Here is a 46,690-nt window from a genome sequence, read left to right on the forward strand (position 1 = left end):
AGATACTTGGGCAGCCTTGGGACACAGCTATATCCATGACGGCACTTATAACAATTTTGAAAGCACCCGGAATCTGGAACATATCGATTGGATCTTTCAGCGGAATTGTACGGCCTTGCAGGCGATTGAAATCAACGATTATCACGAGAACGGACGTTATCCCTCCGATCACTTCCCGGTCCAGTTAACCGTGGAAATCCCGGACTAAGCCGGTTATTGAAACCGGGATTGCAATTTTAAAAGCCCTTTAGCCGGATCGTAGAAGCCAAAACCGGTATTTAAAATAGGCATCGTTCAGGTAGTGGGATAGAGTTTAAATCAGGCGACGCCCAAGACAAGAAATGTTAAATGCATGGGAGGATAAGAAATTGGAAAAGAAACAGCGACGGGGATTCGGGGGGTTCTCCGATATTCGAAGAAACGGGACGTCTTATCTGCTGGTTCTGCCTGCGATGGTCTACACCTTTATCTTCGGGTATATGACGTATCCGTATATGATCATTGCTTTTCAACGGTTCAACTATACAAAAGGGATATTTCACAGCGAATGGGTGGGGTTGAAGAATTTCGAGTTTTTCTTTCGCTCGAATAAAGCCTTTACGATCACCTTCAATACGATATTCCTGAATTTGCTCTTTATTGCTTTCGGTACACTGATGGCGCTTGTCATTTCACTCGTGCTGAACGAGTTGCGCAAGAAGCTGTTCGTCAAGATCAGCCAATCGGTCATGTTGTTTCCGAACTTTATTTCCTGGATCGTCATCAGCTATGTGCTGTATGCCTTTTTCTCCATGGATATGGGGATCGTGAACAAAATATTAAATCAGTTCGGAATCTCCTCGATTAATTGGTATACCGAAGCGAAGGTATGGCCGGCTATTCTCACCATGATGCATGTATGGAAGGGAGCGGGGATGAGCGCCGTTATTTATCTGGCTACGATTACAGGGATCGACGAGACTTTGTATGAAGCGGCCGAGATTGACGGGGCAAACCGGTGGCAGATGTGCCTGCGCATCACGATTCCGCTGATGATGCCAACGGTGATCATCCTGACGCTGCTCTCCATCGGTAAGATCATGTATGGGGATTTCGGCATGATCTATGCCCTGATTGGCGACAACGGGACCCTGTATTCAACAACGGATATCATCGATACGTATGTATTCCGTTCCTTAAGGCAGATCGGCGACCCTTCCGAAGCGATGGCCGTCGGGATGTTCCAGTCCGTCGTCGGGTTCATTCTCGTCTTCGGAACAAATGCCATTACCCGCAAATATTTCAAGGACGGGGCTTTGTATTAGAATACGGTTCCGGCAACAGCCAGCCAAAGGAAGGTTTTAGGAGGAATAGAAATGAAGAGGTTTTCCCTTAGCAAGACGGTCATGTACACCCTGGTTACAATATATTCGGCACTTTGTCTGATTCCGATGCTACTGGTGCTGATGATCTCAATCACGGATGAGGATGCCATTTTAAAGAACGGATATAGTCTTTTCCCGGAGAAGTTTTCCCTGCATGCCTATAAGTTAATCTTCACAGGCGGCTCTCAGGTGATACAGAGTTATGGGATTTCGATCTTAGTCACGCTCGTCGGCACAATTCTGGCGATTCTGGTAACCTCGATGGCGGGTTATACGTTGGCGAATAAAAATGTGAAAAACCGTAATCTGCTGGCGCTCTATTTCTTCATTACCATGATTTTCACCGCTGGGGTTGTACCCTGGTATTTGATGAACCGGTCGCTCGGATTGACCAATAATATTCTCGCACTCATTATTCCATCATTACTGTTCAGTCCGTTCAACCTCTTTCTGGTGAGGAACTTCATGGAAGGGGTGCCCGACTCGCTGCGTGAATCGGCGACCATTGACGGGGCCAACGATATTACGATTGCCTTCCGTATCTATCTGCCGCTCTGCAAGCCCGTCCTGGCGACGATTGCGCTCTTCTACGGATTGGATTACTGGAATAACTGGTGGAATGCGATCATGCTGATTGATACCAAGGATTTATACCCGTTGCAATTTATGCTCCTGCAGTTGAAGTCGGAAATCAGCATGCTGAACGAGATGACGATGCTCGCCGGAGCCAGCGATATGACGCTGCCGACTGAATCCGTCAAGATGGCGACGGCAATCGTGACGATCGGGCCAATTATCTTCCTGTATCCCTACTTGCAGAAGTACTTTGTCAAAGGACTGGTTATCGGATCGGTTAAAGGTTGATATAATCCCTTCGGGGTTTATATAAATAAAGCTCTATATGAGGAGGTCGCTATTTTTTATGAAAAAGCATTATGCATTACTATTAGCTACGGTTCTCGTCCTTTCTACATTAATTGGATGTAGCGGTGGCAAGGAATCGGCCAAGGTCGGCAATAAAGGGGGCAACACGCCTGACGCAAAATCGGAGAATACCGATAAGCCTGTCGAAACGGTCAAAATCAAATACGTCGTTCCTGGTACCGAACAAAAAGACTACAAAGAAGTGTTCCAGAAAGTGAACGAGAAGCTGGCTGCAGACGGGGTGGGTGTTGAGGTAGAAAAAATCTTCATTCCGAGCGATGCGTGGGATCAGAAACTGAACCTGATGTTATCTACCGGTGAAGACTTCGACCTGTTCCACATCATGCAGGACCGCACGCCATTCTCCAGTTACTATAATCGCGGCGCATTGGCCGATATCACCGATGCGATTGACAAGTACGGAGCGAATTTGAAGAAGTACATTCCGGACGATATTTTCGACGGGGCCAAAATTGACGGCAAGTACTATGCGGTCCCATCTTACTGGGTAGAAATGGCGAGTGAAGGCGAGTTTAACATCCGCCGTGACGTACTCCGCCAGAATAATCTGGAGGAGCCGAAGACTCCAGCAGAGCTGATCAGCGCTTGGGAAGTCGTCATGAAGAACTGGAAGGGCAGCAACAAGCCGTATTATAGCACCCGTGCCGACTTCGATCCGGTTTCGCTGCATACTTCCATTCTGCACCGGACCTATGACACGTTCCCGTTCACAGTGAAGGATAAGTTCTTCTACGTGAATCAGAATGGTGAAGTCAAGTCCTGGATCGAGACCGAAGAGTTCAAGAAAGATGCGGCTTTCATGCGCGAAATGTATACCAAAGGTATTACTAACCCGGATATCCTGGTCATGAAGCAGGAGCAGGTGAAAGCACAGTTAGATAGCGGTGAATGGTTCGTAAACTTTGGAACCGGCGGCAATCTGGGCTCACTGCAGAAGAACAATCCGGAAGCTAAAGTCGATGATATCGGTGTCGTATGGTTCAATCCCGAGAAGGAATACTTGCGTCCCCTTACCTTTAAGAACGGCAATGCGGTTCCGGTTAACAGCAAGCACCCTGAGGCAGCTGTGAAATTCATGGACTGGATGCTGGCCAGCCAAGAGAACTATGACCTGGTTCAATACGGCATTGAGGGCAAGCATTATACCAAGGACGGGGACAAGGGCTTTAAAGCGATCAACGATCCGAATAACAATAACAAGCCGGGATATAAAGGCTCTGACTCGCAAAACGGTAATGTAAATCTCATGCGGTTTGACCTGGAGAACAGCATCCCGGATAACAACAAGGTTTTGTTCGAGCCTAACTTGAATGCGGTGAACAGTGTTGCGGCGAACTTTGTATTCGACCCTACCGATGTAAGAGCCGAATACACCAATATCATGTCGGAAGCAGCGGCAAGCATTACCCCGATCTACATGGGCGTTCAGGATTATGACAAGGTCTTCCCTACAGCGCTTGAAAAGATGAAGAAGGCGGGTCTGGATAAGGTCGTTACAGAATATCAACATCAGTTCCAGGAATATCAGGCTTCCCAGAAATAAAAGAGTTTAAAAAATGAATAGGAGTGGACGAATTGAACTTATTGCAGCAACGAATCGAATTTGAAGCGAAGAAGAAGATTTATGAGAGCGCAACTTTGAAATTTAATGGCGTAGACGGCTTCGATGTTTATAACATTTCAATCCCTTTTGAGCGGGACGGAAGGCGGTATCTGTTCGGACGGGTAGAACGCCGCGAAGAATGGGCACGCTCCTGGGTCCGCCTGTTCGAAGAGACGGGACAGGATGAGTGGACGCTGGTAGAGAACGGCATGATCTATACCCTGGAAGATCCGTATATCAGCGAGATCGGCGATGAGCTTGTGATGGGCGGTACGCATGTTCACTATCAAGGTGGAAGAGTGAGTACGTACTTTGGATATTTTTTCCGCGGAACCGATCTTCACAATCTGTACTACTTCACAAGCGGCCCCAACAAGATGAAGGATATCCGTCTCGTTCAGCTCGCGGACGGCAAGATTGGTGTTTTCTCGCGTCCTCGTGGGGCGGAGACGAGAGGTAAGTATGGCAGTGAATCGATGATCGGCTTCACAGTCATCAATCGTCTGGAGGAGCTGACTGCGGATGTTATTGAGAACGCTCCATACATCCACGGCATTTTTGGCGAAGGCGAATGGGGCGGCGTCAACCAGGCTTATCTGCTCGACAGCGGTAAAATCGGCGTCATCGGACATATCTGCTACCGGGATAAGGATGAGAACGGGGGCGAGGTGAAGGTATACCTGAACATGTCCTTCGTCTTTGATCCTGCGACGCGTGAGTCGACAGATCTTCATCTGATCGGCAGCCGGCCTTGTTACCCGGCTGGTCCTGCCAAGACGCCTCATTTGGTGGATTGCGCCTTTACTTCGGGCATCGTGATGCGTCCGGACGGTAAGGCCGATCTGTACAGCGGCATTGGCGATACCCAGGCAGGACGTATTGCAATCGACTATCCGTTTGAAGGACATGGACGTCTTGTCTAAAGGAGGAAGATGGAAATGACTGCGAATCCCGCAATATGGCACATTGACAACTTGGAGATTGCCATCCGAATCGGCATCTCTCTGTTCGTTGGCGGTGTAGTCGGTCTGGAGCGGGAGCGCGGTCAGCATCATGCGGGATTCCGCACGCACATTCTGGTCTGCCTCGGCTCGACCCTGATTACATTAATTTCGACATACGGTTTCGGTCAGTTCGCCAATGAACCGAATGTGCGTATGGACCCTGCGCGATTAACGGCTCAAATTATCAGCGGTATCGGATTCCTTGGGGCAGGTACGATTCTTCGAAATGGCAATAAAATATCAGGGCTTACGACGGCGGCTTCTTTATGGGTTGTCGCCGCCATGGGGATCAGTATCGGTGCCGGCTTTTATTTCGGAGCCATACTTACCTTTATATGTGTACTCATCAGCTTATTCGTATTGCAGCGGGTGGAGCAGTGGCTCCTCCCGTCAAGTAAAACGACATCCTACACCGTCACGGTTGACCGCGACGGTGATCCCGGGATGTTTCTGAACTATTTTCGGGATGAAGGAATACGGGTGAAGTCGTTCAAGATGGATATGCTTGATGAAGGCGCAGTGCGTATTCATTTCGTATTATCCAACAAGGCCCCTGATTTGAGGAAGCAATTGTCGGCGCTTGCCGCCAAGAGCGATTCTCAAATTACACATATGGAGATCAAAATGTAGGGAGCGAATGTAGTGTCAAAATACAAGCTGCTCGCGCTGGATATGGATGGAACGCTGCTTAACCGGGAGCTTGAAATATCCAAGAATACCTGCGAGTGGATACACCGGGCTATAGACAGCGGTATTGTTGTAATGTTCGCCACAGGTCGGGAAGTTCAAAGCATCGAGCGTTATGTGAAACAGCTCGGATTGGAGTCGCCGCTCGTCTCGGTAAACGGGAGTGAGGTCTGGACCTCTCCGGGTTCGCTGCTGGTGCGGCACATCCTGACCGATGAGTGGATGAAAGAACTGCATGCCATCGCCAAGGATCAAGGCTGCCGTTACTGGGCCTATACCGTGGATCATGTGTTCACCTCGGAGAATTGGCCAGATGAGCTGGAGCGTCCGAATAGCGATCCTTGGCTCAAATTCGGCATTCATTGCGATGAGCCGGTGCTGCTGCAAGCACTCCGCGCGCGCGTAGAGGAGTTGGGTCATTTTGAAGTTACCAATTCAAGCCCCCGCAATCTGGAGATTAATCCTCGTGGCATCAACAAGGCCAGCGGGCTCCGGGAGGTCTGCAGACTCCTGGATATCCGGATGGAGGAGGTCGCCGCTTGCGGAGACAGCTTGAATGATCTGGAGATGATTACTGCCGCAGGACTCGGAATCGCCATGGGCAATGCACAGGAAGCGGTAAAGCTGGCTGCGGACACCGTGACCGGGACGAACAATGAGGATGGAGTTGCTCAAGCGATCCGCATGATTTTAGGAGAGTAGCTTCCGACGGTTGGGCGGAGGAAGAGGTGTACAAACGTAAAATTTTTGGAACGGAAATTAGCGGCCGTTCCTTCGCAACGGCCCTCTCGTTGATTGAGCGTTTTCCCGAATATGTATTTTTTGCAGTCCCACCTTCAATTGTACGCATATTTAAAGGACGATTTCCGGGAACTTTATGGAACAATCAAAGATCGCGTCAAGTCTGGCAACTGGGAACCGACCGGTGCGATGTGGCTGGAAATTGAAATATCATTGGCACCCTATGAAATCAAAACTTTTCATAAGAGCTTATTTTAAATAGCAATCCCTTTTTTGTAATCACGATTACGAGGAGGAAGATGATGAAAAGAACGGTTTGGATGGTTATGCTTATTTTCGCTATTGGGATCGGAGGGCTTGGCGGATGGACGGATCAGGCCCCGAAGGTTGCGGCCGATGCAGAGACCGCAAGGCTGAAGTTGATGACGTTTAATGTACGGAACCTTAACGGAGACAACGGTACGATCAATTCCTGGGATAACCGGAAGGAACGGGCCGTCCGGGCCATCGATACGTTCAGCCCTGATATTATCGGTATGCAGGAAGCATACGCCGTCCAGATTGATTATTTTATCAGCCATTTGAACGGCACTTATGAGTCCGTGGGTACTTCGCGGCAAGGCAACAAGTCTGACGAATATTCTAATATCGTATACCGGACAGACAAATTCAATGTCATTGAAGCAGGGCAATTCTGGCTTAGCCAAACGCCGGAGGTCGAGGGAAGCCGATACTCCGAAGCTGATAAGTGGCCTCGGATCTGCACCTGGGCCAAATTCCAGGCCAAGGACAATTCCCGCACCGTGTTCTACTATTTCAACACTCACTATTCCTTGGATGCCGCCAGTCGGACGTTATCCTCCCAATTGATTCTGGACCGGGTAGCGGAGATCGTTCCTTCCGCAGATACGCCGGTCTTCATCGGAGGGGATTTCAATGCGCCGGAGACAGAGGCTGCCTTCACCACTTTGGAACAATCGGCTTTCAATGATATGTGGCTTCAAAAGGGACAGTCGCTGGTCAATGCATCGACGGTCAGCAATTATAACGGCAACATATCAGGGCACCATATCGATTGGATTTTCCATCGCGGAGCGTCGGCCATTCAATCGATTGAGATCAACCGCTACAATGAGAATGGCCTGTATCCGTCGGATCATTACCCTGTTCAAGCCGTGGTCGACATTCCTGTGACGGGCAAAGCCTTGGCAGGGGGATACGTGAACGTTGCGAGGCAAGGAACGGCAACGGCCGACGGGTATGTGCAGGCAGAGCCACCTGGCAAGGCGATTGACGGGACCGTTCTGAGTAACAGCAAGTGGTGCGCTACCGGCGCTGAACCGCACTGGCTACGGATTGATCTGGGCGAGCGCCATAACCTGTATCGGTTCGTCGTGAAGCATGCGGGTGCAGGAGGGGAGAACCGGAAGATCAATACGAGGAACTTTGTGATTCAGGTCAGCGACAACGGCACAAGCTGGACCGATGTTTCTGCCGTATCCGGGAACACCAAGGATATTACGCTCCATGAGGTCAATACCTTCGGGCGGTATATCAGGGTCTACATTACGGATGCGGGGAACCTTTCGACGGATACCGCTGCACGCATTTATGAGCTGGAGGCTTACGGCTTGAAGAAGGGAGCTGTCTTCTACAAGGACGGAAGCTATGGCGGGTATGCGGTCACGCTGGCTCCGGGCTCTTACACGCTGGACCAACTGCGCCAAGCGGGAATTCAGAACGACGATATCACTTCGCTTCGGGTATTTGGAGGAGCTACGGTAGAGCTCTATGAGCATGATCATTTCCTCGGGAACAAGCAGGTTCGCACGGTGGACGACTCGTCCCTGACGCCGGAAGGCTGGAGCGACATTACATCTTCCATCAAGATTTATTAAAAATGAAGGGGCGTCACCTGGTCATCATAGCTGACCAAGGGACGCCCCTATATTAATGAAGCTTAATTATCCGATCTCTACAGGGATCAGCTCGAACTTGTCGACGTCCGCCAAGCCGCGGTTGGTGATGCGCAGCTCGGGGATCACCGGCAGGGCGATCAGCGAGAACGTCATAAATGGCGCGTTCAGCTCGCAGCCCAGCGTCTTCCACGCTTGCTCCAGCGCCTGGACTTCCTTTACAACGATCTCCAGCGGCTGATCGGACATCAATCCGGCGATAACCATCGACACGGAGGCTAGGATCTGTCCGTCCAGAACGGCGATCATGCCGCCGCCGAGTTTAGCCAATTCATTGGCGGCGAAGGCCATATCCTCCGGATTGGTGCCCATGACCAGGAGGTTATGGCTGTCGTGCGCTACGGTCGATGCCACCGCGCCCCGCTCCAGTCCGAAGCCCTGCGCGAAGGCGAGCGAAATCTGCCCGGTACCGTGATGGCGGTCGATACAGGCCAGCGTAATGACGTCCTGCTCCAGGCTTGACTGAATAAAGCCGTCCTTCACGGGGAGGCGTGCAGTGCCGCGTGCGGTCCGTGCGCTGTTCTCGATCGCGCGGATGACGTTCACTTCCGTTTCGGCGGCCCCGTCCTTACGGCTGCTCGCCAGCGCGAAGTCGCGTGTCTCCAGCGGCCGTGCCAAATGCACCGACTGCCGTGCGGCTTCCGGATAAGCATAGGCCGGGAAGGCCATTTGCAGCGCGCCGCCGTCAAACACCACGTTGCCGTCCGTGATGACGGTGGACGGCTCCATGTCCTTCAGGCTGTCGATCAGCAGCAGATCGGCGCATTTGCCCGGCGCGATGCCGCCGACTTCACCGTCGACCCGGAAATAGCGGGCCGTGTTGATCGAGCCCATCTGGATGGCGGTGACCGGCTCGACGCCTTCCTCGATGGCCCGGCGGACGACGTGGTTCATATGACCCTTCTCGATCAGGGTCTGCGGGTAAACGTCGTCCGTAACCAGCATGATGTTGCCCGGATGCACGTGATCTTCCGTCACGACCTTGATCACTTCCTTCACATCATGCCAGGCGGAGCCCTCGCGGATCATGAGATGCATGCCTAGCTGAAGCTTCAGCAGTCCTTGCTCCCGTGTGACCGTCTCATGGCAGGACGTAACCCCTGAGGCGATGTACGCTTGCAGCATCGGCTCGTCCTCGCTCGGGAAATGCCCGGTGACCGCCTTGCCTGCCCGGCATGTCGCGGCGATCTCGCCGGTCATTTTGGGGTCGCCGTACACGACGCCCGGGAAGTTCATCACTTCGCCGAGACCCTCGACGCCTTCCCAGGTCATTCCGTCCTCGATATCGGCGACGTTCAGCTCGGCTCCGGCGTCCTCGAGATTGTCCGTGGCGGGCACGCACGAAGGGAAGGTTGTGTATACCTTCAGCGGCAAAGCACGCCCCTCTTCGTGCATCCAGCGTACGCCGTCGGCTCCAAACACATTGGCGATTTCATGAGGGTCCATGAAAATGCCGGTGGTGCCCTTCGCCAATGCGGCTTTGGCGAACTCGGTGACCGAGAGCATCGTGCTCTCGACATGCATATGCCCGTCCAGTAGACCCGGGGCGATAAACCGTCCCTTCGCGTCCAGTACGACCGTATCTTGGCCGATCGTATGGCTGGCATCGCCGACATAAGCGATCCGCCCTGCGGCGACAGCCACGTCGGTATGAGCCTGAAGCTGTCCGGTGTATACGTTGACGAGGGTACCGTTTTTAACGACCAGATCGGCCTTCTTTGTTCCGGTGGCCACTTGGGCAAGCGTCCGGCGAACCTCGGTCCATTGTTCATCGTGGGTATGGCTCATCTTGTTCACTCCTTAGTTGGTGGGTGGCTAACTTCTCTGCTCATATTTTTTCACCGAATCGGCGAAAATGCAAGGCAACCCGGCAAAGTGACGATGCGCATGAAAAGGGTAATCACGCCATAATATCGTTTACCGAAAATAAAAAGAAGCCCGGCACTGCCTGCCGGGTCCCTCAAGGAAAGTAGATTAACTGTAATTTCTCCAGCTAATTTGCCAGTCTGCCCCCGATTTTCGAAAATATCTGGAAAACCTCCAGCTATTTTCACTATCTAACCACTTTGGAAGTCCGTAAAGAAGGATTAACTACAGGTTTTACATTTAATATCCAAAAAAGCTTGAACTGATGGGAATTAACTGTAGGTTTTCCAGTTATCGTGCCGAGCCATTGAAATTATACAAAGGACCGCCCCGCGAGCGTGATATACACTTCTGGGACGGTCCTTGGCTTTATTAACGTATGAAGTTAAATACAGTTATACGCCTTGTGGCGTAACTTTTTCGATGACGCGATCGATCAGGCCGTATTCTTTAGCTTCGGCCGCGCTCATGAAGTAGTCACGGTCCGTATCCTTCTCGATCCGGTCCAGCGGCTGGCCAGTGCGTTCGGCCAAGATCTTGTTCAGCTTGTCGCGCATCTTCAGAATGCGGCGTGCCCGGATTTCGATATCGGTAGCCTGGCCTTCGGCTCCACCGAGCGGCTGGTGAATCATGATCTCGCTGTTCGGCAGCGCGTAGCGTTTGCCTTCGGCGCCGGCATTCAGCAGGAAAGCGCCCATGGAAGCCGCGAGACCCACGCAAATGGTGGAGACGTCGGACTTAATGAACTGCATCGTATCGAAAATGGCCATCCCGGCTGTAATGGAACCGCCAGGGCTGTTAATGTAGAGATGGATGTCTTTGCCCGGTTCTTCCGCGTCCAGAAACAGCATTTGCGCAATAATCGCATTTGCGACGACGTCATTCACCTGAGAACCCAGGAAAATGATGCGGTCCTTCAGCAGTCTGGAGTAAATGTCATAAGCGCGCTCACCGCGGTTACTTTGTTCAACGACCATAGGAATATAACTCACCGATAAAACCTCCTTATTAGTTGGATCAACCATGTGAACGAAATCGGTTCAATCAATTTCAGAATTGACGGAATCGATGAATATTAACCTCATAATAAACAATTTAAAACAGAAAGTCAAAGAAAGTCAAACTCTGTGTAATAAAAAAACCCGTGCATAAGGGTTAGTGGGTAAAACATATGATATCCAGCAATCTGCTGATAAGTATAATGGCGCGCCCGCGAGGAATCGAACCTCGATCTCAGGCTCCGGAGGCCTACGTCATATCCATTGGACCACGGGCGCAAGTTGTATGAATTAGTTACATCCATTTAGCGTAGCAAAAATGATTATATGACATACGAGTTTAAAAAGCAAGCAAGTTCTCTAAAATAGTTTCAAGGGAACATATGGAGAACGGGCGAGAGTGGTAGACGAGAACTATTTTTGTAAAATAGGCATTGTCATGAAAGCGCTTCTATGCTAATTTAGAATTATAAAAACGTTTTTATAAAAAGGAAGATTGGATATGGGTAAGGTTACCATCAAGGATGTGGCTCGAGAGGCGGGTGTATCGATCTCGACAGTTTCCAATGCGTTAAACAATGTCGATGTTTTGAACCCCGAGACCAAATCGCATGTGCTAAACGTGGCGAAACGAATGAATTATGTTCCGAATTTGAACGGCAAGCAGCTTAAAACAGGCAAAACGAAAATGCTGGGCTTCTTTACAACCAGCGTATCGGGTCCCTACTTCTATACGCTGGTTGAATCGATGGCCCGCGAATGCGACCGGCTCGGCTATGGGCTGAACGTATTTGTAACCCGCGACAAACAGGTCATAATGAGCAATATTTTGGGCCGGCGGGTCGACGGCGTCATTATTTATGAGGAATTGCGTATCGATGATGAAGACGTCAGCATGATGATGAAGGAAAAGATCAAGGCCGTGTTTCTGGATCGGTTTCTGGAGAATGAAACGATGGGCAGCGTGATTTTCGATTCCTTCGTGGCCGGTTACGAAGCAACCAAATACTTGATCAGTCTCGGACACAAGAAAATCGCTTATATCTCCGGCGTGGACACGATGTTCGACAGCGTGCAGCGGAGGGACGGTTACTTGGAGGCCTTGCGGGAGCATCAGTTACTCGTGGATGAAGATTATGTGCTCCAAGGTTATTTTGAGGAAGAAGGCACCTACAACGCGGTAAAATCATTTCTTCATATGCACCCGGACAAATTGCCGGATGCGTTCCTGGCGGGGAACGACTTGAGTGCGATCGGTTGTATTCGCGCGCTGAAATCCCATGGATTCGACGTTCCTGCAGACATCAGCGTGGTCGGGTTTGACGATATCGATATCGCCCAATACTTCACGCCTCCATTAACAACGGTAAGGAACCAGATCGCCAGGCAGGGCGTGCTCGCCATCGACCATTTGGTACGCATGATTCAGAAGAAGGAGCAGGGCAAGAAGCAGAAGTTGGCGGGAGAACTGGTTGTCAGAGGATCAAGCCAAGTGAAAATCCAAAGAAACGACCTTGGCCAAGAGTAAGAAGGCTGTATTCTGAAGAATCCGCGAAAATTTGGCGGGGCCAGGGATAGATTTTTATATGTGAAAATAAAAACGTTTTTATTGCATGGAAGCCAAAAGGGGGACCAAGGGATGGCCAAATCAGACGCGCATTTGGAGCAGAGAAAGCCCATGGGGCAAAGGATTAGAGACTTTATGGTCGACTACGGGAGACAATGGGAACTGCAGTCAATGATTTTGCCTGGCGTCATTTTTATGATTATTTTTTGTTACATTCCGATTTATGGACTGACGATCGCTTTTAAAAACTACACGGTCATCGATACGTTGGACACGGCCCCGTGGGTGGGACTGGAAAATTTCAAAATCATTCTGTCCGACAAATATTTCTGGGATTCGGTCGTCAATACACTGGGGATCAGCTTTCTGAAGCTGTTGATCGGTTTCGTCATTCCGATTGTGCTGGCGATCATGATCTTTGAAGTCGGTCATACCCGATTCAAAAAGATCGTTCAGACGGTTTCCTATCTGCCGCACTTTCTGTCTTGGATCGTGCTCGGCGGGATGCTGATTACCTGGTTCTCAACGACAGGGATGTTCAATCAGCTGCTCCTGGATCTCGGCGTGATCTCTCAACCTCACAATATTATGCTGGATGCCGGCAAGTACTGGTGGATCGCCACGTTGTCCGACATCTGGAAGGAAGCGGGCTGGGGAACCATTCTGTATCTGGCGATTATGTCGAAGATCGACCCGACCTACTACGAGGCGGCCAAGATTGACGGAGCCAGCCGGCTGCGGCAAATCTGGAACATCACCATTCCGAACATGAAAATGATCATCAGCTTGAACCTGATTCTGACGATCAGCGGCTTGCTCGGCTCCAACCTGGATCAAACGCTGGTGCTGATGAACTCGCAGAACCGGGCCCGAGCGGAAGTCATTAACTCCTACGTCTACCGCATGGGGATGACGCAAGGCGACTTTTCCTACGCTACGGCGGTCGGCCTGGGTGTCTCGATTGTGTCCGTCATTCTGTTAGTCACGGCAAACAAGGTCACCAGCAAATTGAACGATAATCAATCCGTGCTTTAGTAAGGGGGCATCCGAGTGAGCAGAACGGTGGCTAAACAAGATCTCGATAGCCGGGTCTTTGATGCGATAAATCTGATTTTACTAAGTATTTTTACGATCATCATCGTGGTACCGCTTTGGAACGTCATCGTTTCATCCTTCAGTTCCGGCAAATCGCTGGCTGAGGGGGGCTTCGTCTTCTGGCCGAAGGAGTTTTCATTGGAGAACTACCAGGCTGTTTTTCGGGATACGAGCATCTGGCAATCCTTCTTTATTTCGATCTCAAAAACATTTCTCGGCGTCATTACGCACGTTTTCTTCTGCGCCATGATCGGTTACGGTCTGAGCAAAAAATATGTCCGCGGCCGCAAGCTCTATGTGGCGATGGGCGTGATCACCATGTTTTTCTCGGGCGGTATGATTCCGACCTACTTGCTGATTAAATCGCTGGGGCTGCTCAACAGCTTCTGGGTGTATATCATCCCTGCGCTGTTCAGTTACTACGATGTGGTCATCCTGATGAATTTCTTCCGAAATGTCCCGGATTCGCTGGAAGAGTCGGCCAAGATCGACGGGGCCGGAGACTGGCGCATTTTCCTGAAAATATTTATTCCGCTGTCGATGCCGGCCATGGCGACGATCGCCTTGTTTAACGGGGTCGGACAATGGAACGATTTCATGACGACCAAGCTGTACATTACCGATCAGGCCCTCTATCCGCTGCAGATGAAGCTGTATGAGATTATCGTTCAGTCCCAGACGCAGTCGATGCAGAATATCGGGGGATCGGTCGTCATCGAAACGACGACGAAAGGGGTTCAACTAGCAACGATCGTCATTACAACCTTGCCGATTGTTGTGATGTATCCAATTTTGCAAAGGTACTTTATCTCGGGCATGATGCTGGGGGCGGTGAAGGAGTAGAGATAAGGTATATGTTGTGAAACCGGGGAAAACGACCGATACGGGGTAGGCTCCGGGCGGATTAGAAAGCGCTTTAACACAAAAGAGGAGGGGTTTGGATGTTGAAGATGAACAAGGCTTTTGGCAAAACAGGGCTTAAGGTGGGCACGGCACTTTTGGCAGCTGCGCTGGTCGTAACGGGCTGCGGCGGGGGATCCGGCGGCGGCTCGAAAAGCTCCGGCAAAGAGGTTTCCCTAGAAGGACGATATACGCCGGATCCGGAGAAGCCGGCCTGGCAGCTGGATACGAAAGAAGAGACTACGGACTTGACCTGGTATGTGAATGCCGACTGGTGGAACACCGACTTTGGCAATGATGTGGTCACCAAAAAGATTAAGGAAGATTTGAATATCAACATCAAATTCATCAAAGGCGACGACACGAAGCTGAACACCTTCTTCGCGGGCGGCGACATGCCGGACATCCTCACGACGTTCGACAACAATTCACCGGCCGCACAGAAGGCGGCAACCTGGGCGCTTCCATTGACGGAGCTGGCCGAGAAATACGATCCTTACTTCAATAAAGTAGCGGCTCAAGACACGCTGAACTGGTTCCAGCTTAAAGACGGCAAAACTTACGGCTATCCGAACTACTCCAATACGCAAGAGGATTATGACAGCGGTAACATTCCGGCGAAGACAGCGTTCGTGATTCGGAAGGATGTTTATGAAGCTTTGGGCCAGCCGAGCTTTGCTACGCCGGACGACTTCAAAAATTCGATGCAGCAAATCAAGGCGAAATTCCCTGAACTGTTCCCATTCGGCTTTAACTCGATCGGCACCGGCACCGGTTCTTTGGGCGATGTGTTGCAGGACTTCATCGGAGTGCCCCTGGAAGACGCGAACGGCGGGTTCTACGACCGTAACCTGGACGAAGACTATCTGACCTGGCTGAAAACGCTGAATCAGTCGTACCGCGACGGCGCGATCAGCGACGACAGCTTTGCCGATGACGGCCCGGCCTTTGAAGAGAAAGTGAAGTCCGGCAAATACGCTACGATGCTGCTTGACGGCACGCCGCAGCAAGGCGGCAATCTGCAAATTTTCTTGAGCGCGAATCCGGGCAAAGAATACATCGCGATCGACGGTCCACAAAGCACTGTCGGCAATCAGCCGACCTTGAACCAGTCCGGCATTTCCGGTTGGATGGTCAGCTTCATCACGAAGAAGTGTAAAGACCCTGCTAAAGCGATCCAGGTGTTCACGTACCTGCTGAGCGAAGAAGGCCAAATGCTGATGAACTACGGTATCGAAGGCGAAACATACACGAAAGCCGCCGACGGAAGCGTGCAATTCACGCCGGAAGTGAAAGACCTTCAATTGAACAATGCCGATAAATTCAAAAAGGATTACCGGATGGGCGAATTCATGTTCTTCGGACATGACCGTCATAAAGCGCTGAGCGCCGACGCTTTCCCTGAGGCGATCAAGCAAATGCAGGAGTGGGGCAAAGGCAAAATGAAGCCGCATTTCATCCTGGAAAATACAAATCCGGATCAAGGAACGCAGGAAGCGCGCGCCCTGACCGCTATCAACACCCAGTGGAGCACGTCGCTCGTCAGCATGATCCGCTCCAAGAGCGACGATGAATTCAACAACAATTTGTCGATCTACAAAAAGTTCCTGGAAGACAACAACTGGAGTAAGATCGTTGAAATTCGCAGCGAGAAGATGAAGCAAAACAAAGAAAAACTGGGCATGAAGTAAAAACGGATTAACCCATTAAACGGAGGGACACAGCATGCAGGAGCTTACGATATATGAATCTTTGGGAGAACGCGAGCTGTTCATCAAGAAATCCCCTCAGGAATTGACGCCGGCTGACATCGGTGTGGAAGCCGTCCGGGTGGTTTTGGATGAAACCCGGACTTTTCAAGAAATGGACGGCTTTGGAGCCTCTTTTACCGATTCAGCCGCCTTTTTGATGAACCAGATTTTGAATGAGGAGCAGCAAGCGGAAGTGATGCAGAGACTGTTTGATCCAAATGAGGGGATCGGGCTTTCGGTGGTTCGTAATCCCATGGGAGCTTCGGACTATGCTAGGGAAATGTACAGCTACGATGATCTTCCCCAGGGAGAAACGGATCCGGCGTTAAACCGGTTTTCGATCGCCCATGACGAGCAGGACATCATTCCATTACTGCGGCAGGCGGTAAAGTGGAATCCGGAACTCAAGCTCATGGCTTCGCCATGGAGTGCGCCGGGCTGGATGAAGACAAGCGGCTCCATGATCGGCGGGGAGCTGAAGAGAGAATATTATGAAGCGTATGCGGAGTATTTTGTACGGTATATTCAGGCCTACGCAGAGAACGGGCTTCAGATCTATGCCGTAACTCCGCAGAATGAACCGTTATTTGTTCCGGGACATTACCCCGGCATGCTGATGCTGCCTGAAGTACAGAGTGAGTTCATCAAAGATTTTCTAAAGCCTGCCTTCCGGCGGAATGGAATTTCCACCAAGATTCTCTGCTATGATCACAACTGGGATAAACCGGAGTACCCGCTGACGGTGCTGAACCAAGCGGAGGAAGAGGTGGACGGCGTGGCCTGGCACTGGTACGGAGGTCAGGCGTCGGCACAGAGCGAGGTCAGCCGGGCTTTTCCGGCCAAGGAAGTTCATTTCACTGAAGGATCGGGCGGAGAATGGATTCCTGCCTTCGAGCCGGCCTTCTCCAATGTGTTCCGGACGGGGATCGAGATCCTACGGAATCATAGCAAATCGTTCGTGTTATGGAACATGGCCCTCGATGAAAACAACGGCCCGGTGGTGCCGGGATTCGGGCGCAGTACTTGCCGCGGCATCGTGACGGTCAATCAACAAACCCGCGAGCTGACCTATACGCTGGATTATTACGCGCTGGCGCATTTCAGTAAGATCATCCGCCCCAAAGCGGTGCGAATACACTCCGACAGCTCCGGAGACCACATTCGCTCCGTCGCCTTCAAAAATACGGATGATTCAATTGCCGTCGTTTTGTTTAATGATGGGGAGGGTGTAGAGAATGTATCACTCCGGCTGCGAGGAGAAGCGGAACTCTCCTTCTCGATGGCCCCTAAAAGCGCGATATCAATTAAAGCGGCCTTTTAAAGCTTACGGATATATGTAGTTTAAGAGCAACGCTCCTTATGGTCGGATAGATGGTAAGACGTCTATTACAACACTAAGGAGCCTTTTTATTGTCTGGGCCCCTCCCCAAAGGTTCGAAATCAGGCCATGCATAGGCTTTGGCGAGAATGTAAATTATACGGACGTCAGGCTTGCATCAGAGCAAAAAATTGGTTAGAATATCAGTGGGACTTAAAAAGTTTACCCGGGACATTTTAGGACCAAGGAGAAGGAGAGAGAAGACGAAGCTTGCAGGAGTGGAAAGCATGCGAACTATTTTGGAAATGCAAAAGCAGCTTCTTCCTGATCTCATGGAAATTCTCAAGAAAAGGTATACCATTCTTCACCAGATCTTGTTGTCGGACGTGATTGGCCGCAGAACGCTTGCGGTATCGCTGAACATGACAGAACGAGTGTTGCGGGCCGAGACGGATCTCCTGAAGGCTCAGGGCCTGATTGAAATCGAGAATATAGGCATGAGAATCAGTGATTCGGGCAGGAAACTGCTGGAGGCTTTGGAGCCGATCGTTAAGGAAATCTTCGGATTATCCAATCTGGAAGAAAGAATTCAGAAGGCTTTCGGACTTCGTAAGGTTGTGATCGTTCCCGGCGACAGCGAGGCTTCCCCGCTGACGAAGAAGGAACTGGGCCGGGCAGGAGCCAAAGCTCTGCTTGGTGCCATGAGCAGCCAGGACGTAGTTGCGGTTACCGGCGGTTCTACTATTGCCGAGGTAGCGGAGCAACTTAGCCCGCCGGCAAATCTTTCGCTGAAGCAATGTTGGTTTGTGCCGGCGAGAGGCGGATTGGGTGAAAGTCTGGAGATACAGGCCAACACGATTGCCTCTGGGATGGCAAAACGGCTTGGAGCGGGCTATCGTCTGCTGCATGTGCCTGATTTGCTCGGAAAAGAAGCGTACGAGTCACTCGTAGGCGATCCTAACATCCACGATATCGTAGAGATGATCCGCGAGGCGCGGATTATCATTCATGGAATCGGTGATGCTATGGAGATGGCGCGCCGCCGCAAATTGGAATCTTCCGTGGTCCAAGAGCTGCAGAAGGAAGGCGCGTTAGCGGAATCATTCGGATACTATTTTGATGAAAATGGCGTTGTCGTTCACAAAATGCTGACTCTGGGTCTTCGGCTGGAAGACATCAAGAGTACCGAAACCGTCATTGGCATCGCGGGCGGTAAGAGCAAGGCGAAGGCTATTCTTGCCGTGCTGAAATTCGGACACGAAGATATTCTTGTGATCGATGAAGCCGCGGCGGAACAAATCGTGGAAGAGATCGAGCGAAGCGAGAGCCGCAAAGCGGAATAACTCTTTTCCGCACTCAAAACAAGAAAGTTTATTAAATGGTTTACTCATGGCGGGTTATTCAGCCTGTCTTGAATAATAAAAAAAACACTGGGAGGATCTATTCATGAGTGTAAAAGTTGGTATTAACGGGTTTGGACGTATCGGACGCCTGGCTTTCCGCCGTATTCAAAATGTGGAAGGCATCGAAGTAGTAGCAATCAATGACCTGACAGACGCAAAAATGTTGGCTCATTTGTTGAAATATGATACGACGCAAGGCAAGTTCGACGGCGAAGTTGAAGTACATGACGGCTTCTTCAAAGTAAACGGCAAAGAAGTTAAAGTTCTTGCTAACCGCAACCCTGAAGAATTGCCTTGGGGCGAGCTTGGCGTAGACATCGTGCTTGAGTGCACAGGCTTCTTCACTACTAAAGAAAAAGCTGAGCTTCACCTGAAAGGCGGAGCTAAGAAAGTCGTTATCTCCGCACCTGCTACAGGCGATATGAAAACTGTCGTTTACAACGTAAACCATGAAATCCTTGACGGTTCGGAAACCGTTATTTCCGGTGCATCTTGCACAACGAACTGCTTGGCTCCTATGGCTAAGACGCTTCAAGACAAATTCGGTATCGTTGAAGGCTTGATGACTACGATCCACGCTTACACTGGCGACCAAAACACTTTGGATGCTCCGCATGCGAAAGGCGACTTCCGTCGTGCTCGTGCTGCTGCTGAGAACATCATCCCTAACACAACTGGCGCCGCAAAAGCTATCGGCCTGGTTATCCCTGAACTGCAAGGCAAATTGGATGGCGCGGCTCAACGCGTTCCAGTTGCAACTGGTTCCCTGACTGAGCTCGTTACTGTTCTTGAGAAGAAAGTAACTGCAGCTGAAATCAACGAAGCTATGAAAGCTGCTTCCGACCCAGAAACTTATGGCTACACAGAAGACGAAATCGTATCTTCGGACATCAAAGGTATGACTTTCGGTTCCCTGTTCGACGCTACACAAACTAAAGTATTGACTGTTGGCGACAAACAACTGGTTAAAACGGTTGCTTGGTATGACAACGAAATGTCCTACACTGCTCAATTGGTTCGTACTTTGGAATACTTCGCAAAAAAAGTTAAGTAATATCGTTTTTCCTTGATAACATTACCGAAGAGGAGCAACCTTTATGGAGGACTCCTCTTTGGTTCATGGTTTTATATGTAATCCGACATTCACACACACACCGTTTTTTTATATAAAAAGAGAAGTAGTACCGCTTAGGAGAGAAATCAAGAGTCGAAGTCGCAACGGAAATGCGCAGCCTGTCTGTGCTCAAGCCCTGGTGGGCGCCGCGCATACCTATAGGAGGAACGTGGAGATGAATAAGAAAAGTGTACGTGATGTGGAAGTAACCGGCAAACGCGTGTTTGTCCGCGTAGATTTCAATGTACCTATGCAAGATGGCAAAATTACGGATGATACCCGGATTCGCGAGACGCTGCCGACGATTAAGTATTTGATCGAAAATGGCGCGAAAGTGATCCTGGCTAGCCACTTGGGACGTCCAAAAGGCCAAGTGAACGAAGATATGCGTTTGACGCTGCCTGCTAAACGCCTTGGCGAATTGCTCGGGAAAGAAGTAGCCAAAGCTGACGAAGCAATCGGCGAAGCGGTAAAAGCGAAAGTTGACGCTATGAACAACGGCGACGTGCTCGTGCTTGAAAACGTCCGTTTCTATCCGGGCGAAGAAAAGAACGATCCGGAGCTTGCAAAACAATTTGCCGAGCTGGCTGATCTGTTCGTGAACGACGCGTTCGGCGCCGCTCACCGTGCGCATGCATCGACAGAAGGCATCGCTCACCAAATTCCGGCTGTATCCGGCTTGTTGATGGAAAAAGAATTGTCCGTTCTCGGCAAAGCGTTGTCGAATCCGGATCGTCCTTTCACAGCGATCATCGGCGGTTCCAAAGTTAAGGACAAAATCGATGTTATCGACAACCTGCTTAACATTGCGGATAACGTGCTGATCGGCGGCGGTCTTACTTATACCTTCTTTAAAGCTCAAGGTTACGAGATCGGTCAATCGTTGCTGGATGACAGCAAGCTTGACGTAGCGCTCGGCTTTATCGAGAAGGCCAAGAAACTCGGCAAGAACTTCATGCTGCCGGTTGACGTTGTCATTGCTGATGACTTCAGCGCCGATGCTAACCACAGAGAAGTGGACATCGACAGCATTCCTGCAGATTGGGAAGGCGTGGACATCGGACCGAAAACTCGCGCTCTTTACGCTGATGTCATCAAGAACTCCAAATTGGTCGTTTGGAACGGACCGATGGGCGTATTCGAAATCGATATTTTCGCAAACGGTACAAAAGAAGTGGCTGAAGCTTGCGCAACAACTGAAGGCTATACGATTATCGGCGGCGGCGATTCCGCGGCAGCTGCAGAGAAATTCAAATTGGCCGACAAGATGGACCACATCTCCACAGGCGGCGGCGCTTCCCTGGAGTTCATGGAAGGCAAGGCGCTTCCGGGCGTTGTGGCTCTGAACGATAAGTAAGATTCCTGAAGCTCAAAAAGTCAGGTTTTCAGCACCGACAAGGTTGGATGAAGGCGGGAGTGAGGAGCGGAGCGTAGGCAAAACCTACGTGAGCACCGGAAGGACCGACTGAATTCAAGATTGGAAGTCGAATAGACAACATGAATCAACCTCGTGATCAAAAGATGACTATTTGAGTTACCTATAAGTTTGAAGGAGTGTGCTCAATGAGAACACCTATTATCGCCGGGAACTGGAAGATGTTCAAAACCGTTTCCGAAGCAAAAGCTTTCTTCGAAGACATTAAAGGGAAAGCGGAAGTAGAAGGCGTAGAGAGCGTGATTTGCGCTCCGTTCACCAATCTTCCGGCTTTGGTGGAAGCGGCCAAAGGAACGTCGATCAAAATCGGCGCTCAAAACCTGCATTTCGAAGACGAAGGTGCATTCACCGGTGAAATTAGCGGCGGAATGCTGAAAGAGTTGGGCGTAGACTATGTCATTATCGGACACTCCGAGCGCCGCGCTTATTTTGCAGAAACCGACGAGATCGTGAATAAAAAGGTTCATGCCGCATTCAAGCATGGATTGACTCCGATTCCTTGCGTCGGCGAGAAGCTGGAAGAACGCGAAGCAGGCCAAACGAAGGATGTCGTGAAGGTTCAAACCGAAGCGGCTCTGAAAGGACTGTCCGCGGAGCAAGCCGAACAAGTCGTTATCGCCTACGAACCAATTTGGGCGATCGGCACCGGCAAATCCTCCACTTCTCAGGATGCCAACGAAGTAATCGCTTATATCCGCAGTCTGGTGAAAGATCTGTACAGCTCTGAAGTGGCCGATAAGATCCGTATCCAATACGGCGGCAGCGTAAAACCTGAAAACGTGAAGGAATATATGGGCCAAAGCGACATCGACGGCGCTCTCGTGGGCGGCGCAAGTCTGCAACCGGCATCCTATATCCAATTGGTCGAGGGGGCAAAGTAAGATGGCCACTCCAAAACCAGTAGCACTGATCATCATGGACGGCTTCGGACTTCGGAATACAGTGGAAGGCAACGCGGTAGCTCAGGCAAACAAGCCTAACTACGATCGTTACCTGAAGGAGTATCCGAACACAACCCTTACCGCTTGCGGTGAAGCCGTAGGCTTGCCGGAAGGCCAAATGGGGAACTCCGAAGTAGGCCATTTGAACATCGGCGCCGGCCGGATCGTTTATCAAGACTTGACCCGCATTTCCAAGTCGATCCGCGAAGGTGAGTTTTTCCAAAACGAAACGCTGGTAAATGCGGTTCGCAGCGCGAAGTCGAAGGGTAAGAAGCTGCACTTGTACGGCCTTCTGTCCGACGGCGGCGTGCACAGCCACATTGATCATATGTTCGCGATGCTCGACCTGGCGAAGAAGGAAGATATGCACGACGTGTATATCCATGCTTTCCTTGACGGCCGGGACGTCGCTCCGGACAGTGCGAAAGGCTTCATCGAGCGCTTGATCGCCAAAATCGAAGAAGTGGGCGTGGGCAAAATTGCCACGGTACAAGGCCGCTACTATGCGATGGACCGCGACAAGCGTTGGGAACGCGTTGAAAAATCGTACCGTGCGATGGTATACGGCGAAGGCCCGAAATATACCGATCCGATTACGGCCGTAACGGAATCGTACGAGAAATCGGTATTCGACGAATTCGTGATGCCTACGGTCATTGTCGACGGACATGACCAACCGATTGCTTTGGTGGAATCCGGCGACTCCGTCGTGTTCCTGAACTTCCGTCCGGACCGTGCGATTCAGCTGTCCAACGTGTTCACGAACCAGGATTTCCATGGCTTCGACCGCGGACCGAAATTCCCGAAAGATCTGCACTTTGTCTGCTTGACTCTGTTTGCCGAAACCGTGGAAGGTTATGTGGCTTACTCGCCTAAGAACCTGGATAATACGTTCGGTGAAGTGCTCGTACAGCAAGGCAAGAAGCAGCTTCGAATCGCGGAAACCGAGAAATACCCGCACGTCACGTTCTTCTTCAGCGGTGGACGCGATGTTGAGCTTCCGGGCGAAACACGCATCCTGATCAATTCGCCGAAGGTAGCTACCTATGACCTGAAGCCTGAAATGAGCGCTTATGAAGTGGCTGAAGCCTGCGTGAAGGAAATTGAAGCCGACAAGCATGATGCGATCATTTTGAACTTCGCCAATCCGGACATGGTCGGACACTCCGGCATGCTGGAGCCGACGAAGAAAGCGGTAGAAGTGACCGACGAATGCGTTGGTAAAGTCGTAGACGCGGTTAAAGCCAAAGGCGGCGTTGTTATTATCATCGCTGACCACGGTAACGCGGATATGGTATTCGACGAGAATGGTCGTCCGTTCACGGCGCATACAACCAACCCGGTTCCGTTCATCGTAACTGACGAGAACGTAATCCTGCGCGAAAGCGGCATTTTGGCCGACGTGGCTCCAACACTCCTCGATTTGATGGGTCTGCCGAAACCGGCGGAAATGACCGGCCAATCGATGATCGCGAGCCGCAAGGCTTAAGGTAGTCATGTTGCGCCAGGAGGAGCAAGCCGAAGGGACTGGCTTGCAGAGGTCGTGCACAACCTAGGCAGTGGTCCGGTCCCTTAAGGATTGTCTTGATCCCCTGACCTGCTTTGCTTTTGCGGCAGGCTAACGGACACCACGGACGTTAAAACGCCCGAAACGCCAAGTTATATTTTTTAACGGACATGGCAGCCCTTATCTGTTGGTTGAAGTGGTGCTTTCCGATCAAAGTAGACCATTAAGAGCTCTGGTGTCCGTTAGGTTTTGAAATAGCCCGGTTTGGCTTAAATAGCGGCTCTGGTGTCCGTTACAGTATTTTTGGTTAAACTTACGAATAGCAATCTATTACTATAACCCACAAAGGAGAATATACAATGACTATTATTTCTGACGTATACGCACGCGAAGTCCTCGACTCCCGCGGCAACCCGACTGTAGAAGTTGAAGTATATCTGGAGTCCGGCGCAATCGGACGCGCAATCGTTCCATCCGGTGCTTCCACCGGCGCTCACGAAGCTGTTGAGCTTCGCGACGAAGACAAATCCCGTTACCTCGGTAAAGGCGTATTGAAAGCCGTTGAGAACGTGAACGAAATCATCGCTCCTGAAGTAATCGGTATGGACGCGCTTGATCAACTCGGCATCGACAAATTGATGATCGCTTTGGACGGCACGCACAACAAAGGCAAACTCGGCGCAAACGCAATCCTGGCTGTTTCGATGGCCGTAGCCCGCGCTGCTGCTGACGCTTTGGACCTGCCTTTGTATGTATACCTCGGCGGATTCAATGCTAAACAACTGCCAGTTCCAATGATGAACATCGTAAACGGCGGCGCACATGCCGACAACAACGTTGACGTACAAGAGTTCATGGTATTGCCTGTAGGCGCTCCTACATTCAAAGAAGCTCTTCGCACAGGCGCAGAAATTTTCCACAACCTGAAATCCGTTCTGAAAGCTAAAGGCTTGAACACAGCTGTAGGCGACGAAGGCGGTTTTGCTCCTAACTTCTCTTCCAACGAAGACGCTTTGTCCTCGATCATGGAAGCCATTGAAAAAGCCGGCTACAAACCAGGCGTTGACGTATTCCTGGGTATGGACGTAGCTTCCACTGAGTTCTTCAAAGATGGCAAATACCATCTCGAAGGCGAAGGCAAATCCTTCACGCCTGCTGAATTCGTTGACCTCTTGTCTTCTTGGGTTGACAAATATCCGATCATCACGATCGAAGACGGCTGCTCCGAAGACGACTGGGAAGGTTGGAAATTGCTCACTGAAAAATTGGGCAACAAAATCCAACTCGTTGGCGACGACTTGTTCGTAACTAACACTGAGCGTCTTGAAAAAGGTATCAAAGACGGCATCGGTAACTCGATCCTGATCAAAGTAAACCAAATCGGTACGCTGACTGAAACATTCGACGCGATCGAAATGGCGAAACGCGCAGGCTACACAGCAGTTATCTCCCACCGTTCCGGCGAATCCGAAGACAGCACGATCGCTGACATCGCGGTTGCTACGAATGCAGGCCAAATCAAAACCGGTGCGCCTTCCCGTACCGACCGTATTGCGAAGTACAACCAATTGCTCCGCATCGAGGACCAACTGGGCGAACTGGCTCAATACAACGGCTTGAAATCTTTCTACAACCTGAAACACTAATATAAACGTCAAAGGCCCATCCGAATTTGATTCGGGTGGGCCTTTTTGGTTAGGCGAAAACTAAATTGACAATAGGGAACGTGTTATTTATAGTAAATTCATAAAGGTAAACGTTTACGTAAGCATTGCGATTCAAAGTGGATAAGATCAAGCGTGAATTGGAGAAGGTATGTCGATGAGCTCAACAATCAAGGACGTGGCTAAACGGGCAGGCGTATCGGTGGCGACGGTATCCCGTGTTCTGAATAACTTGCCAGGGTATTCGGAGGAAACGAAACGCAGAGTGGAGCAAGCTGTGGAGGAGTTAGGGTATCAGCCCAATGCCATTGCCCGGGGGCTTGTGAATAGGCGGACGGAGACCATTGGCGTTTTGTTCCCCAGCGTGTCCAGTTCATTCTCGTCCGAGATTCTGCACGGCATCGAGGAAGTGGCCCATAAGCACAACTATAGCGTCATCGTTTGCAATACCGCGGAAGACGGGAAGCGGACGATGAAATATTTGCAGGTGCTGCGGGAGAAGCGGGTGGACGGAATCATTTATTCCAGCGGCGTACTTGAGCCGGAATATTATGAAGCCGTCCAGGCTATGGGGGTGCCACTGGTCCTGGTGGCGACAAAGTCGGACTGGGATGACGTACCGTTCATCAAAGTCGATGACCGGCAGGCGGCCTATGATGCGGCCGCCTATTTGATCTCCCAGGGGCACCGGGAGATCGCGATGATCGGCGGCGGCGAGAGCGACAGCATCGCGGGGCAGCCGCGATACGAGGGCTTCCGCCAAGCGCTGCGGGATCATGGTCTCCCGCTTCGGGAGGACCATGTGCAAGACGGCGGCTTCACGTTCGAAGGCGGCTGCGGGGCCGCAGAGCGGCTGCTTACGGCCTCGCCCGAGGTGACGGCGGTATTCGCCGCCGGGGACGAGATGGCGATTGCCGTCATCTCTGTAGCGGCGAGGCTAGGCATCGCCGTCCCGGATCAGCTGGCCGTCATCGGCTACGACAACCTGAAGCTGGCCGAGATGAGCAATCCGCCGCTTACGACGGTGGCTCAGCCGCTTCATGAGATGGGCCGGATGGCCTCGGAGAAGCTGATCGAGATGCTCGCCACCGGGCAGCCGGCGGCCAGCGAAGTCGTGCCGCACCGGGTAATCGAGCGGCAGACGGTCAAGAAGCGTTGAAGTAACGGTAGATGTTGACTATCCGACTCCCGTGCAACGGGGTGTTCCCGGCTGTGCCCATCATCTACCGGCACTTTCTTGTTGGACTGGTTACTTTTACAGAGGACTGGGAAGGCTAGGTATGCTCAAAGGGTAAACGTTTACGTACCTGAAAACATTGAAAAGAAAACGAGCCATCTAGAAACCAAGTCAAAGGGTAATAATAAAGTACAGAAAATGAAGGAGGCACCATTATGGAGAAGAAATGGTGGAAGGAAAGCGTTGTATATCAAATTTATCCTCGCAGCTTTATGGATAGCAATGGAGACGGGATCGGGGATCTGCAAGGGATCATCTCCAAGCTGGATTACTTGAAGACGCTCGGAATCGACGTAGTATGGCTGTGCCCGGTGTACGAGTCACCGAATGATGATAACGGATACGATATCAGTAACTACCAAGGGATCATGCATGAGTTCGGAACGATGGCGGACTGGGAAGAACTGCTTGCCGGCCTGCATGAGCGGGGGATGAAGCTGATTATGGACCTGGTCGTCAACCACAGCTCGGATGAGCACGCCTGGTTCGTCGAGTCCCGCAAGTCCAAGGATAATGAGTACCGCGACTACTATATTTGGCGCCCGGGTAAAGACGGCAAGGAGCCTAACGATTGGGGTTCCTTCTTCAGCGGCCCGGCTTGGCAATATGATGCCCAAACGGACGAGTATTACTTGCATCTGTTCTCCACCAAACAGCCGGATTTGAATTGGGAGAATCCGAAGCTTCGCCGAGAGGTATACGATATGATGACCTGGTGGCTGGACAAAGGCATCGACGGATTCCGGATGGACGTCATCAACGTGATCTCCAAGGAGCCGGGGTTACCGGACAGCTCGGACGGATCGGGAAGCGGGGAGCATTACATCAACGGCCCGCGCGTGCATGAGTTTTTGCAGGAGATGAACCGGGAAGTGCTGTCCAAATACGATATCATGACGGTCGGGGAGACGGTCGACGTGACACCGGAGGAAGCAGTGCTGTTCGCCGGAAGCGACGGAAAAGAGCTGAATATGGTGTTCCAATTCGAGCTGATGGGCATCGATTCGGGGCCGACCGGCAAGTGGGAGGTTGCGCCGTGGAAGCTGACCCGCTTTAAAGAGATCGTAAGCAAATGGCAGACCAAGCTGGAGGGGAAAGCCTGGAACAGTATTTACCTGAACAATCATGATCAGCCGCGCCTGCTGTCCCGTTTCGGCCATGACGGGGAGCATCACAACGTGTCGGCCAAAATGCTGGCCACGCTGCTGCATACTCTTCAAGGCACGCCGTATATTTATCAAGGTGAGGAAATCGGCATGACCAATGTCCGGTTCGAAACGATCGAAGAGTACCAGGACATCGAAACGCTTAATATGTATAAAGACTACCTGAGCAAAGGGCATGACGCTGCCGAGATTATGGAATCGATCTATGCGAAGGGCCGCGACAATGCAAGAACGCCGATGCAATGGAACGGGGAAGCCCAAGCCGGGTTCACAACCGGTACCCCTTGGCTAGCCGTCAACCCGAACTATAAAGAGATCAATGTGGAGCTTGCGCTGAACGATCCGAATTCGGTGTTTCATTACTACAAGAAATTGATCGAGTTGCGTAAACAACATGATATTATTGTCTATGGCAAATACGCGATCCTTAATGAAGAAAACGAGCAGATTTATGCTTTTACCCGGACCTTGGGCGAGGAACAACTGCTGGTAGTTCTGAATTTCTATGAAAAGCCGGCGGAGTTCAAGCTGGATCAAGAGATCCGCTTCCAAAGCAAAGAACTCCTTATCGGAAATTATGAGGTTTCGGTAGACGAGGATTTCCACCAGTTATCCCTGCGGCCTTATGAAGCACGGGTTTATAAACTTCAAGGCGTAAAATAAGGATACCGGTTGTTATTCCCGACGGGCAATGGTATAATGATAATGCTGTTTTTGTATTTGTTTATGATTAGGTTTAACGAAAATAGATTTCGAAGTGTTCTCACTTAGGAGGTGGATTGGATGAATATCTTTTTGGAAGTACTGCTCATTATTTTCTCTATTGCTCTGATCGCAGTCGTTCTGCTGCAAAAAGGGAAGAGCGCGGGTCTTTCCGGTGCCATCTCCGGGGGTGCGGAACATCTTTTCGGCAAGTCGAAAGCACGCGGTATGGAACTCGTTCTGGAACGGGTAACGATTGGAGTGGCAGCTGGTTTCTTTATCCTGTCGATCGTAGTCGCTGTTGTGCAAGGTTAAATTTAAATGGAAGAAGCCTTCGTTTCCTTGAGAAACGGAGGCTTTTTTGTATTTTGCGACAGAAGCGGGAAATGAAGAGGATAAGGAAAAAAGTTGAAAATTTCATAAAAAAGAGATTCATTCTATTGTCTCCCTAGCGTTAAAATATTACAATTTTGGTATAAACAAAGACCCCCAGAGAATTCCTTACTGGAATTTCCTGAAAGAGAGAGAAGAGGAGACCCAAATATGTACAAGCTAGTGGAGACATTGGAAGAAGAGATGATCTTTAACGGAATTTGGACGGAGGCGTGGTTAGAGCAAGGGTTTGAATTGGAATTCGCCGAAAAGGTTCTCGGACGGTACCTGGTCTATAATGAGAAGGATTTACCGGTGGCAACGGTGGAGATGAAACCCTATTCTATAGAGGCTGATGGCCTAAACCGGCTGGCTCCGTTTCAAGCGCATCCGGCCATTCTCGCCGATCCGGAACATGTCGTGGAGGTGGATAAAGTTGCGCTCCATAAAGAACATAGGGGAAAAAACCTGGATCGCCTGCTGGCCACGATCGTCCTGTTTGCCGAAAGTCATAAGATCCGTAATTATGTCACTTTGCTTGAGCCCCTCTTGTTCCGGGCGTTGAGAATATCTTTTCATGTACCCATGTCAAAGGTGGGGCAGCGAATATTTTATAAGGGAGCCGATGTGATTCCGGCCATCATTCACGCTTCAGAGTTCTATGAGAATAAAGAACGCTATGACTGGTTCATGGAAACGGTCAACAGACAACATATGCCGGTAGTATAATCGCCGGAGTAGGGATTCACTTACATACATATATTTTGAGCAAAAAAACGGGGCGTCTACCACACCATTGAACATGGATATGGAGGACACCCCGTTCCTGACTTAAGTAATCTCGGCGGAGTTCAGAACGTCTACTTACGCCTTACTTCCGGCGGCCTGTTCCTTGTTATCCTGGGAAGCCAGTTTGGACAGCGATAAAATCAGATTGTCCAAATCTTCGTAATGCTGAACGATTTCGCGGATCTTGGCATCCTGGGCTTCGATGCCTGCCAGTATTTCTTCGGTTGCGCTCATATTATGCTCGGTGCCTTCGGCCACGGAGAGCACTTCCGACATGATACGAGCGTAGTTCTCTTGCATTTGTTTGACAGAGCCGTCCACATTATCGGACTGCTGGCTGACGGACAGGGCGTTGTCGCCGACTTTTCCGACATAGGCTTGAACTTCCTTCGCTTCTTCCTTGCCGATATCGATCGCTTCATGGCCGACAGAGATTTGCTCGGCTACGTTGTTGATTTTGTTAATGACGTCAGCCAGGATGTTGTTGATCAAATCGGTGGCCTGACGGGAATTTTCAGCCAGCTTACGGATTTCCGCCGAAACTACAGCGAAGCCTTTACCGTGCTCTCCGGCATGGGCCGCCTCGATGGCTGCGTTCATGGCTAACAAATTCGTCTGCTTGGAGATCCCTTGGATCGTATCGACGATTTGGCTGATTTGCTGGTTCTGGTCACTTAAATGGTTCATCTGGGTTACAGTTGCGGAAATTACAGACTGCAAATTATGTATTTTGTCCGATAAGGAGGACATCCGGCTTCCTGCGGCTTCGGTATTCTGAAGCATTTCCCGGGAAAGTTGTTGTAAGGTGGTAGAACTGTCTGCGGCGTTCTCGACGATGTCTTCGACCTCATGCACGGATTTAGCCGTATCCTGCAGCCCATGGGTCTGACGTTCCATCGTGGCGGAGACACTGCCGAAGGTAACCGTAATCTCCTTGGAGATGGAGCCGGTAACATTCACATTGTCACGCAACTGACCGCTAAGCCGGTTGAGTACTTCGAGAGAGGTTTGCAAACGGGCCAGAATTTCGTCCCCGCGTTGTTTGGCGAGCTCGGTATCCCTTTGCTTGTCCATTACGGTCTTCTGCAGCCGTTCGCTGAAACGGGCCGCGAAGGCAAGCGCCACGGTAGCGAAAATGAGGAAGAGCAACAGATAGCTTAACGGCTCCCGGGAGAACATTTTATCATGGAAAAATGGGGTGTAATAAAAGTATGTAGTAAGGATTAGGCCGAGAACTCCCGCAAAGACAATCGGCTTATAGTTGGAATACAGCGTCATTAATCCGATGTTCACATAAACAAGTAAGTAGGTGCTGATCAGCGGTTCGGGATCTTGGTAGATCAGCAGGAAGGTGAGCAGGGAAGCAATGGTGGGAATAACGAACATGACGTAACGTGTGCCCTTGTTGAAATACGTCATATAGGTGGCGATAGAGCAGCAAATTCCGCCGACCGCAATCAGCGTAATGAGCATGGAGGTTTCGACACCGATCATCAGGTCGGTCACTACGCCCATTGCGACCATGATCCAGATGATTTTGACAAACAGTTTGTTGCGTCGTTGTAAAATGCTTAGATTGTCCATATATACTCCTTTGCTTATGATTGGATATTTTATCCTATCATTTTTTCGGCATTTTGTGGTGGAAAATTTAGGGGGTTCAAGTATTCCGATTGAAAAACTTTTTCATGCGCGGTTTGAAGTTTATTTCCCTTGTGAAAAGGTGTCAATTCCGAAAGAAGCGGGAAACGGATGCCGGAGGTTGATTTCGTGTATACTAGGGTATATACATGAAGGGTAATTCATGGAAATTATCGTACACAAATAATATTTGCCGGCGGACAGGCCGGCCGAGGTGAGAGCATGATAACAGAAACAGAGCTGCTCGCATTTATGCGGGAGACGGCGTATAAACCAATGACATATCAGGAGTTGGAAGAGCATTTTCAGATAGCGGATGCCGCCGAGTTTAAGGAGTTCCTGAAGCTGCTGAACCGGCTGGAGCAGTCGGGACAGATTATTTTGACGCGGACCAACCGTTACGGCGTGCCGGAGCGGATGGATTTGGTGCGGGGCCGCTTACAGGCCCATGCCAAAGGGTTCGCCTTCCTGATCCCTGAGGATCGGGAGCATCCGGACGTTTATGTCCATGCGAACGATCTGAAAAGCGCGATGAACGGCGATACGGTACTGGTACGTGTCAGCTCCAAGAGCGCAGGAGGCGGCAAGCTGGAGGGCGAGGTTGTGCGGATCGTCAACCGGGCGGTGACCCAGGTGGTCGGCGTATTCCAACACAATGAGACTTACGGGTTCGTGATTCCGGACGATAAACGGATTAACCGGGATATTTTTATTGCGCAGGAGAACTTCGGCGGGGCCGTGAACGGGGAAAAGGTTGTAGCCCGTATCATCAATTACCCGGAAGGGCGCTCGGCGGCGGAAGGCGAAGTGATCGAGATTCTGGGGCATAAGGATGACCCGGGAGTCGATATTCTGTCGATCATCCGCAAGCACCAGCTGCCGGAGGCGTTCCCCGACGATGTGATGGCGGAAGCCCAGGCGGCGCCGGACGTGATCGCCGAGGAAGAGATCGCCAAGCAGGGGCGGCGGGATCTTCGGAACAAGGTGATCGTGACGATCGACGGCGAGGACGCCAAGGACCTCGACGATGCGGTCCATGTGGAGCGGCTGCCGAACGGCAACATCCAGCTCGGCGTACATATCGCGGACGTAGGCTATTACGTGCGCGAGAGCTCGAAGCTGGATCAGGAGGCCTATAACCGCGGATGCAGCGTGTATTTGGTCGACCGGGTCATTCCGATGCTGCCGCATCGCTTGTCGAACGGCATCTGCTCGCTCAATCCAAAGGTCGACCGGTTTACGCTTTCCTGCGAGATGGAATTCGACGAGCAGATGAAGGTCGTGAAGCACGATATATTCACGAGCGTGATCAAGACGACAGAACGGATGACGTACACAAACGTGCGCAAGATTCTGCAGAAGGAAGACCCGGAGGTGACGGAACGCTACAGCCATCTGGGCGATACGTTCGAGCTGATGCGCGAGCTCGCGCTGAAGCTGCGTAGCAACCGGATGCGTCGCGGGGCCGTCGATTTCGACTTTGAGGAATCGAAGGTGATCGTCGACGAGAACGGCAAGGCGATCGACATCGTTAAACGGGAGCGCTCGATTGCGGAGCAGATCATCGAGGAATTTATGCTTGCGGCGAACGAAACGGTAGCGGAGCATTTCCATTGGCTCAAAGTGCCGTTCATTTACCGGATTCATGAAGACCCCGATCAGGAAAAATTAATGAACTTCATGGCTTTTGTAGCCAATTTTGGTTATGCCGTTAAGGGCGGAAAAGGCAACAAGGTGCATCCGCGTGCGCTGCAGACGCTGCTGGAGGATATTCAGGGCACGAAGGAGCAGACGGTCATTAGCACGATGATGCTGCGGTCCATGAAGCAGGCGAAGTATGATGCCGAAAGCACGGGTCACTTCGGGCTGGCGGCGGAATTCTACACGCATTTTACTTCTCCGATCCGCCGCTATCCGGATTTGGTGATCCACCGGGTCATCCGCGAGGTCATTGAGCATGGCGGGGCCCTGCCGGAAGCCCGGCAGGAGTACCTGGCCAGCCGCATGCAGGAGATTGCGCAGCAATCGTCCGAGCGGGAGCGGGTCGCCGTGGACGCGGAGCGAGATACGGAACAGTTGAAGAAAGCCGAGTTCATGCTGGATAAGGTCGGGGAAGAATTCCCCGGGATTATCAGCAGCGTGACGAGTTTCGGAATGTTCATCGAGCTGGAGAACACGGTGGAGGGGCTCATCCGTCTCAGTGCGATGACGGATGATTATTACCACTTCCATGAGCAGCATATGGCGCTGATCGGCGAGCGCACGTCGAAAATTTACCGCATCGGCGATGAGGTGAAAATCCGCGTAGCCCGCGTAAACATGGACGACCATACGATCGATTTCGAGATGGTCGACATGAAGCCGCGCCGCCGTGAGAACGGGAACGGCGGCAGAGACGGCAGCGGCGGCGGATTTGGCGCCGCTGGAGGCGCCGGGCGCGGCGGTGGCAAACGCAGCGGCGGCGGGAAGGGCGGCTTCGCCGCATCCGGTAAGCCGGGCCGCGGAGGCGGCAAAGCCGGAAGAGGCGGCGCCGGTGGTGGCGCAGCCGATGCGGGGCCGGGCTCCGGCAAGCGCGGCAAACGCGGTGCGGGCCGCGGCGGAAGCGACGCGCCCGGCGGGCGCCGAAGCGACACGGCCTCGGGGGGCGGCGGATCCGCACCGGCCGTGAGCTTCGGCTTCGGCTCCGGCAAGGGCGGCTACGCCCCCGGGCCGGCCGCACTTAGCCGCGACTCCGGAAGCTATCGCTCCGGAGAGGGCGGAAAGGGCTCGGGCTCGCGGCGGAAAAAGACGTCCGCGAGCGGAGTTTTTGTCGGCGGCGGAGCCGGTACTGCCGACGAGGGCACCGCGCCATCCCCGCGCAAGAAACGGGGCGGCAAAGGCAAGGGCGGCAACGGCACGGCTGCGTTCGTGCGCAAGAAGAAAAAATAGCCAAGTAGAGGTTGACCGTCACCGTGTGACCGAGCACCGCGCTCCGGGATCGCGCGCGGTGCGGAATGCAATTCAATTGAGCCAGGTACCGCTTTGCGCGGTCCCGGCTTTTTTGCTGTTCTGTAGGGATTGTGGAGGGAACTGCGATTAGCTCATAGGTGAGGACTTGTTTGTCCTCACAGGGTGGATTTTTTGCGGCTAAATGTCTTTCAAAAGGTGGACACTTTTCTGTTGAGGAGATATCAGACCTCTTCCTGCTTAATATCTAAATATAGTAGATATTGTTGTATCAGGGTACTTAATACGGATTATCGTTCATCGAGAGGGAAAAGTACCTTGTGTCCACTTTTAGGTGGACATTTCTGTTATTTGTCTATATGGGGAGGACGGTTAAGCTTAGTAAAGGAAGGAGGCACATTGATCCCCATTATCGGTACAACTGCATCATGCGGTGTGCGACGGTTACCATGCCGGGGAGTTGTTTGAGGAGCTGCTGCGGATGGCGGATGAATGTGTTGCATGGCTTTGACTGGCGAGTTAGCCGAGGCGATAAATAGATAATTAAAAGTAGCAGTCCTGCGGAATGTGATGTCTGGTTCCCGGGGCTGCCACTTTTTCATAAGGAATAAGGTTATTCAGGTTTCCCGCACACGCCATAAAAGAACATTTGCACCATGCCCTCCAGGAACTTGTCCCGGTCGGGGCTTTGGGCGGCCATGTTGAGGATGGCTTGGTACTGGTTCATGTAGAGCTGGATGAAGGCCATCACGTTTTCCAAGGGCATGTCAGGGGCGATTTCGCCGCTGGCTTTGCCTTCCTCAATTATGCGCGTCACGAGTGGGGTGGTGAATTCCTGGTACACCTTTTCGATATAGGCTCCGAGTTCGGGATCGTCTTCGACAAGGTCCTTGATGGCGCCAGGGGGAAGGTCGCTATAGGCTTCTTTTTCGAGAAAAATAATGTACTCGATCTTCTCTTTCAACGTATGTTTACCATCCATGAATTCAATGAATTCCGCGATCGCTTTGTCGATGTAGCCGATAAATACGTCCCGAAGCAGGGCCTCTTTGCTCCCGAAGTAGTTATAAATGGTCACCTGTGACACTTTGGCCGCTTTGGAGATGTCGGCGATCCGAATGCGCTTCGGGTCCGTGGTCCGCAGCAGGTTTAAGGTGGCGCGAAGGATTTTTTCTTTGATGCGCTGAGCTCTTTTTTCAAAACCGTTCATGCTTTCGTTCACTTTTGCCTCCTGCAATAGAGATAATTTATGAAATGTTCGAATAAATATATTTCATAAAGTCATTGACGCGGGGTAGCCGCAGGTATAGTATAACATATGAAATATATCGTTCATAATATTTCATTTCTTTATTCCTTGGAGGGAGATCGGCATGTTAAATGTAGAGCATTTATCGAAGACATTTCAGGGCGGAAAAGGGATATTCGATGTGTCTTTTTCGGTGAAGCAGGGCGAGGTGTTTGGCTTTCTCGGTCCTAACGGCGCGGGGAAGTCGACGACGATCCGCCATATTATGGGCTTCATGAAGCCGGACAAAGGTACGGTGACGATCAATGGACTGGACACGTGGCGGGATCAGGGTAAGGTGCAGGCCTTAGTCGGGTATTTGCCTGGGGAGATTGCCTTTTTTGACGGGATGACGGGAAAATCGTTCCTCGATTTCATGGGCCGTATGCAAGGGGTTAAAGACCTTTCGAAGCGGAACCATCTGATCGATTTGCTGCAATTCGACGTGAACACGCCGATCCGCAAAATGTCCAAGGGTATGAAACAAAAGGTCGGGATTGTCGCGGCATTCATGCACGAGCCCCAGGTGATTATTTTGGATGAACCGACGTCCGGCCTCGATCCGTTAATGCAGAAGGTGTTTATAGAAATCGTTTTGGCGGAAAAAGAACGCGGCACCACGTTCCTGATGTCCTCACACAGTTTTCCGGAAATCGAGCGGACCTGCGACCGGGCGGCGATCATCAAAGACGGGGTCATTATCGCGGTAAAAAATATCCACGAGCTGCAATCGATGCAGCGCAAGCTGTTTGAGGTGACGTTCGAGCAGGAGGCGGAAATGCAGGCGTTCGTGAACACGTCCGGTTTGCAGACGGAAACTTCGCCGGCTTCCCCCGATGGCGGAGGGTACCGGGTTCGAGTAGCGGTGCAGGGCAATTACGATAGGTTTGTGGCGGAGACGGCAAAATACCGGGTGCGAAATATCGATATTTTCACGCAAAACCTGGAGGATATCTTCATGAATTATTATGACCGGAAGGGGATCGTTCAATGAATGCGATTTTGTTTAGACAAATGATGAAGGTTCATATGAAGACTTTTATGAATTACGCGTTCGGGTCCGCTTTTTATATTTTGCTAATATTCTGGCTTTATCCCAGCATCGGCAAAAATGTCGACGCCATCGACGTACTCGTGGATGCCATGCCGGAAGGGGTGGGGCGCGCTTTTGGACTGAGCGGGTTCGGAACGGCGGAGGCTTTTATCTCCGGGGAGTATTACGGACTGATTCTTATCCTGCTGCTTGCGATCGTATGCGTACAGTTGTCCACGCAGCTCGTGGCTAAACTTGTTGATCAAGGCTCCATGGCTTATCTGTTGTCGACCCCGACGACGCGGGCAAAGGTCGCTTTGACGCAGGCACTAGTTTTGGTGACCGGACTGTTGCTGATCATGGGAGTGACGACGCTGGCGGGTTTTGCAGGCAACGCCTGGTTTTTGGCCGGAGATTACGAGTTTAATACTTCCCGGTTTATTGAGATGAATGTGGGGGCGTTCCTGTTGTTTTTTGCGGTTGGCGGGATTGCATTCCTGGTCTCTTCTCTTTCTAATGATGAAAAAAAGGCGCTCGGCATTTCCGGATTCATCACTTTTGGTTTTTTTAGCTTGGACCTGGTGGGGAAATTTAGCGACAAAACCGAGTGGATGCGAAGCTTATCGATTTTTTCGTTATATCAACCGGGGGAAATTATTAACGGCAACGTCAATCTAGGCCTTAGCTTTACGATTCTAGTCGTGATCGGACTGGTGTCGTTCGGGCTTGCGGTATTGTTATTTCGAAAGCGGGATCTGCCCCTGTGATTCAGGGGGTTTCTTGATTTTAGGCCGGTGAGTTGATACAATTAAGGTCTGGTATGCCAGTGCCAGTAGCGGGTAAGTAATAATGCGAGCGATTCATGCTAAGGATGAGGAGGATGAACATGGCGAAGAAGAATGACGGCAAGGTACTAGCCCAGAATAAAAAAGCTTCCCATGACTATTTCATCGAGGATACTTTCGAAGCGGGCATGGTGCTCACCGGCACCGAGATCAAATCGATCCGGAACGCACGGGTGAATATCGGGGACGCTTTTGCGACGATCCGAAATGGAGAAATCCACATCCACAACATGCATGTCAGTCCGTTCGAGCAGGGCAACCGGTTCAATCCGCTGGACCCGACCCGGACACGCAAGCTGCTGATGCACAAAGCTCAGATCAACAAGCTGCTCGGCTTGTCCAAGCAGGAAGGCTACTCGATCGTGCCGCTGAAGATCTACATCAAGAACGGCTATGCGAAGCTGCTCCTTGGCCTCGGTAAAGGGAAGAAGCAGTACGACAAACGCGAAACTGCCGCCAAACGTGATGCTCAGCGTGACATCCAGCGCGTGCTGCGGGAGAAGCAAAAGGTTGCGCGGTAAGAGAGCAGACAGTAGGTAAGGCAGGGCATAATCAAAATGGCAAGATACAGCAGAAGACAAAGTGTTCTTTTGCCAAGCTTACCAGTAAGTTACGAAGCAACTTTCTATACAATATGGTATACTAAGTGATGTAAGCAGCGTATAGCTGTTTATATAGAAGTAGTAAGTAGATGCAGCAATGCAGAAGCTTCGGTCTAGGACTACACAAGATTGAGGCAAGCAAGATTGTTTTAGCTCCTTTGCTTGATGCTGACCGACCGATTGTCCGGGACGGCTGACCGCAGGAACTTTTTATGCGGGGGCGTTTATGGATTCGACGGGGGTAGATCGAGCATGGGTAGCGGGTAGTGGGGACGCGTCCGCTTTATCAACGCTAAAGCCTATTAAACGGCAAACAAAACAACAACTTAGCTTTCGCAGCTTAATAACCTGTGAGCTAGCTCTACCTCTGCATCGCCCATGTGCCGAGACTAGGGCCCAACTTTAGTGGGATACGCCGATCGGTCTCCGCCTGGGGCCTTTCGGAAGAAGATAATCAGGCTGACCCGAAGGGAATCCGGTGACAGGGAGTCTCTAGGGTGACATCAAAACTGTCACTACACCCGTAGAAGCCTATGTGGCGTTGCCTTCGGACAGGGGTTCGACTCCCCTCGCCTCCATACTGAGTTAGACAAAAGCCACCAACCAGAAATTTTGGTTGGTGGCTTTTTTTATAAAGTTAATTTAATTTGAGGTGATGCTAGAATGGTCCTCATATTTTTGAATATTCATGACTTTTCTAGCGTAGAGTACACTTAAGTTTTAATTAACACATTACCACCTGGTCAGCTTGTCGCTTTTACTAATCCCATGCATAAATCAGAGAACGTCTCTCGTAAGCAAAAGCATGTTGATAGGACATGATAGTTTGAAAGAATGAGAACTATTTCATTGTGGAAAAAGAGGCTTTGAGACAGATTATAATTGTATAAGGGGTGGTGTTTTATATATTCATGAAGGGGTGATAAGGTGGAATCGGTTCGTGTTTATGAGATTCAAAACTGTAAAATGGTGTCCTCTGGCATAGGAATGTTTGGAGAAGAAAAGTTCGACCGCTTTGACAAGTGGTTCAGTTCCCAACAAAGAACTACTTTCCCGCGAGACTATCTGTTCTGGGATGGAGATTGGCAAGTATCGGGCGGCTTTCACTGGCTTTATGTTTATGAGGAAGGCATGAACGTTCCTGAAGAGTTCGATATCATAGACTTTAAAGGCGGTCTTTATGCTGTTGTAACCGGAATTGATCAACAGTCAAATTCCGAAGAGATGAAGGCGGTGCATGCTTTTATTGAATCTCACGGTTTTGAGATTGACCGATCCCGACCCGAGCTTGGAAACATAATTACACCTCCATCAGCACGTGATGCAATGGGATACAACCAAATGGATTATTTTACACCGATAAGAATAAAAGTTGGACAATGAATGGACGGAAATCCTAATTTAAAACTTGTGAACCGAATGAAAAGACAGTTAGGCGTTCAAGCTTAACTGTCTTTTCATTTTTGGGACGTATATGGAACTACTGTGTTGAATCAATTATTGTATAGGTTGACGGTCCATTGCACATTATTAACTGGGTAACTATTTGTGTTGACAGTAATGATCTGCCGGGTTGAGCTAAGCTATAGCGGGTCTGTAGGTTACCAAGAGGGAACCAACCTTAAGTGTTTTGACGTCCACGAGATGGAATTCCTTCTGCTCATTAAGATTGTCAAACAAATGCTCACCTACGTTGACCACAACCGGGTGCATGATTATCTGATATTCGTCAATGAGATTTGCGTTTGCAAGTGATCGCACGAGCGTTGGACTACCGAAAATTACAATGTCGCCACCGTCACCATTTTTTAGGTCCTTAATTTGATCTTCTATATTACTGCCAGTCAATTGTTTTGGAGCTTCAAACTCTCCCCATTTTAGATTTTCGTGTGGGCGGGTGCTTGTTACAACGAATTTGTGGGCGTTGTTTATCTTATCACCCAAGCTTGAACCTCGAGTATTCGGCCACTTTCTAGAGAGGTCTTCGTAGGTTCCACGGCCAAGCAAAATGGTATCCGCTGCCTCGAAAACTTTTAATAGATACTGAGAACCTTCCTCAATCCCGGCGCTATTTCTCCAGACCGCCCAATTGGTTTTGTCCTCGCTTGGATCGCCAGTGACAACTCCATTAATCGAACTGTGAATGAAGAGGATGATTTTACGCATGAGCTAACATCCTTTCTATCTTTGATAATCGTAATTTTGTTTCTCATTATTTAGACGAAATTAGATTACGATATTTATCGGTGTATTTGTGCAGGAAGCCTGAATCGGGAAAAAATTATGTTTTAATGAAATTTTGGACGTGGTATATGTGATTGTCCGCAACAGGGAGTTCGAGAGTTCGTATTTAGGTAAGGATGCTCCACCATCCGTATGAGGATGGTGTTTTTGTTTTATATTAATACTAAAGGCTAAAACATGTCTTACAGATGGAGTGAAATCGATGAATCCTAGTCATGATGGAGAGGTACCACTGATAACGGTACTCAATATGGATGGTCAACAACTAACACCATGTTTGCCCCATCGGGCTTGGCGGGAAGTTGAGCGATCACGAGCTGTCTGGATTGATGAGCAGACGATCCAACTACTTTATAATCCGTTCTTATTTCGGGACTATCGAAAAGCCGCACTGAAAAGAGATCATCACACTTGTTTGTGGTGCGGACGATATGCCACGACAGTGGACCATATTATCCCTGCAAGCAAAGGTGGCTCGGATCTTCCGTATAACCTGATCGCTTCATGCAGCGAATGCAATACAAAACGAGGAAACCGTTCTGCATTATCCTATCTCAAAGAAAACACGAACTTTGTTCCAAATCTTATGAAGCTCTACTGGCGTATCTTTATAGCTAAATACAGACATCGTCTAATGAAAAAGGGACACGTAAGTAAAGCGTAGATTTATAATTCGGGAATCATGATCTAATGAGCTTCAATGATTGCAGTCGTTTTTGACGATCGAATTGATGATTAACCAAATCTACAGTAAAATCTTCGGCTTTTTCGTATCCATTCTAAGGTGCAGGCCATTATAACGAACATCTCACGTTCTAAACAGGTAAAACCACAACCACATGAAGTTGTGGTTTTTGCTGTGTTCGATTAAAAATGTAAAATCGTTAGCTATAAGTTGCAAAGCGAAACACCTCAATTAAAGAGTGTTAAATGCAAACTATGCTGAAGAAGAGCCTAGAGGTCCTTCTTTTTTTGCTTTCTATTTTTCTGACATTTGTCATAACCGGCTTGTGACAACCTACACTAATTGGTTCTCGCGCTTTCTCAATATAATAAGGACATCAAGTAACGAAAGTAGAAATTAGCGGAGGTTAGTACAAATGACAAAGGCAATTGAATGTATAAACCTAGTAAAGAAATTCGGCGACTACTGTGCCGTTGATCATATGAATCTATCGTTTGAGAAAGGTCAAATATCAGCATTGCTCGGACCGAATGGGGCTGGCAAAACAACAACCATTTCTATGATACTCGGAATGATCAAGCCAACATCAGGAGAAGTCAGGGTCTTGGGGGTGCCGTCTGGAACAAAGGAATTACGACAACGGGTTGGAGCGCTTTTGCAGGATGTTAAAGCAGCAGATGGACTTACGGTCAAAGAAGTGCTTCAACTGTTCCGCAGTTATTATCGTAATCCGATGTCGTTAGAACGATTGTTAGACATTTCGGGTCTCCATGCGGATCAGAAACGGCGCGCATCCTCCCTGTCTGGAGGACAACGCCGCAGATTAGCTTTCGCCCAGAGTTTGGCGGGAAATCCAGAGCTTCTCCTGCTTGATGAACCAACCGTCGGAATGGATATTGAGGCTCGTGGTCGCTTTTGGGACACGATCCAAGCGCTGGCAAGTGACGGACGTACTGTGCTCTTAACTACACATCATTTAGAGGAAGCTGATGCTGTCGCAGATCATATCGCTGTAATCGCCAGTGGACAGGTTGTTGCGGAAGGGACTCCAGCACGTTTAAAGGCTCAAACAGCACTTAGAACCGTTTCATTTCGAGCGGCGAACGCGCCAGCTGAGCAGGAATGGCTCACATTACCTGGTGTAGCAAAGGCAGAATGCAATGGTGAGCGAATTCGTCTGTATGCTCAAGAGACCGATGTATTGTTATTTACACTGATGCAGTCTGAATGGGGAATTTCAGATATTGATATCCAATCCGCCAGCTTAGAAGATACATTCCTAAGTCTTACAGCTACACATAAACCAACGATTTTACGATAAAAACACTTTTAGGAGGAAAATAACTATGATACATATGTTTGTTGCCCAGACCAAAGCAGAAAGTATACGAATTATCCGCAGTCCATTTTTCTTACTCTTCTCGATTGCGATGCCGCTTGCTTTCTACTTTTTATTTGCAAGTATGAATGGGGTAGATAAATCGATTCAATCAACAACTTGGGGTGTCTTTTCATTAATGTCGATGACTGCATTCAGTTTGATTGGTACAGCAGTATCTCAATTTGGTATCCGTCTATCGTTCGAGCATCAAGACGGGTGGGTACGCTTGTTGAAGCTAACTCCACTATCTCCTGCAGCCTGGATTGGCAGCAAAATTGTATCGCAAATGGCTGTTCACTTGATTGTAATTGTTGTTATATTTTTATCTGCTGGCCTTGTTCATGATATACAATTGACAGCCGGGCAATGGATTTTATGCGGATTATGGTTATGGATTGGGAGTATATCTTTTCTGGCGCTTGGTGCATTGTTAGGAACGCTTAAAAATGCGAATACCTCCGTTGCCATCGGAAATGTGTTACAGATGGGACTTGCCATTGTGGGTGGGCTTTGGATGCCGCTTAGTACTTTGCCAAGTTGGATGGGCTCGGTCGGGGAATGGCTCCCATCTCACCGTTACGCAAATGGGGCATGGAATATGGTCGCCGGTAAAAATCCAGCAAGTATTGATTTCTTAATTTTGACAGGATGCGGTCTCTTCTTTATGCTACTATCAATCTATATATATAATCGACGGGATGCGGTCTAATTGAATAGAGAGAAATGGCGCCTCTTTCCAAAATCGGAGGGAGTCGCCCCTTATTTTTTGTTATCAAATTTATTGATCCCCATGTACTTTTTACTCTATGAGCCGTCAAGTATACAGTGGCTTGGCTTTGTTCTGATAGGCATATTCGTTCTATCGTTTCGACAATCCTACTTTTATGCAAAATGGGCCACGCCAATATTGATTGTTCAGGTGGTTATACTATTAATTTTAGCAGCTGTTTTTCACCCTATGTATACGTTTATAGGTTTTATGATAGCTGCTCCGCTGAGCAAACAAAAGCTGCCGATATTGCTCTCTATAACGATTGTTTTCACTGTAGCTATGGGATTTATCGCTGTTCCTTACTTGGATGAGATGGGTAGCCTAGTATGGATAGGGCTGGTGCCTATGTTTGGCATTTGTATTCTGCCGTATATTATTCGAACTTCGACTCGCTTTCAACAGAAGTCTGCACGGTTGCGGGCAGAAACGGCTGAACGAATGGCACAGCAGGAGGAGCGCCAGCGGATCGCACGTGAATTACATGATACATTGGGCCATACGCTGTCATTAATCGCACTAAAAGGGGAAGTCGTTGAGAAATTGGTCAATCGTAATCCTGAGAGAGCGATAGAAGAGGCTCGTGAAATACGAGAAACGGCACGCGCAGCTTTGAAACAAATGCGTGAATTGGTTACGGAGATGAAAGTTACATATTTCGCTGACGAATATAAGCATGCTGTATCGTTATGTTCAGCTGCGGGCATACCGCTTTTTTTTCAATATCAATCGATTTCAGATCCGAGACCTTCTAATGTAGGGACGGAAGATGCTTTAGTGAACAATCCGCTTCCGTTAACACCTTTGCAGGAGACGATTTTGGCGATGTGTTTTCGCGAGACGATTACAAATGTGGTTCGACATAGCCGAGCAACAAAGTGCAACGTTCATCTAGACATTCAGGAAGGGGAAGTCCGTGTATCTGTAAGTGATGATGGTATTGGGGCAGATAAGGATCAATTCTATACTAGCAGTAATGGTCTCGCCGGATTGCGGCAACGGTTGATTATGATCGACGGACGTATGTCGTTGTCTTCGTCTCCAGGAAAGGGAACTGAAGTCACCTTACATATACCTAGGGTAATACGAAATGAAAAGGTAGGTAGAGCTTAGATGATTCGTATTGTTTTGGCAGAAGATCAAAAGTTATTAAGGGGAGCGCTGGCAACTTTACTCTCGTTAGAAGATGATATTGAAGTAGTCGGTCAAGCCGAAAATGGGGAAGAAGTAATGTCTATGATTCAGCAATATGAACCAGACGTAGCTGTTCTGGATATTGAGATGCCACTGAAGACAGGGTTAGATATTGCGGAATGGGTTCAAAAAAATAAGTTAGCTGTTCGTGTAATCATCTTGACGACATTCGCCCGTCCGGGATATTTCCAGCGGGCGATGCAGGCAGGAGTTTATGGATATCTTCTTAAAGATACGGGCAGCGAGGAGCTGGCAGATGCGATTCGTCGGGTCTATGATGGGAAACGTGTCATCAATTCAGAATTATCGCTCGCTGTATGGGATGATCCATGTCCATTATCACCCAGGGAGCGTGAAGTCATGAAGTTGGCTGCCCAAGGCTTAGTTCTTCAAGATATTGGAGCACAGCTGTTTCTGTCCTATGGAACGGTACGGAACTATATGTCAGAGGCGATTGGGAAGCTTGGGGCGAATACACGGATCGAGGCGATTGATATCGCGCGCAGCAAGGGATGGTTGGATTGAGAAGAACTCCGAAGTATGGAGGTAAGCCGGATAATCCCACTCAAGGAATGATTCAGCCAGCCCATAGAGAGCTTTAGAAGCTCTCTTTTTTTATGATTCATTATTTAGCGTATCTTAACCAAATCAGTACACTCCGGCGAATTGTGGTTTTACGCAGCTATGGTTCGCCTCCATAAAGTAAAAAACACCATCATATCGATGGTGTTTTTTTCATACATTAAATTTGCAATTGTAACTGATACTGTATTGACTATTGGAGACTAATATAATATGATTACTTACGTAAAGTAATTAGGTGTATATAAGTTATAAATTGTATTATGGTTAGTTATGTATCGTGACATCAAAGAGGTGCGAGATAATGGGATTGTTTGAAAAATGGTTTGGAAAAAATACCAGGGAGGCTAACGCAATGACAAAGCTGAATATCGGGATTATTTTGGGAAGCACGCGTGAAGGTCGCGTAAGTCCGCAGGTGGGAGATTGGGTTAAGGAAATTGCAGACAAACGCGGAGACGCAAATTATGAGATTGTGGATATTGCCGATTACAAATTGCCGTTCTTGGGAACCACCGACGGCACAGAACCGGGGATCGCAGCTTGGAATCAAAAGCTTGCCAGCTTGGATGGCTTCGTATTCATCGTGCAAGAGTACAACCACAGCATTACAGGCGCATTGAAGAACGCGCTTGATTTTGCTCGGGAAGCATGGAACAATAAAGCTGCGGGAATCGTGAGTTATGGATCGACCGGTGGTGCTCGCGCAGCCGAACACCTGCGGGGGATCATGGGCGAGTTATTGATAGCTGACGTACGCGTACATCCGACGCTATCCTTGTTTACGGACTTCGAGAACGGCACGGTTTTCAAACCGAATGAGCTGCACCTTACTAACGTCAATGCCATGCTCGATCAAGTGAATGCTTGGAGCGGCGCTCTGAAAACATTAAGATAAATAATTTTTCCAAGCTGGCCTGTCTAATGACTTGGAGCGGGGTTACCAGTGGAAAATCAAATTGGATAAGAAATAATTGTAGCTTTGCTCAGCTACAGTTCGCTTCCATACCGAAACCCGCTCACTGAGCGGGTTTTCGTCATTTATAAGTTGTATTGTAGGTAAGCGTCTATAATGAATTAGGAAACTGCACTAAACAAATTGTTGAATATTATCCTATAGGATAGATAAAATAATTGGCGCGTTTTAAAAATGGGAAATTTTATGACTTGATTCGATTTTACATAAGGGTTATATTATTAGTCCGGCCACTTAAACAAGATGTTCTGCCGGTCAACTAATAAGCGAAACGGTTTAAAAAAAGTTCTTGCTAAATTAGTTGAAAGATGATATATTATAAGAGTTGCCGCTGAAACAACGGTAACGACGAAATGAAT

Annotated in this window: 41 protein-coding genes, 1 tRNA gene, 1 other RNA gene and 1 pseudogene (1 of these 44 cut by a window edge); 37 read left to right on the forward strand and 7 right to left on the reverse strand. The window is 49.8% G+C overall.

Annotation, left to right across the window (positions count from 1 at the left end; translation table 11 throughout):
• The 9 genes from NYE70_RS19215 to NYE70_RS19250 form a co-directional block, all read left to right on the forward strand.
• Nucleotides 1–208, forward strand: partial view of an endonuclease/exonuclease/phosphatase family protein gene (locus NYE70_RS19215; RefSeq protein ID WP_290407867.1) — the end only. The gene continues 605 nt to the left of window position 1, outside the view; the window shows 208 of its 813 coding nt (coding positions 606–813); its start codon lies off the left edge, out of view; it ends in the stop codon at nt 206–208.
• 160 nt (nt 209–368) lie between these two features.
• On the forward strand, nt 369–1,304 hold the full coding sequence (locus tag NYE70_RS19220) for an ABC transporter permease (protein ID WP_341047438.1): 936 nt from the start codon (nt 369–371) through the stop codon (nt 1,302–1,304).
• Nucleotides 1,305–1,355: 51 nt separating this feature from the next.
• Nucleotides 1,356–2,228 carry a carbohydrate ABC transporter permease gene (locus NYE70_RS19225; RefSeq protein WP_290407869.1) on the forward strand — a complete coding sequence of 291 codons (873 nt, stop codon included), beginning with the start codon at nt 1,356–1,358 and terminating at the stop codon, nt 2,226–2,228.
• A gap of 58 nt (nt 2,229–2,286) precedes the next feature.
• Nucleotides 2,287–3,852, forward strand: coding sequence for an extracellular solute-binding protein (locus NYE70_RS19230; RefSeq protein ID WP_341047439.1), 1,566 nt, complete (start codon nt 2,287–2,289; stop codon nt 3,850–3,852).
• 23 nt (nt 3,853–3,875) lie between these two features.
• Nucleotides 3,876–4,835 carry an MTP-1 family protein gene (locus tag NYE70_RS19235; RefSeq protein WP_341047440.1) on the forward strand — a complete coding sequence of 320 codons (960 nt, stop codon included), beginning with the start codon at nt 3,876–3,878 and terminating at the stop codon, nt 4,833–4,835.
• Nucleotides 4,836–4,850: 15 nt separating this feature from the next.
• Nucleotides 4,851–5,546 (forward strand): MgtC/SapB family protein, encoded by a 696-nt coding sequence (locus tag NYE70_RS19240; RefSeq protein WP_341047441.1) that lies wholly within the window; start codon nt 4,851–4,853, stop codon nt 5,544–5,546.
• Between the two features lie 12 nt (nt 5,547–5,558).
• Nucleotides 5,559–6,305: a Cof-type HAD-IIB family hydrolase gene (locus NYE70_RS19245; protein ID WP_341047442.1), complete on the forward strand. Its 747-nt coding sequence runs from the start codon at nt 5,559–5,561 to the stop codon at nt 6,303–6,305.
• 111 nt (nt 6,306–6,416) lie between these two features.
• Nucleotides 6,417–6,602, forward strand: coding sequence for a glycoside hydrolase family 38 N-terminal domain-containing protein (locus tag NYE70_RS26035; RefSeq protein ID WP_354006024.1), 186 nt, complete (start codon nt 6,417–6,419; stop codon nt 6,600–6,602).
• 44 nt (nt 6,603–6,646) lie between these two features.
• Nucleotides 6,647–8,242, forward strand: a complete 1,596-nt coding sequence (locus NYE70_RS19250; RefSeq protein WP_341047444.1) for a discoidin domain-containing protein — start codon at nt 6,647–6,649, stop codon at nt 8,240–8,242.
• Between the two features lie 66 nt (nt 8,243–8,308).
• Here NYE70_RS19250 and ade read toward each other — a convergent pair whose 3' ends face one another.
• From ade to NYE70_RS19270, 4 genes are all read right to left on the reverse strand, one after another.
• Nucleotides 8,309–10,108 (reverse strand): adenine deaminase, encoded by a 1,800-nt coding sequence (ade, locus tag NYE70_RS19255; RefSeq protein WP_341047446.1) that lies wholly within the window; start codon nt 10,106–10,108, stop codon nt 8,309–8,311.
• A gap of 50 nt (nt 10,109–10,158) precedes the next feature.
• Nucleotides 10,159–10,374 carry a hypothetical protein gene (locus NYE70_RS19260; RefSeq protein WP_290407873.1) on the reverse strand — a complete coding sequence of 72 codons (216 nt, stop codon included), beginning with the start codon at nt 10,372–10,374 and terminating at the stop codon, nt 10,159–10,161.
• Between the two features lie 207 nt (nt 10,375–10,581).
• Nucleotides 10,582–11,178, reverse strand: a complete 597-nt coding sequence (gene clpP, locus NYE70_RS19265) for an ATP-dependent Clp endopeptidase proteolytic subunit ClpP (RefSeq protein WP_280520401.1) — start codon at nt 11,176–11,178, stop codon at nt 10,582–10,584.
• Between the two features lie 210 nt (nt 11,179–11,388).
• Nucleotides 11,389–11,463 (reverse strand) — tRNA-Arg (locus NYE70_RS19270).
• Between the two features lie 223 nt (nt 11,464–11,686).
• Between NYE70_RS19270 and NYE70_RS19275 the strand changes: the two genes are divergently transcribed.
• From NYE70_RS19275 to NYE70_RS19345, 15 genes are all read left to right on the forward strand, one after another.
• Nucleotides 11,687–12,712: a LacI family DNA-binding transcriptional regulator gene (locus NYE70_RS19275; RefSeq protein ID WP_211025158.1), complete on the forward strand. Its 1,026-nt coding sequence runs from the start codon at nt 11,687–11,689 to the stop codon at nt 12,710–12,712.
• Nucleotides 12,713–12,823: 111 nt separating this feature from the next.
• A complete protein-coding gene (locus NYE70_RS19280; RefSeq protein WP_211025160.1) occupies nt 12,824–13,786 on the forward strand; it encodes an ABC transporter permease in 963 nt (320 codons plus the stop codon).
• Nucleotides 13,787–13,801: 15 nt separating this feature from the next.
• Complete coding sequence (locus tag NYE70_RS19285; protein WP_211025162.1) at nt 13,802–14,689, forward strand: carbohydrate ABC transporter permease; 888 nt, start codon at nt 13,802–13,804, stop codon at nt 14,687–14,689.
• Between the two features lie 98 nt (nt 14,690–14,787).
• Nucleotides 14,788–16,437 carry a sugar ABC transporter substrate-binding protein gene (locus NYE70_RS19290; protein WP_341047448.1) on the forward strand — a complete coding sequence of 550 codons (1,650 nt, stop codon included), beginning with the start codon at nt 14,788–14,790 and terminating at the stop codon, nt 16,435–16,437.
• Nucleotides 16,438–16,471: 34 nt separating this feature from the next.
• The gene (locus tag NYE70_RS19295) at nt 16,472–17,818 is read left to right on the forward strand and encodes a glycoside hydrolase family 30 protein (RefSeq protein WP_290407878.1); all 1,347 of its coding nucleotides are present in this window, start codon (nt 16,472–16,474) and stop codon (nt 17,816–17,818) included.
• Between the two features lie 284 nt (nt 17,819–18,102).
• On the forward strand, nt 18,103–19,158 hold the full coding sequence (locus NYE70_RS19300; protein WP_213656433.1) for a sugar-binding transcriptional regulator: 1,056 nt from the start codon (nt 18,103–18,105) through the stop codon (nt 19,156–19,158).
• Nucleotides 19,159–19,261: 103 nt separating this feature from the next.
• Entirely contained in the window at nt 19,262–20,272 is a 1,011-nt protein-coding gene (gap, locus tag NYE70_RS19305) for a type I glyceraldehyde-3-phosphate dehydrogenase (protein ID WP_211025171.1), read from the forward strand.
• 235 nt (nt 20,273–20,507) lie between these two features.
• Nucleotides 20,508–21,689 carry a phosphoglycerate kinase gene (locus NYE70_RS19310; RefSeq protein WP_211025173.1) on the forward strand — a complete coding sequence of 394 codons (1,182 nt, stop codon included), beginning with the start codon at nt 20,508–20,510 and terminating at the stop codon, nt 21,687–21,689.
• A gap of 206 nt (nt 21,690–21,895) precedes the next feature.
• Nucleotides 21,896–22,648: a triose-phosphate isomerase gene (gene tpiA / locus NYE70_RS19315; protein ID WP_211025175.1), complete on the forward strand. Its 753-nt coding sequence runs from the start codon at nt 21,896–21,898 to the stop codon at nt 22,646–22,648.
• Between the two features lies 1 nt (nt 22,649).
• The gene (gpmI, locus tag NYE70_RS19320) at nt 22,650–24,197 is read left to right on the forward strand and encodes a 2,3-bisphosphoglycerate-independent phosphoglycerate mutase (RefSeq protein WP_211025177.1); all 1,548 of its coding nucleotides are present in this window, start codon (nt 22,650–22,652) and stop codon (nt 24,195–24,197) included.
• A gap of 377 nt (nt 24,198–24,574) precedes the next feature.
• Nucleotides 24,575–25,861, forward strand: a complete 1,287-nt coding sequence (eno, locus tag NYE70_RS19325) for a phosphopyruvate hydratase (protein ID WP_211025179.1) — start codon at nt 24,575–24,577, stop codon at nt 25,859–25,861.
• A 175-nt stretch (nt 25,862–26,036) separates the two neighbouring features.
• Nucleotides 26,037–27,038 (forward strand): LacI family DNA-binding transcriptional regulator, encoded by a 1,002-nt coding sequence (locus NYE70_RS19330; RefSeq protein ID WP_341047453.1) that lies wholly within the window; start codon nt 26,037–26,039, stop codon nt 27,036–27,038.
• A gap of 233 nt (nt 27,039–27,271) precedes the next feature.
• On the forward strand, nt 27,272–28,945 hold the full coding sequence (locus tag NYE70_RS19335; protein ID WP_341047455.1) for a glycoside hydrolase family 13 protein: 1,674 nt from the start codon (nt 27,272–27,274) through the stop codon (nt 28,943–28,945).
• A 120-nt stretch (nt 28,946–29,065) separates the two neighbouring features.
• Entirely contained in the window at nt 29,066–29,299 is a 234-nt protein-coding gene (gene secG / locus NYE70_RS19340) for a preprotein translocase subunit SecG (RefSeq protein WP_211025185.1), read from the forward strand.
• A 228-nt stretch (nt 29,300–29,527) separates the two neighbouring features.
• Nucleotides 29,528–30,085, forward strand: a complete 558-nt coding sequence (locus NYE70_RS19345; protein WP_341047457.1) for a hypothetical protein — start codon at nt 29,528–29,530, stop codon at nt 30,083–30,085.
• Between the two features lie 135 nt (nt 30,086–30,220).
• On the opposite strand, the gene NYE70_RS19350 is transcribed toward NYE70_RS19345, so the two are convergent.
• Entirely contained in the window at nt 30,221–31,729 is a 1,509-nt protein-coding gene (locus NYE70_RS19350; RefSeq protein WP_341047458.1) for a methyl-accepting chemotaxis protein, read from the reverse strand.
• A 279-nt stretch (nt 31,730–32,008) separates the two neighbouring features.
• On the opposite strand from NYE70_RS19350, the gene rnr reads away from it, so the two are divergent.
• Nucleotides 32,009–34,714, forward strand: a complete 2,706-nt coding sequence (gene rnr / locus NYE70_RS19355; RefSeq protein ID WP_341047459.1) for a ribonuclease R — start codon at nt 32,009–32,011, stop codon at nt 34,712–34,714.
• Nucleotides 34,715–35,144: 430 nt separating this feature from the next.
• Nucleotides 35,145–35,243, forward strand: a pseudogene (locus NYE70_RS19360) (CatA-like O-acetyltransferase); the annotation flags it as partial.
• A 102-nt stretch (nt 35,244–35,345) separates the two neighbouring features.
• On the opposite strand, the gene NYE70_RS19365 reads toward NYE70_RS19360, so the two are convergent.
• Nucleotides 35,346–35,954 (reverse strand): TetR/AcrR family transcriptional regulator, encoded by a 609-nt coding sequence (locus NYE70_RS19365; RefSeq protein WP_341047461.1) that lies wholly within the window; start codon nt 35,952–35,954, stop codon nt 35,346–35,348.
• Between the two features lie 151 nt (nt 35,955–36,105).
• On the opposite strand from NYE70_RS19365, the gene NYE70_RS19370 reads away from it, so the two are divergent.
• From NYE70_RS19370 to NYE70_RS19390, 5 genes are all read left to right on the forward strand, one after another.
• Entirely contained in the window at nt 36,106–37,014 is a 909-nt protein-coding gene (locus tag NYE70_RS19370; RefSeq protein ID WP_341047463.1) for an ABC transporter ATP-binding protein, read from the forward strand.
• Nucleotides 37,011–37,820, forward strand: coding sequence for an ABC transporter permease subunit (locus NYE70_RS19375; RefSeq protein ID WP_341047465.1), 810 nt, complete (start codon nt 37,011–37,013; stop codon nt 37,818–37,820). The genes NYE70_RS19370 and NYE70_RS19375 overlap by 4 nt, the downstream gene beginning before the upstream one ends.
• A 119-nt stretch (nt 37,821–37,939) precedes the next feature.
• Complete coding sequence (smpB, locus tag NYE70_RS19380; RefSeq protein WP_211025198.1) at nt 37,940–38,419, forward strand: SsrA-binding protein SmpB; 480 nt, start codon at nt 37,940–37,942, stop codon at nt 38,417–38,419.
• A gap of 297 nt (nt 38,420–38,716) precedes the next feature.
• Nucleotides 38,717–39,081: a transfer-messenger RNA gene (gene ssrA / locus NYE70_RS19385) on the forward strand.
• Nucleotides 39,082–39,427: 346 nt separating this feature from the next.
• Nucleotides 39,428–39,883: an AraC family transcriptional regulator gene (locus tag NYE70_RS19390; protein ID WP_341047467.1), complete on the forward strand. Its 456-nt coding sequence runs from the start codon at nt 39,428–39,430 to the stop codon at nt 39,881–39,883.
• A 195-nt stretch (nt 39,884–40,078) separates the two neighbouring features.
• Here NYE70_RS19390 and NYE70_RS19395 read toward each other — a convergent pair whose 3' ends face one another.
• Nucleotides 40,079–40,666: a dihydrofolate reductase family protein gene (locus NYE70_RS19395; protein ID WP_341047468.1), complete on the reverse strand. Its 588-nt coding sequence runs from the start codon at nt 40,664–40,666 to the stop codon at nt 40,079–40,081.
• Nucleotides 40,667–40,994: 328 nt separating this feature from the next.
• On the opposite strand from NYE70_RS19395, the gene NYE70_RS19400 reads away from it, so the two are divergent.
• The 6 genes from NYE70_RS19400 to NYE70_RS19425 all read left to right on the forward strand — a co-directional run bounded on the left by NYE70_RS19400 (nt 40,995) and on the right by NYE70_RS19425 (nt 46,253).
• Nucleotides 40,995–41,408 carry an HNH endonuclease gene (locus NYE70_RS19400; RefSeq protein WP_244861715.1) on the forward strand — a complete coding sequence of 138 codons (414 nt, stop codon included), beginning with the start codon at nt 40,995–40,997 and terminating at the stop codon, nt 41,406–41,408.
• A gap of 436 nt (nt 41,409–41,844) precedes the next feature.
• A complete protein-coding gene (locus NYE70_RS19405) occupies nt 41,845–42,750 on the forward strand; it encodes an ABC transporter ATP-binding protein (protein ID WP_341047469.1) in 906 nt (301 codons plus the stop codon).
• 25 nt (nt 42,751–42,775) lie between these two features.
• Nucleotides 42,776–43,519, forward strand: a complete 744-nt coding sequence (locus NYE70_RS19410; protein ID WP_213656818.1) for an ABC transporter permease — start codon at nt 42,776–42,778, stop codon at nt 43,517–43,519.
• Nucleotides 43,520–44,692: a sensor histidine kinase gene (locus NYE70_RS19415; RefSeq protein WP_341047470.1), complete on the forward strand. Its 1,173-nt coding sequence runs from the start codon at nt 43,520–43,522 to the stop codon at nt 44,690–44,692.
• Entirely contained in the window at nt 44,693–45,298 is a 606-nt protein-coding gene (locus tag NYE70_RS19420; RefSeq protein ID WP_341047471.1) for a response regulator transcription factor, read from the forward strand. It abuts the gene before it with no gap.
• Nucleotides 45,299–45,659: 361 nt separating this feature from the next.
• Entirely contained in the window at nt 45,660–46,253 is a 594-nt protein-coding gene (locus NYE70_RS19425) for an NADPH-dependent FMN reductase (protein ID WP_341047472.1), read from the forward strand.
• Nucleotides 46,254–46,690 lie beyond the last annotated feature (437 nt).

The sequence above is a fragment of the Paenibacillus sp. FSL R5-0407 genome (assembly GCF_038009185.1).
Lineage (GTDB): Bacteria > Bacillota > Bacilli > Paenibacillales > Paenibacillaceae > Fontibacillus > Fontibacillus vini.

Coding starts and splice junctions, on each gene's coding strand:
- NYE70_RS19225 (WP_290407869.1), top strand. CDS start 1,356: ATGAAGAGGTTTTCCCTTAGCAAGACGGTCATGTACACCCTGGTTACA.
- NYE70_RS19295 (WP_290407878.1), top strand. CDS start 16,472: ATGCAGGAGCTTACGATATATGAATCTTTGGGAGAACGCGAGCTGTTC.
- NYE70_RS19280 (WP_211025160.1), top strand. CDS start 12,824: ATGGCCAAATCAGACGCGCATTTGGAGCAGAGAAAGCCCATGGGGCAA.
- NYE70_RS19350 (WP_341047458.1), bottom strand. CDS start 31,729: ATGGACAATCTAAGCATTTTACAACGACGCAACAAACTGTTTGTCAAA.
- NYE70_RS19405 (WP_341047469.1), top strand. CDS start 41,845: ATGACAAAGGCAATTGAATGTATAAACCTAGTAAAGAAATTCGGCGAC.
- NYE70_RS19300 (WP_213656433.1), top strand. CDS start 18,103: ATGCGAACTATTTTGGAAATGCAAAAGCAGCTTCTTCCTGATCTCATG.
- NYE70_RS19330 (WP_341047453.1), top strand. CDS start 26,037: ATGAGCTCAACAATCAAGGACGTGGCTAAACGGGCAGGCGTATCGGTG.
- tpiA (WP_211025175.1), top strand. CDS start 21,896: ATGAGAACACCTATTATCGCCGGGAACTGGAAGATGTTCAAAACCGTT.
- NYE70_RS19230 (WP_341047439.1), top strand. CDS start 2,287: ATGAAAAAGCATTATGCATTACTATTAGCTACGGTTCTCGTCCTTTCT.
- NYE70_RS19240 (WP_341047441.1), top strand. CDS start 4,851: ATGACTGCGAATCCCGCAATATGGCACATTGACAACTTGGAGATTGCC.
- eno (WP_211025179.1), top strand. CDS start 24,575: ATGACTATTATTTCTGACGTATACGCACGCGAAGTCCTCGACTCCCGC.
- NYE70_RS19400 (WP_244861715.1), top strand. CDS start 40,995: ATGGATGGTCAACAACTAACACCATGTTTGCCCCATCGGGCTTGGCGG.
- NYE70_RS19425 (WP_341047472.1), top strand. CDS start 45,660: ATGGGATTGTTTGAAAAATGGTTTGGAAAAAATACCAGGGAGGCTAAC.
- NYE70_RS19395 (WP_341047468.1), bottom strand. CDS start 40,666: ATGCGTAAAATCATCCTCTTCATTCACAGTTCGATTAATGGAGTTGTC.
- NYE70_RS19310 (WP_211025173.1), top strand. CDS start 20,508: ATGAATAAGAAAAGTGTACGTGATGTGGAAGTAACCGGCAAACGCGTG.
- NYE70_RS19410 (WP_213656818.1), top strand. CDS start 42,776: ATGATACATATGTTTGTTGCCCAGACCAAAGCAGAAAGTATACGAATT.
- gpmI (WP_211025177.1), top strand. CDS start 22,650: ATGGCCACTCCAAAACCAGTAGCACTGATCATCATGGACGGCTTCGGA.
- NYE70_RS19370 (WP_341047463.1), top strand. CDS start 36,106: ATGTTAAATGTAGAGCATTTATCGAAGACATTTCAGGGCGGAAAAGGG.
- NYE70_RS19250 (WP_341047444.1), top strand. CDS start 6,647: ATGAAAAGAACGGTTTGGATGGTTATGCTTATTTTCGCTATTGGGATC.
- NYE70_RS19420 (WP_341047471.1), top strand. CDS start 44,693: ATGATTCGTATTGTTTTGGCAGAAGATCAAAAGTTATTAAGGGGAGCG.
- rnr (WP_341047459.1), top strand. CDS start 32,009: ATGATAACAGAAACAGAGCTGCTCGCATTTATGCGGGAGACGGCGTAT.
- smpB (WP_211025198.1), top strand. CDS start 37,940: ATGGCGAAGAAGAATGACGGCAAGGTACTAGCCCAGAATAAAAAAGCT.
- secG (WP_211025185.1), top strand. CDS start 29,066: ATGAATATCTTTTTGGAAGTACTGCTCATTATTTTCTCTATTGCTCTG.
- ade (WP_341047446.1), bottom strand. CDS start 10,108: ATGAGCCATACCCACGATGAACAATGGACCGAGGTTCGCCGGACGCTT.
- NYE70_RS19375 (WP_341047465.1), top strand. CDS start 37,011: ATGAATGCGATTTTGTTTAGACAAATGATGAAGGTTCATATGAAGACT.
- NYE70_RS19335 (WP_341047455.1), top strand. CDS start 27,272: ATGGAGAAGAAATGGTGGAAGGAAAGCGTTGTATATCAAATTTATCCT.
- NYE70_RS19275 (WP_211025158.1), top strand. CDS start 11,687: ATGGGTAAGGTTACCATCAAGGATGTGGCTCGAGAGGCGGGTGTATCG.
- NYE70_RS19290 (WP_341047448.1), top strand. CDS start 14,788: ATGTTGAAGATGAACAAGGCTTTTGGCAAAACAGGGCTTAAGGTGGGC.
- gap (WP_211025171.1), top strand. CDS start 19,262: ATGAGTGTAAAAGTTGGTATTAACGGGTTTGGACGTATCGGACGCCTG.
- NYE70_RS26035 (WP_354006024.1), top strand. CDS start 6,417: ATGTATTTTTTGCAGTCCCACCTTCAATTGTACGCATATTTAAAGGAC.
- NYE70_RS19345 (WP_341047457.1), top strand. CDS start 29,528: ATGTACAAGCTAGTGGAGACATTGGAAGAAGAGATGATCTTTAACGGA.